Raw genomic sequence first — 56065 nt, 5'->3', positions numbered from 1 at the left:
AGCTGGAAGGCCGTCTGGCTGAGATGGTGGCGCAGGCTAACGGAGAGATTAAGCGCAGCGCGCCGGAGGCGGGCCTTGAGCTGAGCTACCAGAATTATCATCGCGGCGTGTTTACCAGCCGTATGCAGCTGGTGGTGAAGCCGGTTGCCGGTGCTGAAAACGGCTGGCTGAAACCGGGCCAGAGCGTGGTGCTGGACGAGGTGGTGAGCCACGGCCCGCTGCCGCTGGCGCAGCTGAAGTCCTTTAACCTGATCCCGTCGATGGCTTCTGTTCATACCGTGCTGGTGAATAACGACGTCACCAAACCGCTGTTTGACCTGGCGAAGAATGAGTCGCCTTTCGACATTAATACCCGAATTAGCTATGCCGGTGACACAAGTTCCGATATTGCCCTGAAAGCGCTGAACTACGAGAAAGAGAATGAGAAAGTCGCCTTCAGCGGCGGTCACTTCAAACTGGACGCTGACCGCGACGGAAACGTGTTCTCCCTGACGGGTGAAGCGGAAAGCGGCCTGGTCAATGCCGTGAACGAATATAACCAAAAAGTTCAGCTAACCTTCAACAACCTGAAAGCCGACGGCAACAGCCGAATGACCGATTTCCAGGAGCGTATCGGCGATCAAAAACTGTCTCTCGACAAGGTTGCCATTGCGGTTGAAGGAAAAGAGATGGCCGTGCTGGAAGGTATGGACATCAACGGCAAATCCGACGTTTCCAAAGACGGTAAAAGCATTAACACGCAGCTGGATTACACGCTGAAGAGCCTGAAGGTGCAGAATCAGGATCTGGGCACCGGCAAACTGTCACTGAAGATCGGCAATATCGACGGCCAGGCGTGGCACGAGTTTAGCCAGAAATACAGCAAAGAGAGCCAGGCGCTGCTGACCGATGCCGCGCTGCAGCAGAACCCTGAGGTATATCAGCAGCAGGCGATGGCGGTACTGTTCAACAACCTGCCTGTCCTGCTGAAAGGCGAGCCGGTGGTCACCGTTGCGCCGCTGAGCTGGAAAAACAGCAAAGGCGAAACCAGCTTCAACCTGTCTCTGTTCCTGAAAGATCCGGCAACCGCAACGGGTGACCCGCAGACGCTGGCGCAGGAAGTGGATCGCAGCGTGAAGTCGCTCGACAGCAAGCTGACCATCCCGATGGATATGGCGACCGAGTTTATGACCCAGATTGCGAAGCTGGAAGGCTACGGCGATGAAGACGCCGGCAAGCTGGCGAACCAGCAGGTGAAAGGCCTGGCGGCCATGGGCCAGATGTTCCGCATCACTAAAGTGGAAAACAACACGATTTCCACCAGCCTGCAGTACGCCAACGGCCAGGTCACGCTCAACGGCGACAAGATGCCGCTGGAAGACTTCGTCGGCATGTTTGGTATGCCGACGCTGGGGATGCCGGAACCGGCAGCACCGGCCGAACCGGCGGCACCGCAGCAGTAAACGTCAAAACCCCTCGTATGAGGGGTTTTTTATTGCCCGCTAGCTTTTCCATCCAGCCAGGAAATCCAGCAGAAGCGCGTTCACTTTCTCTGGCTGCTCCTCCTGCGGCAGATGGCCGCACTCATCAATACCCTCCGCCCGCAGGTTTTCCGCCATTTCGGCCCAGACGCTTTCCATATCGAAAAGTTTGCCGACCGCATGAAAATCATTACCCCACAGCGACATTACCGGGCAGGTGATTTTCACCTCAGCGTCAGCCATATCCTGCGCCACATCCTCTGCGTTGGCGCGATAGTCAGCCATCGCGCCGCGCACGGCGCCCGGCGCCTGATACGCCCGAACATAGGTGTCAAACGACTCGCCGCTAATGGTCGACGGATTGAAGGTCCAGTCCGAGAAAAAGTGGCGTAGCCAGATATGCTCCCGACCCGCAATCAGCGCTTCCGGCAGGTCTGGCACAAGATGAAACAGGAAGAACCAGTACGCACGCGCAATCGACGCATTCAGATCGCGCGCCACAATACGCGTTGGCACGTTATCCATCACCACCAGTCGATCCACCAGCTCAGGGTAATCTTTTGCAAACCGCGTCGCGACGCGCGCCCCGCGATCGTGCCCCACCAGCACCACTTTCTGTAAACCCAGCACACGCATTAGTTCCCGGATGTCCCGCGCCATGTTGCGCTTATCATAGCCAGAAGCAGGTTTATCCGTTTCGCCATACCCGCGTAAATCTGGCGCAATCACACGATAGTGTCGGGACAAAACGGGTATCTGGTAGCGCCAGGCATAGTTTGTTTCTGGAAAACCATGCAGAAGAATAACCGGTGCGCCTTCACCCTCTTCTACGACGAACTGTCGGATACCGTTCTCCGTTACGGTGTAACTTTTCATGCTCGTCACCTCACTTTATTTCAGCAGAGGCACATTGGCCGCACGTTGATAAGGACCGTAATTGACAGGATTCCAGCTATAGCCCTGCTGCCCGGAAGTGATATGCCCGATACCAGGGAAAGGCAGATGCGCTGCGGCCATCCACTCACCGTCTTTTGCCAGCGCGTTAAACTCCTGCGCCCTGGTTGAGATGGCTTTTTTCGGATCGACATCAAAGCGAATAGACACTTCAGGGTGCGGGAACTGGACGGCAGGAGCATGAATCAAATCCCCAATGAAGTTTATAGCCGTCCCCTGCGACGCGAAGCGATAAACGGTACTGCCTGGCGTATGACCAATGGCATATGACGTCTGGACTTCCGGGACAGGCGAAGCTGGCGGGACGAAGGTTTTAAGGTGTCCGGCGGCTTTATACGCGGACAGCGCATGCCTGGCGATAGCGAAATACTCCTTCGCATTAGCCGGTGCGCTCGCTTCTTTTGCGGGGTCAAGCCAGTAGTCGGCCTCCCCCTGCGGTACATAGACGGTGGCATTGGGGAACAACGCCTTGCCCTCCGCATCGCTCAGGCCGCACACGTGGTCAAGATGCAGGTGGGTCAGGAAAATGGTATCAACCTGCTCGGGACGATACCCTGATGCGTTCATATTGCTGACCAGCTGGCCGGCCGTTTCCGCCATGCAGTGGCCACCCCCGCTGTCAATCATGACCAGGTGTTTACCGGTATTCACCAGAAAGGCGTTAAAGGCGGTAGGCATGCGTTCGGCATCAATTTTGTGTTGAGCCAGCAGTTCGCGAACCTTGTCCCCTGAGAGCCCGTGTAGTAAGGCAGGCGAAAGATCGTTATAGCCGTCGAACAGCGCCGTCACCTCATATTCCCCGACTGCCAGACGATAATAGCCCGGCACCTGCTGTTTCACCTGCGCCGGGGCATCTGCCCACGATGTGCTTGCCAGGAGCAGGCCGCTGAGCGCCAGAACCGTTTTCAACTTTTTCATCTTCACTCCAGATTGATATTTTTCAGGTTGTGAAGAGACTATGGCAGCGTAACGATAAATAATGTAGATATGTACTTTGATAAGTCAGCGTAACGAAAATCGATACAATGAAGCTGGAAGACGTTGAAGTGTTTGTCGAAGCCGTCAAGGCGGGTAGCCTGGCGGGCGCCGCGCGTCGGCTCTCTGTGAGCGCCATGGCGGCATCACGGTCTCTTAATAATCTTGAGGCTGAACTGGGGGTCAGGCTGGTGCACCGCACCACGCGTTCCCTCTCACCCACCAGCGACGGGGCCGTTTTTTTGCCCCATGCGCAGGCGTTGCTGGAAGATAAAAATAACGCGCTGGCCGATCTGTTTCCCGAGGGGACGCATCTTTCCGGACGTCTGCGCATTACCGCCTCAGCGGGGTTTGGCCGTAAGATCGTTGCTCCCATGCTGACCCGGTTCATGCAGCAACATCCCGCCCTGCAGGTCGATTTACTCGCCACCGACGAACAGGTTGATATTGTCGGAAAAGGCATAGACGTGGCGTTACGCATTGCGCCGCTGCGCGATAACCGGCTGGTTGCCCATCGCCTGTGTCACAACCCTCGCGATCTCTGCGCCAGCGCGGCGTATCTTGCCGCGAATGGCTATCCAAAATCGTTTAACGATCTGGCGGGACACAGCTGTCTGACCACGTCAGATACCGTCCACTGGTCATTCGAACAGGGCGAACAGCGCTACAAACAAAAGGTGTCGGGCCGATTCACCGCGAACTCTATTGAGGCAATTTTCGAAGCCTGCCTGGGAGGGTTGGGGATCGCCAATTTATCCCGCTGGTACGTAGAGTCGGCGTTCAGAGAGGGTAAACTCGTGCGGATCGTCCTGGAGGACGCTCAGCCGGAATCGCTGGCCGTTTGGGCGGTTTACCCGACCTCCCGGCTGATCCCGGCAAAAGTACGAAAGTTTGTGGAAGCGCTGGAAGCCGAACTGTTGCTCAATCCGCTAACGCAGCCCACCTGATATCATTTCACCGTCACCAGCCGCGCCGCCACAATCTGGTGCCCGGCCTGCACATCCGTATTGTCGATGCGCTGCATGATCCTGTCCGCCAGCGTGTAGCCCATCTCCCGCGCAGGGGTGGTAGCCCAGACGATCGGCAGATCGTCTAGCGCATTTTCACCGACGTCGGCGAACGCCCCGAGCGCCACCTGGTGGCCGAAGAAGGTTTCCACCCCGCCCTCGCCGCTCTGACGCCCGGCGCGGATCAGGCCAAACCAGGCGCCCATGGCAATCACATCGTTGTAGCAAATCACGGCGCTGATCGTCGGACTGCTGCGCAGCAGCGCGCCTATCGCTTCCGCCGCTTTCTTCTGGCTGGATTCACACTCGACGACCCATTCGCTGTGGAACGGCAGGCCGTATTTTATTAGCGTCGCGCAGTAGCCGCCGACCCGCTCGGCGCGCGTCAGGGACGAGCTTTTCCCACCCAGCCAGGCAATGCGCTGATGCCCGCGACGAATCAGATGCTCGGTCAACATTTGTGCGGCCTGCATGTTATCCGGGCGAAGCGTATCGGCCTCGTCCAGGTAGCTGGCGCGCGAAGCAAACACCAGCGGCACGCCTTTTTCGGCGGCGCGCTCGCACAGCTCGCTGCCCACGCCAGACGCTCCGGCGACGATCACCCCGTCAACACCCTGGTTCAGCAGCATATCGAGCCGGGAGAGAAGCTGATCGGCCTCGCGACCGCCGTGCAGAAGAAAGACCATCCGCCCCTGCGCTTCAAGCGCTTCGGTTAACCCGGCGGTCAGCTCCGCATAGAAAGGTGACGTCAGGTCGCGAACAATCAGGCCAATCACTCCGCTTTGCCCGCCGCGCAGCGCCGACGCCTGACGGTTACGCACAAAACCCAGCTGCTCAACCGCCTCGTTCACCCGCTGACCGGTCGCAGGAGAGATGCGCCCTTTTCCGCTCAGCACCAGAGAAACGGTGCTGACGGAAACGCCCGCCGCCAGCGCAACATCGTTGATGGTGATTTTTTTCGCTACAGCCATGTGTTGGCGTGACTCCCTGAAATGAGATCGGTAAAACGTTTTATCAATACGTTATCTTTATACTACCAGTCAAAGCCTGAGAATGTGATTTAGCGCGCACTAAACTTTGATAAAACGTTTTATCTTCTCGCAGCATTGAAGCAGACAAACTGATTTTAACAATAAAGGAGTCGTTTTATGACGGCGAAAGCAGCACAAAAAATATCGCTGTGGGAATTTTTCCAGCAACTGGGTAAAACCTTTATGCTGCCTGTGGCACTCCTCTCGTTCTGCGGGATCATGCTCGGGATCGGCAGCTCGCTGAGCAGTAAAGACGTCATCACGCTGATCCCGTTCCTCGGTACCCCGGTGCTGCAGGCGATCTTTATCTGGATGAGTAAAGTCGGCTCCTTTGCGTTTAGCTTCCTGCCCGTCATGTTCTGCCTCGCCATCCCTCTGGGCCTGGCGCGCGAAAATAAAGGCGTCGCGGCGTTTGCCGGTTTTGTGGGCTACGCCGTGATGAACCTGGCGGTTAATTTCTGGCTGACCGCGAAAGGCATTCTGCCGACCACCGACGCCGCCGTGCTGAAAGCCAACAACATTCAGAGCGTGATCGGTATCCAGTCTATTGATACCGGGATCCTCGGGGCAGTGATCGCGGGTGTGATTATCTGGATGCTGCACGAGCGCTTCCACAATATCCGCCTGCCGGATGCCCTGGCCTTCTTCGGCGGTACCCGCTTTGTGCCGATTGTTACCCTGGTCGTGATGGGTCTGTTCGGTTTAATCATTCCGCTGATCTGGCCGGTCTTCGCGATGGGCATCAACGGTATTGGCCGCATCATCAACGGCGCGGGAGATTTCGGTCCGATGATCTTCGGCACCGGCGAGCGTCTGCTTCTGCCATTTGGCCTGCAGCATATTCTGGTGGCCCTGATTCGCTTCACCGAAGCGGGCGGTACGATGGAGGTGTGCGGTCACGACGTGAGCGGCGCGCTGACCATCTTCCAGGCGCAGCTGAGCTGCCCGACCACCCACGGCTTCTCCGAAAGCGCCACCCGCTTCCTGTCCCAGGGTAAAATGCCTGCGTTCCTCGGCGGCCTGCCGGGTGCCGCGCTGGCGATGTACCACTGCGCGCGCCCGGAAAATCGTCATAAAATTAAAGGCCTGCTCATTTCCGGCGTGATCGCGTGCGTCGTGGGCGGTACCACCGAGCCAATCGAATTCCTGTTCCTGTTCGTCGCACCGGTGCTGTACCTCATCCACGCGGTGCTGACCGGTCTGGGCTTTACCGTGATGGCGGTGCTGGGCGTTACCATCGGCAACACCGACGGCAACGTGATCGACTTCGTGGTGTTCGGCATCCTGCACGGCCTGTCCACCAAGTGGTACCTGGTGCCGGTCGTGGCGGCTATCTGGTTCGCGGTGTACTACGGCATCTTCCGCTTCGCCATCACCCGCTTTAACCTGAAAACGCCTGGCCGCGATACCGATACGGCAAGCAGCGTTGAACAGGCGGTTGCCGGGACCGTGGGCAAATCTGGCTACAACACACCGGCCATTCTGGCGGCGCTGGGCGGTGCGGATAACATCACCTCTCTGGACAACTGTATTACCCGCCTGCGTCTGTCGGTGGCGGATATGTCAAAAGTGGATACCAACGCCCTGAAAGCCAACCGGGCCATCGGCGTGGTACAGTTAAATCAGCACAATTTGCAGGTGGTCATCGGCCCGCAGGTCCAGTCGGTGAAGGATGAGCTGGCTACCCTGATGCGAACAGTAGAAGCCTGATGCCTCAGCCCCCTCTCATGAGGGGGTTTTACTTTAAGGATTAACGTCATGTTTGATTTCTCTACCGTCGTGGATCGACACGGCACCTGGTGTACGCAGTGGGACTACGTCGCCGACCGCTTTGGCGCGGCCGACCTGCTGCCCTTCACCATCTCGGATATGGATTTCGCCACCGCGCCCTGCATTACCGACGCGCTGCATCAGCGCATTAATCATGGCGTGCTGGGCTACAGCCGCTGGAAGAACGATGAGTTTCTCGCTGCCGTCGCGCACTGGTTCCAGCAGCGCTTTAACAGCACGATTGATACGGAAACCGTCGTTTATGGTCCTTCCGTTATCTACATGGTGTCAGAGCTGATTCGTCTCTGGTCACACCCCGGCGACGGCGTGGTGGTTCACACCCCGGCATACGACGCGTTTTACAAAGCTATTGAAGGGAATGCGCGTCATGTGGTGCCCGTGGAGATGGAAAAGCATGCCGCAGGCTGGCAGGGAAATATGGCGGCGCTGGAAGCGGCGCTGGCGAAACCTGAAAACAAGATTTTACTGCTGTGCAGCCCGCAAAACCCAACCGGCAAGGTCTGGACGCGGGATGAGCTGACGCAGATGGCTGAACTGTGCGCACGCTATGACGTGGCGGTTATCAGCGATGAAATCCATATGGATATGGTGTGGGGAGAGCATCGTCACACGCCGTGGAGCGCGGTGGCGCGCGGCAAATGGGCGCTTCTCACCTCCGGCTCGAAAAGCTTTAATATTCCGGCGCTAACGGGCGCTTACGGCCTGATTGGCGATGAAGCGAGCCGTAACGGTTATCTCAGCGCGCTAAAAGGCCGGGACGGGCTCTCTTCCCCTTCCGTGCTGGCGCTAACGGCGCATATCGCCGCCTATCAGCAGGGAGCGCCGTGGCTGGATGCCTTGCGGGGTTATCTGGAAGAGAATCTGTTGTATATCGCAAGGGAAGTAAACCGCACCTTTCCGAAGCTGAACTGGCAGCCGCCCGAAGCGACCTATCTGGCCTGGATTGATCTGCGCCCGCTGAACATTGACGATCGGGCGCTGCAAAAAGTGCTGATCGAGCAGCAAAAAGTCGCCATCATGCCGGGATATACCTACGGCAAAGAGGGAAACGGTTTTGTTCGCCTGAACGCCGGCTGTCCGCGCAGCAAGCTTGAACAAGGGGTGCAACGCCTCATTGCCGGTATTAACACGCTCCTTTAATCGATTTGCGCAACGGAATATTCCCTTGCGCAAATAGCTTTTTACCCCGTTTTGTTTTTATAATATGGCGCACTTTAACCAGAAAAGAGTGCGACCATGATTGATACACGCCTGCCTTTAACTGATATTCATCGTCACCTTGACGGTAACATTCGTGCCCAAACCATCCTCGATCTTGGCCGCCAGTTCAATTTATCGCTTCCTGCGCAGACGCTTGAGTCGCTGATCCCTCACGTACAGGTGACCTCCAGTGAACCGGATCTGGTCAGCTTCCTGAGCAAACTCGACTGGGGCGTGAAGATGCTGGCCTCGCTGGATGCCTGCCGCCGCGTGGCGTTTGAGAACATTGAAGATGCGGCCCGTAACGGCCTGCATTACGTCGAGCTGCGCTTCTCGCCGGGCTATATGGCGATGACCCACAGCCTGCCCGTTGCAGGCGTGGTGGAAGCCGTGATTGAAGGCGTGCGCGAAGGATGTAAAACCTTCGACGTTCAGGCCCGTCTGATTGGCATTATGAGCCGTACGTTCGGTGAAGCCGCCTGCCTGCAGGAGCTGGAAGCGCTGCTGGCCCATCGCGATGCCATCACCGCCGTCGACCTCGCCGGTGACGAGCTGGGCTTCCCGGGCAGTCTGTTCCTCTCCCACTTCAACCGCGCGCGCGATGCCGGCTGGCACATTACCGTGCATGCGGGTGAAGCAGCTGGCCCGGAAAGCATCTGGCAGGCCATCCGCGAGCTTGGCGCCGAGCGTATCGGTCACGGCGTGAAGGCGGTAGAAGATCGCGCACTGATGGATTTCCTGGCGGAGCAGCGTATCGGGATTGAGTCGTGCCTGACGTCTAACATTCAGACCAGCACCGTGGCAACGCTGGCGCAGCATCCGCTGAAAACGTTCCTTGAGCACGGCGTGCTGGCCTCGCTGAACACTGACGATCCGGCTGTACAGGGCGTGGATATCATCCACGAATACAACATCGCCGCACCGCAGGCGGGTCTGAGCCGCGAGCAGATCCGTCAGGCGCAGATCAACGGGCTGGAGATCGCCTTCCTGACGCCCGAAGAGAAGCAGGCGCTTAAAGATAAAGTGGCTCGCGGTTAACACCGTTGCCGGGTGGCGCTGACGCTTACCCGGCCTACAAAATATTAAAAAATTATGCCAGACAGAGCGTGGCGCGATGTTTGGCAGATTCAATACCCAGCTCAATCAGCTCCATGATCTGAATCGCCTGGCTGGCCGGAACCGGATTTTCGCCCGTGCCGTTCAGCGCATCGCGGATGCCCGCATAATAGGCCGGATAGTTGCCCGGGATCGTCAGCAAGGTCTCCTCTACCAGTTCCTCACCTTCCACCCGCGTGACCACGCCGTCGCGCATATCATAGCCCCAGTCTTCCTGCGGCAAACGTTCACCGCTTTTCAGCCGGTCCTCCTGCGGATCGAGGCCAAACTTCACGTAGCTTCCGCGCGTGCCGTGAATAATGTAGCGGGCCGATTCCGCGGCCGCGACCATCGTGCCGTGCAGTACAATCCGCCGCTGCGGGTAGCTGAGCACCGCGTGGAAGTAATCGGTCGTCTGCGCTCCGGGCCGGAGCTGGGCCAGATCGACCGTCATGCTCACCGGCAGACCAAAAAGATTGACCGCCTGATCCAGCAGATGCGGGGCTAAATCGTACCAGATGCCGCTGCCCGGACCGGCCTGCTCGCGCCAGCGGTTTCGTATCTGCGGACGGAAGCGGTCAAAGTGTGATTCAAAAAAGAGGATCTCCCCTAGCGTGCCTTCACTGAGAAGCCTTTTTACCGTCAGAAAGTCGCTGTCCCAGCGGCGGTTATGAAACACCGACAGCAGCCTGCCCAGACTCTTTGCCAGCGCATCCAGCTCGCGAGCCTGAGACAGCGTGACGGTAAAAGGCTTATCGACCACCACGTGCTTACCAGCCTCCAGCGCGGCCTTTGCCAGTGGGAAGTGGGTGTCGTTCGGGGTGGGGATAACGATTAAATCAATATTCGGATCGTTGAAAAGGTGTTTTGGCTCAGAGACAACCGGCACGGAGGGCCAGTCGGCATGGACTTTAGCGGCATCGCTGCTGGATACCGCAGCCAGGGTCATCCCGGGCGTTCCGGCTATCAGAGGCGCATGAAACGTTTTGCTTGCATACCCGTATCCGATAAGCCCAACGCGGATATTATCACTCATAGTGCCGTCCTCTTTTATGACGTTCTTATTTCACACTGGCTAGCCTGGCATTACCACAGATTAATAATGTGCCATATGACTTAAAATAGCAGGTTGTACGGGTTGTTTTTGTTACATAGTATTAACCCACTGATTTTGTTTAAGGGAACCGTTCCCAAAGCGCTTGCCGTCGGGGAAACGTCGCTGTAACATTTGCGACCTGTATTTATGGATAAAGTACAACTACGAATCATGACGTCAATTATTAATCGAATCATTGAATTAGCGGGATGGATTGTCCTTGGGGTTTCGGTCATTTTGCTGGGTGTTGCCAGCCACATCGATAACTACCAGCCGCCGGAGCCTGTCACAGTCGCCCAACCTAAGTAACCGGTTACTGCAATAAAGAGTGACATAATATGTCAGTTACTTATTGCCAGCCCTGGTGAACACGGTTAACCTTCTCTTCCAGGCATCGTCTGATGCCTGAATTTCAGCAAAGAAAACTCCTAATTTCGTCGCGTTACCTGAGTGGGCTGTTTACGTCTTTATTAATCCGTTTATTATTCGAACGAATTACCTTAACTGGTATTACTCACTTTTATATGGAAACTTATTAATATGACAGTTCAGGACTATTTATTAAAATTTCGCAAGATCAATTCGCTTGAGAGCCTGGAAAAACTGTTTGACCATCTGAACTACACCCTGTCGGATAATCAGGACATCATTAATATGTATCGCGCCGCTGACCATCGCCGTGCGGAGCTGGTTTCCGGAGGTCGTTTGTTCAACGTGGGTGAAGTGCCTAAGTCCGTATGGCGTTACGTTTTATAAGAAAGTAGCCATCCGCGCGAAATGTTATATACTCTCCGCCCTGCAAACTGGCTTTACAACATTTCGCGCAGATTATGGGAGAGTTCATGACCGCAACGCCTGGAGATCGCATTGGAGGCTGGTTAATCGCCCCACTGGCATGGCTGCTGGTTGCCTTATTAAGCGCATCACTTGCGCTGCTGCTGTATACCACCGCACTGATTACCCCTCACGCCATCCAGACCCTGATGTCGCAAAGCGTGCTGAATATTGCGATGTGGTTTGTGTCGTTCGTTTTCGCGATTGGAATGTGGTACTACACCCTGTGGTTGACCATTGCCTTCTTTAAGCGCCGCAAAAGTGTACCTAAACACTACATTATCTGGCTGCTGATTTCGGTTCTGCTGGCGGTGAAAGCGTTTGCTTTTTCGCCCGTATCAGACGCTCTGGCCGTTCGTCAGCTGCTTTTCCCGTTACTGGCAGCCGCGCTTCTGGTCCCCTATTTCAAGCGTTCGACGCGGGTGAAAAACACCTTCGTGAACCCGTAATAACCTTACAGATAACCTGTTGTCGCCTGCGTGGGTTTGTCCGATAATAGGCGGCTTTTTTATTTCAGGCTAAATAATGACCGATTACTTACTGCTCTTTGTCGGCACCGTGCTGGTTAACAACTTCGTTCTGGTGAAGTTCCTTGGCCTGTGCCCGTTTATGGGCGTGTCCAAAAAGCTGGAAACGGCGATGGGCATGGGGCTGGCGACGACCTTCGTCATGACGATGGCGTCCATCTGCGCGTGGTTGATTGATACCTGGATCCTCATCCCGCTGGGGTTAATCTACCTTCGTACGCTGGCTTTTATTCTGGTCATTGCGGTTGTTGTGCAATTTACTGAAATGGTGGTGCGTAAAACCAGCCCGGCCCTCTATCGCCTGCTGGGTATCTTCCTGCCGCTGATCACCACCAACTGCGCCGTTCTCGGCGTTGCGCTGCTGAACATCAACCTTGGCCATAACTTCATGCAGTCGGCGCTGTACGGTTTTTCCGCCGCCGTCGGTTTCTCATTTGTTATGGTCCTGTTCGCGTCGATTCGCGAGCGTCTGGCGGCAGCGGATATCCCTGCTCCCTTCCGCGGTAACGCGATTGCGCTGGTGACCGCGGGTTTAATGTCTCTGGCCTTTATGGGCTTTAGTGGTCTGGTGAAGTTGTAATGAATGCTATCTGGATTGCCATCGCCTCTATCAGCGTCCTGGGGTTGGTGTTTGGCCTTATCCTGGGTTACGCCTCCCGCCGTTTCGCGGTAGAGGACGATCCCGTTGTTGAAAAAATTGATGAGCTTTTGCCGCAAAGCCAGTGCGGGCAGTGCGGCTACCCGGGCTGCCGTCCCTACGCTGAAGCGGTAGGCATTCAGGGTGAAAAAATTAACCGCTGCGCCCCCGGCGGCGAAGCGGTGATGCTGAAAATTGCGGCCCTGCTCAACGTCGATCCGCAGCCCGTTGATGGCGATGCGGAGGTGCAGGAGCCGGTCCGTGCCCTGGCCGTGATCGACGAAGCAAACTGCATCGGCTGTACCAAATGTATTCAGGCCTGCCCGGTTGACGCCATTGTTGGCGCCACCCGCGCCATGCACACCGTTGTGGCGGATCTGTGCACCGGCTGTAACCTCTGCGTGGCCCCCTGTCCGACGCAATGTATCGAGCTGCGCCCGGTTGAAACGACTACCGAAAGCTGGAAGTGGGATCTTCAAACCATTCCGGTTCGCATCATTCCTGTGGAACAACATGCTTAAGTTATTTTCTGCTTTCAGAAAAGAGAAGATTTGGGACTTTGACGGTGGTATTCATCCACCGGAAATGAAAACCCAGTCCAACGGCACGCCGCTGCGTCAAATTCCGCTGGCGACGCGTTACGTCATGCCGCTCAAGCAGCATATTGGCGCTGAGGGCGAGCTGTGCGTGAAAGAAGGCGATACGGTTCTTCGCGGTCAGCCGCTAACCTTTGGCCGTGGACGCATGCTGCCGGTGCACGCCCCCACCTCCGGTAAAGTGGTGGCGATTGCTCCTCATACGGTGGCTCATCCATCCGCGCTGTCGGAGCTGAGCGTGATCATTGAAGCCGACGGCGAAGACCGCTGGATTGACCGTGACGGCTGGAGCGATTACCGCGCCCACAGCCGCGAAGCGCTTATCGAGCGAATTCATCAGTTCGGCGTCGCCGGGCTGGGCGGTGCGGGCTTCCCGACCGGCGTCAAGCTGCGCGGCGGTGGCGATAACATCCAGACGTTGATTATCAATGCCGCCGAGTGCGAGCCGTATATCACCGCAGACGATCGTCTGATGCAGGACTGTGCCGCCCAGGTGGTGGAAGGCATCCGCATCCTGGCGCACATTCTGCAGCCGCGGGAAGTGCTGATCGGTATCGAAGACAATAAACCGCAGGCCATCTCGATGCTGCGCGCGGTGCTGGCGGGCAGTCACGATATTAGCCTGCGCGTTATCCCGACCAAGTACCCTTCTGGCGGCGCAAAGCAGCTGACGCAAATTCTCACCGGCAAGCAGGTCCCGCACGGCGGACGCTCTTCGGATATCGGCGTGCTGATGCAAAACGTCGGCACCGCCTATGCGGTGAAACGCGCGGTGATTGACGGCGAGCCGTTGACCGAGCGCGTGGTGACGCTGACCGGCGAGTCGGTTTCCCGTCCGGGCAACGTCTGGGCGCGTCTGGGTACGCCGGTGCGCCATCTGCTGGAACAGGCTGAATTTTGCCCGGCCAGCGACCAGATGGTGATCATGGGCGGCCCGCTGATGGGCTTTACGCTGCCGTGGCTGGACGTTCCGGTAGTGAAAATCACGAACTGTCTGCTCGCCCCTTCCCCAACCGAAATGGGTGAAGAACAGGAAGAGAAAGGCTGCATCCGCTGCAGCGCCTGTGCCGATGCCTGCCCAGCGGATCTCCTCCCGCAGCAGCTGTACTGGTACAGCAAAGGCCAGCTGCACGACAAGGCAAAATCCCATAACCTGGCCGACTGCATTGAATGCGGTGCCTGCGCCTGGGTCTGCCCAAGCAACATTCCGCTGGTGCAATACTTCCGCCAGGAGAAGGCCGAGATTTATGCCATTTCCATGGAAGAAAAACGCGCCGCGGAAGCCAAGACACGTTTCGAAGCGCGTCAGGCGCGACTGGAGCGCGAAAAAATCGCCCGTCAGGAACGCCATAAGCAGGCCGCCGTTCAGCCTGCCGGGAAAGATCAGGACGCGATCAACGCCGCACTGGCTCGCGTTCGCGAGAAAAAAGCCGATGCCGCCCAGACGGTGGTGATCCAGGCCGGGGAAAAACCGGATAACAGCGAAGCGATTGCCGCCCGCGAAGCGCGAAAGGCTGCGGCTCGCGCGCGTCAGGCGGAAAAAGCGCAAATGGTTCAGGCAGATACTGAGGTCGACCCGCGTAAAGCGGCCGTTGAAGCGGCGATTGCGCGCGCCAAAGCCCGCAAGTCGGGTGAGCAAAGCGTGGTCATCGAGCAGGATGCGGTCGATCCGCGCAAAGCGGCCGTCGAAGCGGCAATTGCCCGGGCCAAAGCCCGTAAGGCTGCGCAGCAGGCGCCAGAGACAGTATCAGAAGCAGAAGCACCACCGGTCGATCCGCGTAAAGCCGCCGTCGAAGCGGCGATTGCCCGGGCCAAAGCCCGTAAGGCTGCGCAGCAGGCGCCAGAGGCAGCATCAGAAGCAGAAGCACCACCGGTCGACCCGCGCAAAGCCGCCGTTGAAGCGGCGATTGCCCGCGCCAAAGCCCGTAAGGCGGCGCAACAGGAAGAGCAGCCGCAGGCCGCCAACGATGACCCGCGCAAGGCCGCCGTCGCCGCCGCCATTGCGCGCGTTCAGGCGAAGAAAGCCGCACAGCAAGCAGTTAACGAGGATTAAATGGTTTTCAGAATCGCAAGCTCCCCTTACACCCACAATCAGCGCCAGACATCGCGCATCATGATGCTGGTCTGCCTGGCGGCGCTGCCGGGCATTGCCGTTCAGTGCTGGTTTTTCGGCTGGGGAACCCTGTTCCAGATAATCCTGGGCTGTGCCAGCGCACTGGCGGCGGAAGCCCTTGTGCTTAAGCTGCGCAAGGCGGCTGTCTCCCGCATTCTTGCCGACAACTCCGCGCTGCTGACCGGCCTGCTGCTGGCCATCAGTATCCCGCCGTTCGCCCCATGGTGGATGGTGGTCCTTGGTACCGTGTTTGCCGTGATCATTGCCAAACAGCTGTACGGCGGGCTCGGCCATAACCCGTTTAACCCGGCGATGATTGGCTACGTGGTGCTGCTGATCTCCTTCCCGGTGCAGATGACCAGCTGGCTGCCGCCGCACGAGATTGCCGCCACGGTTCCGGGCTTTATGGATGCCCTGCACGTGATCTTTACCGGCCATACGGCGCTCGGGGCTGATATGAACGCGCTGCGCATGGGCGTGGACGGCATCAGTCAGGCGACGCCTCTCGATACCTTTAAAACGTCCTTGCATGCCGGGCACAGCGTTGAGCAGATCATGAAATCCGCGATTTACAGCGGCATGCTGGCGGGTGCAGGCTGGCAGTGGGTCAACCTGGCGTATCTGCTGGGCGGCCTGTTCCTGCTGCAGCAGAAAGCCATTCGCTGGCATATTCCGGCCAGCTTCCTCGTGACGCTGACGGTTTGCGCGACGCTGGGATGGGTCTTCTCTCCTGAATCACTCGCCAGCCCGCAGATGCATTTGCTCTCCGGTGCGACCATGCTAGGTGCCTTCTTTATCCTGACGGACCCGGTCACGGCGTCAACGACTAACCGCGGCCGCCTGATCTTCGGCGCGCTGGCGGGCCTGCTGGTATGGCTGATCCGCAGTTTTGGCGGTTACCCGGACGGCGTTGCGTTTGCCGTCCTGCTCGCCAACATTACCGTTCCGCTCATCGACTATTACACGCGTCCGCGCGTGTACGGCCATCGCTAAGGGTTTCGCCATGTTAAAAACGATGCAAAAACACGGCGTCACGCTGGCTGTCTTCGCCGCGGTCCTGACGGGGCTGACGGCACTGGTGAATGCGTTAACCAAAACGACCATCGAAGAGCAGGCTTCAAAGCAGCAAAAGGCGCTGTTCGATCAGGTGATCCCGTCAGATTTCTACGATAATGACCTGCAAAAGAGCTGCTTTGTGGTAGACGCGCCGCAGCTTGGGAAAGGCCCGCACCGCCTCTTTATTGCCCGCAAAGGGGATAAACCGGTAGGCGCGGTGATGGAAGCGACGGCGCCCGACGGCTATTCCGGCGCCATTCAGCTGCTTGTCGGCAGCGATTTCTCCGGCACAATACTGGGTACCCGCGTGACGCAGCATCATGAAACGCCGGGCCTGGGCGATAAAATTGAAACCCGTCTGAGCGACTGGATTTTGCACTTCGCCGGTAAAGTTATCCATGGCGAAGGGGATACCGCATTTGCGGTGAAGAAAGACGGCGGCGAGTTCGACCAGTTCACCGGTGCGACCATCACGCCGCGCGCCGTGGTGAACGCCGTAAAACGAGCCGGGCTGTATGCCGAAACGCTGCCCGCGCAAATCAACAATCTTCCGGCCTGTGAGGAGTAATCATGAGCCAGGTTAAAGAGGTTATTGTCCAGGGATTGTGGAAGAACAACTCCGCTCTGGTGCAGCTTCTGGGGATGTGTCCACTGCTGGCGGTAACGTCCACCGCCACCAACGCGCTCGGTCTGGGCCTGGCAACCACGCTGGTGCTGACCCTGACCAACTTCTCCATCTCCGCCCTGCGCCGCTGGACGCCGTCGGAAATTCGTATTCCGATTTACGTCATGATCATTGCGTCGGTGGTCAGTATCGTCCAGATGCTGATTAACGCCTACGCGTTTGGACTGTACCAGTCGCTCGGGATCTTTATTCCCCTGATCGTCACCAACTGTATCGTCGTTGGCCGTGCGGAAGCGTTCGCGGTGAAAAACAGCCCCGCCATGTCGGCGCTGGATGGTTTTTCCATTGGAATGGGCGCCACCTGCGCCATGTTCGTGCTGGGCTCGCTGCGCGAGATCCTCGGTAACGGTACGCTGTTTGACGGCGCAGATGCGCTGCTGGGCGGCTGGGCCAAAGCGCTGCGCGTTGAAGTGTTCCACACCGATACGCCATTCCTGCTGGCAATGCTGCCCCCTGGCGCGTTTATTGGCCTTGGCATGATGCTGGCGATAAAATACCTGATTGATGAGAAACGTAAGCGCCGCGCGGCTGAGCGTAGCGTTCTTGAAGGGACACCCGAGAAGGCTTCATGAATAAAGAAAAGCGCATTGCGATCCTGACCCGTCTGCGGGACGAGAATCCGCATCCGACGACGGAGCTGAATTTTACCTCCCCGTTTGAGCTGCTGATCGCCGTGTTGCTCTCTGCGCAGGCGACCGATGTGAGCGTCAATAAAGCCACTGCCCTGCTCTATCCGGTCGCCAATACGCCGAAAGCCATGCTGGAACTGGGCGTGGAAGGCGTGAAGTCCTATATCAAAACCATCGGCCTGTTTAACAGCAAAGCCGAAAATGTCATTAAGACCTGCCGGATCCTGCTGGAACAGCACGGGGGTGAAGTACCGGAGGATCGCGCCGCGCTGGAAGCCTTACCGGGCGTGGGGCGTAAGACTGCGAACGTGGTGCTCAACACCGCGTTTGGCTGGCCGACCATCGCCGTGGATACGCATATTTTCCGCGTGTCCAACCGGACTAACTTCGCGCCGGGGAAAAATGTTGAGCAGGTCGAAGAGAAGCTGTTAAAGGTGGTTCCGGCCGAATTTAAGGTTGATTGCCATCACTGGCTGATTCTGCACGGTCGCTATACCTGCATTGCCCGTAAGCCTCGCTGCGGATCCTGCATTATTGAAGATCTCTGCGAATACAAAGAAAAAGTGTATTCCTGATCGTCACAATCCCTTACCAAAAGAAGGGCTACCAGGCGCCCTTCTTTTGGCCGTTATTTGTCCGTCTTTCGCCTCCTCCAACCTGTCACTTGTTCGGTTGTTTAACGCTCAAACAGGTTAATACTTTTTTCATAGCCAAAAATTTCTATACATCTGTGATCGCGATCACCCTGATAACTTCATGTTGAATTTTTGTTGTCAAAATCCGCCTAAACCCTTTGTCTGGCAAGATACTCCCCCTCCATCACCGAAGATAAGACCAGCTATTTTTCAGAATATGGGCTATATCACTGCGCTAAGCGGCAAATAGCAGAACATATCGCCAAGTGCCGGTCAAAGTGGGTTGCTGCCAGTCGAAAAAACTACCTTTAATCATCGTATGAAATTTAACGCTGAATAACATTTATATGAACCGACGATTATACCACTTCAGATATATGTAACAGATTATTACAAACGTATTGCCAGATGGGGCAGGATAGTGAACATTACCCGCCGTTTCTCCTCCCAATATAACTATAAGGCGTATGGACTACGGCCATCACGCTATGAACACCCCCGTTAATATGGGATGTAAAAAAAGAGGTATATGTGTCTACTGCAAACAATAAACCAACAGATGAAAGCGTAAGTCTTAACGCTTTTAAACAGCCTAAAGCGTTCTATCTCATTTTCTCTATCGAGTTATGGGAGCGTTTTGGCTATTACGGCCTGCAAGGGATCATGGCGGTTTACCTGGTAAAACAGCTGGGTATGTCCGAAGCCGATTCCATTACGCTGTTCTCTTCCTTCAGTGCTCTGGTGTACGGTCTGGTCGCTATTGGCGGCTGGCTGGGTGATAAAGTCCTCGGGACTAAACGCGTCATCATGCTGGGCGCTATTGTCCTGGCAATTGGCTATGGTCTGGTTGCATGGTCAGGGCATGATGCCGCTGTCGTGTATATGGGTATGGCGACGATTGCCGTCGGTAACGGTCTGTTCAAAGCGAACCCGTCCTCCCTGCTTTCTACCTGCTACAACAAAGACGATCCGCGCCTGGACGGTGCATTTACCATGTACTACATGTCCATCAACATCGGTTCGTTCTTCTCGATGCTGGCAACCCCATGGCTCGCGGCGAAGTTCGGCTGGAGCGTGGCGTTTGCGCTGAGCTTCGTGGGCATGCTGATCACCGTGGTGAACTTCCTGTTCTGCCGCAGCTGGGTTAAAGACTACGGTTCAAAACCTGACTTCGAGCCTGTGCATATGGGCAAACTGCTGGCTACCATCGTGGGCGTTGTTGTCCTCGCGGCAATCGCCACCTGGCTGCTGCACAACCAGGGTATCGCCCGTGCCGTTCTGGGCGTGGTTGCGCTGGGTATCGTGGTCATCTTTGCGAAAGAAGCCTTCGCCATGCAGGGCGCTGCCCGTCGTAAGATGATTGTGGCGTTCATTCTGATGCTGGAAGCGATTATCTTCTTCGTGCTGTACAGCCAGATGCCAACTTCCCTGAACTTCTTCGCTATCCGTAACGTTGAGCATTCAATCCTCGGTATCGCGTTCGAACCTGAGCAGTTCCAGGCACTTAACCCGTTCTGGATCATGATTGGTTCCCCGATTCTGGCCGCTATCTATAACAAGATGGGCGACCGTCTGCCAATGCCGCACAAGTTCGCCGTGGGCATGGTGCTGTGTTCTTGCGCCTTCCTGGTGCTGCCGCTGGGTACCAAATTTGCCACCGACGCCGGTATCGTGTCCGTTAACTGGCTGATCCTGAGCTACGCGCTGCAGTCTATCGGCGAACTGATGATCTCCGGTCTGGGCCTGGCGATGGTTGCACAGCTGGTGCCACAGCGTCTGATGGGCTTCATCATGGGTAGCTGGTTCCTGACCACTGCGGGTGCGGCAATCATCGCAGGTAAGATTGCTAACCTGATGGCGGTTCCGGAAAACGTGACTGACCCACTGCTTTCCCTGAACGTGTACGGCACTGTGTTCATGCAGATTGGTATCGCGACTGCGGTTATTGCCGTTCTGATGCTGCTGACCGCGCCGAAACTGAACCGTATGACTCAGGACGACGACAAGACGGCTGAAGCAACCAAAACCGCTACCGCGTAAGATTATTGAGAAACGACGAGCCGCTAATGCAGATTAGCGGCTTTTTTTTTGTCCGTTGGCGCACTAACATAGCTGAAACCTCAGCAAAAAGGAGTTACCGATGAAACTGTTCTACAAACCGGGCGCGTGCTCTCTTGCTTCCCATATCACCCTGCGCGAGAGCGGCAAAGATTTCACGCTGGATGGCGTTGATCTGATGAAAAAGCGTCTGGAAAATGGCGACGATTTTCTTGCCATTAACCCCAAGGGACAAGTTCCGGCTCTCTTGCTGGATGACGGTACTCTGCTGACCGAAGGCGTCGCGATTATGCAGTTCCTGGCAGATAGCGTACCCGATCGTCAGCTGCTGGCACCGGTCAGTACCATTTCTCGCTATAAGACGCTGGAATGGCTGAACTACATTGCGACCGAACTGCACAAAGGATTTACGCCGTTGTTTCGCCCGGATACGCCAGAGGAGTTCAAACCGACCCTGCGTGCGCTTCTTGAGAAAAAGCTGCAGTACGTTAACGAATCGCTGAAAGACGAACAGTGGATTTGTGGTTCGCGCTTCACGATTGCCGATGCGTATCTGTTTACCGTGCTGCGCTGGGCGCGCGCGGTTAAGCTGAACCTGGAAGGGTTAGACCATATTGCATCGTATATGAAACGCGTGGCAGAGCGTCCTGCGGTGGCTGCGGCGCTGAAAGCGGAAGGGTTGAACTAACCGAGCGGCCTGTGTTGCCGGGTGGCGCTAACGCGCACCCGGCCTACACGATTTGGCCGGTTATAACCGGGTTGCGCTGAAATAGTGCTCCGGCTTCGCGATACGATCCTGTGCCGCAACCACCTGCAGTTCATATTCCTGCATCTGTTTCGTCGCAATCATGATTTCGTACACCGCCGCGGTAACGTGCTCCAGCGCGTCGCGCATCGTCGCCCCCTGCAGTAATTTCACCAGCAGCAGACCGCTGGTGACATCCCCGACCCCAACAGGCTGGCGCAGGCCGAAATCCACCAGCGGACGGCTAATATGCCAGGCGTCATCTTTCGTCACCAGAAGCATCTCAAAACGGTCCTGGCTCAGCCCTGCGCGGGCGAGATGTTTTACCAGCACCACCTCAGGCCCCTGAGCGATCAGTTCGCGAGACGCGCTTACCGCCTCTTCAACGCTGTTAACCGGATGCTCGCAGAGAATTTCGAGTTCGACCAGGTTTGGCGCGATGATATCGCTGGCGGGCAGCGCGTGGCGGACGTGAAACTCTGCAACGCCAGGCGCCACGATGCAGCCTTTCTCCGGGTGGCCCATAACGGGGTCGCAGAAGTATTTTGCCGACGGGTTTGCGGCTTTCACCTGGCGTACGATGCCGAGGATATGCTCCCCCTGCTCCGCTGAGCCGAGGTAGCCGCTCAGCACGGCGTCACAGCGTTTAAGCTGGTCGATATCGGCAATCCCCTGCACAACCTCGGTGAGGTGCGAAGGCGGCATTACGCAGCCGGTCCATTTGCCGTATTGCGTGTGGTTAGAGAACTGCACGGTATTAAGGGGCCAGACGTTGACGCCGAGGCGACGCATCGGGAATTCCGCGGCGCTATTGCCGGCGTGTCCAAAAACAACGTGGGACTGAATGGCGAGGATGTTCTTCATTTTTTTCTTACCAAACCCTGAAAAAACAAAAGGGGCGTGGTTTCCCACGCCCCTGGAGACTGTTATTTATTTCCAGCAGACAAGGCAGTAGTTTTTCTTACCGCGACGCAGCAGCGTGTAGCGACCATACAGACGGTCACCGTCAACGAAGGTGTATTCCGGGTCGGCCTGTTTCTCACCGTTGATGGTGATAGCGTTAGAGGCGATAGTTTTACGCGCCTGACCGCGCGAAGGCTGGAGCTCAGAGTCCACCAGCGCCTGCATCAGGTCAGCCCCTTTTTCCATCTCAACCATCGGCACGCCGTCCTGCGCCAGCTGTTCGAAGTCCGCTTCGCTCAGATCGCTCAGGGTACCGTTGAACAGGCTTGCGGTAATGCGTTTTGCCGCAGCCAGACCTTCTTCACCGTGAACCAGTTTGGTCACTTCGTCCGCCAGCACGTACTGGGCGCGCGGCGCTTTACCGCTGTTCTTGTCTTCTTCTTCCAGCGCGTTGATCTCTTCGATGTCCATAAAGGTGAAGAACTTCAGGAAGCGGTAAACATCGGCATCCGCCGTGTTGATCCAGAACTGGTAGAACTTGTACGGGCTGGTTTTCTTCGGTTCGAGCCATACCGCGCCGCCTTCGGTTTTACCAAATTTGGTGCCGTCTGCTTTGGTGATCAGCGGAACGGTCAGGCCGAAGACCTGGTTCTGGTGCAGACGACGGGTCAGGTCGATACCGGAGGTGATGTTACCCCACTGATCGGAACCGCCAATCTGCAGGGAAACGCCGTGCAGCTTGTTCAGGCAGGCAAAGTCATAACCCTGCAGCAGGTTGTAGGAGAACTCGGTAAAGGAGATACCCTGGTCGTCACGGTTCAGACGCTGCTTCACGGCCTCTTTGTTAATCATCTGGTTAACAGAGAAGTGCTTGCCGATGTCGCGCAGGAAGGTCAGCACGTTCATGCTGCCAAACCAGTCGTAGTTGTTCGCGGCAATGGCAGAGTTATCACCACAGTTGAAGTCGAGGAACGGTGCAACCTGTTTGCGGATCTTATCCACCCACTCCTGCACGGTATCTTCGGTATTCAGTTTACGCTCAGCGGCTTTAAAGCTTGGGTCACCAATCAGACCGGTCGCGCCGCCCACCAGCGCAACAGGCTTATGGCCCGCCATCTGGAAGCGTTTCAGGCATAACAATGGAACAAGATGCCCCAAATGCAAGCTGTCAGCGGTGGGGTCGAAGCCGCAATAGAGCGCGATCGGGCCTTGCGCCAGTCGCTCTGCTAACGCTTCCTCGTCCGTCACCTGGGCCACGAGGCCCCGCTCTTGCAATTGTTTAATCAAGTTACTGCTTGCCATCAAATTCTCCATGTATAAACGACTGCACCTTTGCCGGTACACGACTTTTCGCCTGATGCGAAAGGACCATAGAATAAAGCGCAAGCGCGGTGTGCGCTAGCGCTTAAATCAACAAATTTCGGGGATTACGGTGCCAGTCTGTCGATTTTCCAGCCGCCATTCTCGCGCTGGTATAAAAAGCGGTCGTGCAGGCGATGTTCGCCCCCCTGCCAGAACTCCATCTGCTCAATGGGGATGCGGAACCCGCCCCAGAAACTTGGCAGAGGAACTTCACCCTGCTGGAACTTCTGTTTCAGCTCCAGGAATTTACTTTCCAGCACGCCGCGGGCAGAAATTCGGCTGGACTGTTTTGATACCCAGGCGCCAATCTGGCTGTCGCGCGGACGGCTGTGGAAATACTTCACCACTTCCAGCGTCGAGAGACGTTCCGCCTTGCCGGTGACCATTACCTGACGTTCCAGCATGTGCCAGGGGAACAGCAGGCTGATACGCGGATTGTTTTCTAAATGGTGCGCCTTGCGGCTGCCGAGATTGGTATAGAACACCAGCCCTTTCTCGTCATAATGCTTGAGCAATACGATGCGCTGATACGGTTGACCGTTTTCATCCACCGTCGCGACAACCATGGCCGTTGGATCGGCGAGTTTCGCTTCGCAGGCCTGTTTCAGCCAGCGTTCGAAAAGCACGAGGGGTTCAGCGGGAAGATCCTGGCGACGCAGGCCGCCTTTAGTGTATTCACGGCGCAGATGCGCAATTTGCTGCAGTTCGTCGTTATCTGACATGGCGTTAGCTGACATTGAGAGTGGGTGGCGCTATTGTGCGCCGCCCCTGTAAAAATCTCAACGCTTCGGATTTTCGAGCTGGCAATTGTTCAGCACAATGCGGTCGCGTTTGTAGACCGTGGCGCTTTCGCCTTTTGACCAGAAGACGTAGATACCGTCGGTATAACGCGCGCCGGAAGCCGACATGCCCTGCTTCAGCGTCAGCAATTTATTGTCGTAAACAAAGCTGGCTTCCTGGCGTGGGTTATTCAGCTTCACGGTCAGCGGTTTTTCGTCGCAGCGATACTCCAGCGTATCGGTCTGCATGCGTTCAAGGAGCTGGTTATAGACGCTGCATCCTGACAGCAATAAAGGCGCGGCAATAAGAAGAAGTTTTTTCATGGGCGTATTCCGAAGACTTTCCTGGTCCTGGAGGGCATGGCTGCCCTCCTGTTTCGTTCCATTCTAACGATGATGCGCCGCGCTGAATTTCAGTTAACTCTGATTATGACGAGGATTGGCCGGGAAAATCGCCCCGAGGACGCTCGCTTCACGCGCGCCGGTTACCGACGGCAAGTTGCCCGGCAGTCCGGCAATGGTGCGCCAGGCAAGCCAGGCGAAGGCCAGCGCCTCCATATCATCCCCGCTGATACCGGCCTCATCGGTCGTGGTCACTTCGGTACCCGGCAGTAGCCCCGCAAGACGCGCCATCACCAGCGGGTTGCGGCTTCCTCCGCCGCACACCAGCAGGCGTTCACATCCGCCGCTCAGCAGAACCTGTTCGGAGATCGACACGGCCGTCAGCTCGGCAAGCGTCGCCTGGACATCCTGCGGCGCGAGCGCCGGGAATGGTGCCAGCTGACGCTCAAGCCAGCCCAGGTTGAAGTATTCACGCCCCGTGCTCTTAGGGGCCGGCAGGGTAAAATAAGGGTCGCTTAGCATCGACTGCAGCAGCGGAATAATCACTTTCCCCCCGCTCGCCCACTCGGCGTTTTTATCATACGGTTGTCCGCACTGCCGCCAGATCCAGGCATCCATTAGCATATTGCCCGGGCCGGTATCGTAGCCGCGGACGGGCTGCCCCGGAATGAGCATCGACAGGTTGGCAATCCCGCCAATGTTGAGCACCATCCGCCGCTCTGTTGGGTGCGCCAGTAACGCCTGATGGAACGCGGGTACCAGCGGCGCGCCCTGCCCGCCAAGGGCGATATCGCGACGACGGAAATCGCCTACTACCGTCACGCCCGTCTTCGCCACAATCTGGTTGTTATCGCCGATTTGCAGGGTATGCGGGGCATCTCCGCCGGGCTCATGCCAGACCGTTTGTCCGTGACACCCGATGGCCACCACATCCTGCGGGCGAAGATGTTCTTTTTGCATCAAAGCCTGCACCGCATCCGCAAACAGCGCCCCCAGGCGAACATCAAGCTGTCCAAGCTGGGAGAGGGTTAGCTGCTGCCCCTGACAGATACTCAGAATATCCTCTTTCAGTGAAATGGGGATTGGCCAGGTCAGGCTCGCCTGCTGCGCCACCATGTTTTCGTCAATGGCGGCCAGAACGACATCTACCCCATCCAGACTGGTGCCTGACATCACACCAATGTAGCGACCCGATTTCATGCGCTTTCCTTACGTTGCGTGGGCTAAGGATATCCACTCAACCATAAACGGCGCAGCTTTGCCATCCGGCGATAATATTTTTTAACAATGTCAGACGGGTAACACGGGCGGATCCTGTTTATGTCTCGTTAAGTCAAATTCAAGTACAATTTTCTTATTGTTAGTGCAAAGATATGAACTATGGCCCCTTATGCCATATAATTTAGCCATAACGGATGCCCCCAATCGGGCGTTTTTGGTGAACAGGAGATTCAAATGATTTTACGTGTACTGGGCGTTTCGCTGATTGGTTTAACTCTGGCTGGCTGTGTGAATGACAGTTCACTTTCTGGCGACGTTTACAGCGCTTCTGAAGCGAAACAGGTTCAGAACGTGACTTACGGTACCGTTGTTAACGCACGTCCTGTACAGATCCAGGGTGGTGATGAAAGCAACGTAATGGGTGCAATCGGCGGTGCCGTTCTGGGTGGTTTCCTCGGTAATACCGTCGGTGGCGGTACAGGCCGCTCGCTGGCAACAGCCGCAGGCGCCGTTGCGGGTGGCGTAGCCGGCCAGGGCGTTCAGGGTGCGATGAACAAAACCCAGGGCGTAGAGCTGGAAATTCGTAAAGACGACGGCAGCACGATCATGGTTGTACAGAAACAAGGCAGCACTCGCTTCTCTGCAGGCCAGCGCGTTGTTCTGGCAAGCAACGGAAGTCAGGTGACCGTTTCTCCACGTTAATTAAAAATGGATGTGGTCATCAGGCCACATCCATTTACATTATTTATCACTCCCACAAATACATTTACAAAATACATTCACCTCACCCATTATTAACCACGCCATATATTGTTTCTGCGCAAAGTATTTAGCGTGCTAATTGATTACACTCTCCGCAATACCCTCACCTTAATTCATTATAAAGTCATTAAAACCGTATATGTATGCGAATCATCGTTCTGTAAAGGGTCGTTATATCTCGTTCTGTTTAGGTTGTATTGCTGTTATCGGCATATTACACGCCCTGTTTTCAAAAATTGCCGAATGGGTTCCAACCTTTTCGTCTCACTTGTTCCCTACGCTCACCATTTTTTTACTGGTGTTTGATCTGTTTATTGCCTGCTTTATGGCAATGAAATACTGGTGTGACCGAAAACGGTTGTATCTGGTATCGCTCGCTTTTGCCTTTGCAGGGTCGGCATCGCTGATGGTCGGAACACTGTGCAGCTTTCCCGCCTGGCTGGACCTCTATCAGTTCAACGCGGTGAACTACAACGATGCGATGATCTTCTATATGTTCCGCCATCTCTTAATGGCGGTGCTAATAATCGTTTCGGCAATACTCTATACCACGCGCAATTGTCCCCTTTCGCGGCTGGCGCATATCGCTATTGTGAGCGGCGAGTTTCTCTTTACCGTCTTTGCAGTAGGTTTGGCCTGGATGTATTCCAGTCATTCTTCCTTTTTATCCATTGATCTTGTAGATAATGAAACCCGTGAATTTATGGTTCTCTGGAGCCACTTCATTAATATTGCATTAATTGCACTCTGGGTGGTGACATTAGCCACGCTGATGTTTATTACGCGCATACGCAACTTATTCTGGGTGGGCGGTAATTTTCTGTGCGTCTGCTATATCGTCACGCTCTCAATGCTGTTAGTGGGTGGACATGTTGAAGATGTCTCCTGGTATCGCGCTCGCTTATTTGAAACCGTCGCCACGCTGATGATCATTTTTGTTCTGCTCTACGATGTTTTCAGGCTGTATCGCGACTCTCACGTTAAGTATCAGCAGTCTTACCAGAACTCCATTCGCGACCCGCTGACGCGCCTGTATAACCGCAGTTATTTTTATGAAACGTTAAAGCAGGCGCTGGATATCGCCAAACCCAGCCGTCCGGTTTCCGTCATCGTCAGCGATCTCGATCGCTTCAAGCGTATCAACGACACCTACGGGCATCTTCAGGGCGACAAAGTCCTGCAGTTTGTCGCTAATCTGCTGATGGATTCCGTGCGCCCGCAGGACATCGCGGCCCGTATCGGTGGTGAGGAGTTTGTTCTGCTGCTGGGCAACACCTCATCAGACGCGGCGTACCAGGTGGCGGAACGCATAAGGTTAAATCTCAGCAGCTTCGATAACAGCAGCAGCGGCGGTCAATTACCGGAGCCAATCACCATCAGCATGGGGGTGTTTACGGCAACGTCGCCCGCAATAGCCGCAGAAACCTGTGTGGAAAATGCCGACAAAGCGATGTATGAAGCGAAGGAGACAGGACGTAACCGCGTGGTGGTCTTTAAGTAAAAAAAGGCCTTGCTGCTGCAAGGCCTTGTTGTTTGTCAGTCGCGCGACTGTAGCTCATGGATGTTTTGCTCAAGGCGCCTAATGAGGCTGATGAGCATTTCCAGCTCCGCCGGTGAAACCCCAGACAGAATTTCACCGCGCGTCTTGGTGATCACGGCTTCCATTTCCGTAATGATAGGCGCTGCTTTCTCGGTGAGTTTAATCCGCTTGGCGCGACGATCGCTGGCGCAGGTTTGCCGCGATATCAACCCCTTCTCTTCCAGCTGGTCAAGCGTGCGTACCAGCGACGGTTGCTCAATTCCTATCGCTTTTGCCAGTTGAATTTGCGACTGATCGGGCGGCAGCTGATGAATGTTGTGCAGCGTGACCCAATGCGTCTGTGTGAGTTCCAGAGGTTTCAGGCGATGGTCAATCAGAGCACGCCAGACGCGTACCAACCTTGCCAGATCAGAACCTAATGGCGATTCCAATTTCATCTCCTTATAATTAGCTTGCTAAGTTATTATACTGATTTTAGAATAGTGTGCAGCATTTGTATTGCCAAAACAAATGCAATACTGCATTCATCGAACTTAAAAGTATGACTTACACTGAATTGTGATGCTTCATCATACTAAGACAAGCCAACGCGGCATTCTGTTCACTGCAAAGGATTTCTGCCCGTGACGTTTTTTCATCGCTCAGAGGGTTTACCCCTTCAGGACCTGATCTTCGGTGCGTCAGTCTACTTTCCTCCTCTGTTTAAGGCCGTTCTGGTGGGCTTTATCCTCTGGCTCATCGCGCATCGTCTGCTTCGCGACTGGATGTACTCCGGCGAAATCTGGCATCCCATGCTGATGGATCTTTCCCTTTTTGCCCTTTCCGTATGCCTGGGCCTTGTCGTTTTGACTGCGTGGTGAATATGTCCCTGAAAACGCTAAAATACTTTTCCACCCTGTTTGTCCTTGCCCTCGCGCTGGTGGCGGGCTGGTGGATGTGGAATTTTTATATGCAGTCGCCCTGGACGCGTGACGGCAAAGTTCGTGCTGAACAGGTCAGCATCACCCCTCAGGTGTCGGGAAGCATCACGACGCTGTTGGTTAAGGATAACCAGTTCGTCAAAAAGGGAGATGTTTTATTCCGAATTGACGACACCCCGTACCACATTGCGATTCTGAACGCCCAGGCGCAGCTGGCGAAAGCCCAGTCGGATCTGGCAAAGGCAAACAACGAGGCCAATCGCCGCCGTCACCTGTCGCAAAACTACATCTCAGCGGAAGATTTAGACACCGCAAACATCAATGTGAAGGCCATGCAGGCGAACGTCAACGTGGCGGAGGCGACGCTGAAGCAGGCGCAGTGGCAACTGACCCAAACCGTGATTACGGCACCTGTTGATGGATGGGTGACCAACCTCTCGGCCCGCGTGGGGAATTATGCCACCACGGGACAACCGATATTCGCCCTCGTCGACAGCCACTCCTTCTACGTAGTGGGCTATTTCGAAGAGACCAAGCTTCGACATATTCGCGAGGGTTCGCCAGCCGCAATAACGCTTTACAGCGGCTCGCAGAAGTTACAGGGTCACGTATCTAGCATTGGCCGCGCCATTTACGATCAAAGCGTTGAGACGGATTCAGGGCTGGTGCCGGACATAAAGCCGAACGTCCCCTGGGTGCGTCTGGCCCAGCGCGTTCCGGTTCGCGTGGAGTTTGACCATTTACCGCAGGACATTACCCTTGTGTCCGGCACCACCTGCACTGTCTCCATCGGCAACCGGTGATGAAGCTGCAGAGTCTCTCCTGGCAAAACACGCCGTGGATGAAAGCGACGCGTCCCCAGTGGCGCTACGCGCTGCGTAACGGCATTGCCATGTGTCTTGCGCTGACTGTGGCTTATTACCTGAACCTGGATGAGCCCTACTGGGCGATGACGTCTGCGGCGGTGGTCAGTTTTCCGACGGTCGGCGGGGTGATCAGTAAAAGCCTTGGCCGCATCGCAGGCAGCCTGCTGGGCGCCACCGCAGCGCTAATTATCGCCGGCCATACGCTGAACGATCCGTGGCTGTTCCTGCTGAGCATGGCCGCATGGCTGGGGTTCTGTACCTGGGCCTGCGCCCATTTTACCAATAACGTCGCCTACGCATTCCAGCTGGCGGGCTATACCGCCGCCATTATCGCCTTTCCGGTGGTTAACGTGCTCGACACCACCGAGCTGTGGGATATCGCGCAGGCGCGCGTCTGCGAAGTGATTGTCGGGATCCTCAGCGGCGGCTTCATGATGATGATCCTCCCCAGCACATCCGACGGCACCGCGCTCATCACCGCGCTGAAAACCATGCATACCCGGTTACTGGAACACGCGAGTCTGCTGTGGCAACCGGATACCAGCGACGATATCCGCCTCGCGCATGAAAAGGTTATCGGACAGATCCTGACGATGAATCTGTTGCGCATTCAGGCGTTCTGGAGCCACTACCGCTTTCGCCGCCAGAACACCCTGCTTAACTATCTGCTGCACCAGCAGCTGCGCATGACCAGCGCCATCTCCAGCCTGCGCCGGATGCTGCTCAACTGGCCGACGCCGCCTGAAAATACCCGAGCCGTGATTGAAACGCTGCTCGCGGCTCTTGCGCGCCCGGATGCGGACATTTACACCGTAGCGCGGATTATCGCTCCGCTCGCCCCGGTTGATGAGTACGACTACCGCCATCGCGCCTTCTGGCAGCGCCTGAATTACTTTTGCCGTCTGTACCTGCGCAGCAGCCGCTGGATTACGGCCGTCGAAAACGCGACCCCATTAACGGAGTTCAACGTCCCCGGCAGCCCGGCACTTGCGCGCCATACCGACTATCTTGAAGCGCTGTGGGGCGGTTTTCGCACCTTCTGCGCGCTGATGCTGGTGGGGGCGTGGAGCATTACCACGCAGTGGGAGTCCGGTACGGCGGCCCTGACGCTTGCCGCCATCAGCTGCGTGCTTTATTCCGTCGCGGCCTCGCCGTTCAACTCGCTTACGCTCCTGCTGCGCACGCTGGTGCTGTTGTCGCTTTTCAGCTTCGTGGTGAAGTTTGGCCTGATGGTGCAGATAAGCGATCTGTGGCAGTTCCTGCTTTTCCTGTTTCCCCTGTTAACCACCATGCAGCTTCTGAAGCTGCAAATGCCTAAGCTGGCGGGCCTCTGGGGACAGCTGATTGTCTTTATGGGCTCGTTTATCTCCGTGACGAATCCACCGGTTTATGATTACGCCGATTTTCTCAATGATAACCTGGCAAAGATCCTTGGCGTGGGGCTGGCGTGGCTGGCTTTTGCGGTGTTACGTCCCGGCTCCGATGCACGCAAGAGCCGCAGGCATATTCGGGAGTTACGCAGAGGGTTTGTCGACCAGCTCAGCCGTAAACCGCACCTGGGTGAAAACGAGTATGAATCGCTGGTCTATCATCACGTCAGTCAGCTGAATAACAGCCAGGACGCGCTGTCCCGGCGCTGGCTGCTGCGCTGGGGCGTGGTGCTGTTGAACTGCTCGCACGTGGTCTGGCAGCTTCGCGCGTGGGAAACGCGTTCCGATCCGCTGTCGCAGGTTCGTGATGTTTGCATCTCCCTGCTGCGCGATGTAATGAGCGAGCGCGGTGTCCAGCAGCGGCCGCTCGAAGCCACGCTGAATGAACTGCAGCGGATCTGCGATACGCTGGCACAGCATCATCTGCCCGCAGCCCGTGATTTGGCCTCGATAATCTGGCGCCTGCACTGCTCGCTCTCGCAGCTGGAACAGGCACCGCCACCGGGAACGATTGGGGATCAGATCACGCCGCACGCATAGCGTGCCCCGCCGCCGCCAAGCGGTTTAGGCCGATCGGACATATTGTCGCCGCCGACATGGATCATCAGCGCTTTGCCTTTCACCTCATCCAGCTTTTTCAGTCGCGGCGCGACAACGGGATCGGTGGCTTTACCGTCGTTATTCACCACCAGCACTGGCAGATCGCCTAAATGCCCCATTCCATCCGGGCCTTCATGCTTGCCGGAATGCTGCGGATCGAGGTGACCCCCTGCCGCTTCCGCCGCCGACGGTTTGCCCTCTTTTAAAGCGGGCTGACAGCTGCCTTTGGCGTGAACATGGAAACCATGTTCACCGGGAGGGAGGGCTTTGAGGTTGGGTGCAAACTCCAGTCCTTTATCGGTTTCAGTAATTTTCACCGTTCCGATGGACTGACCCACACCCTGAGGGGTGACGAGATTCATTTCCACTTCGTCACTGGCTGCCTGCGCCCCTGCGCAAACAACCAGCGTGACCAGTGCCAGAGCAAAACGCTTCATAATGACCTCCGCGGGTTATTTTTTGCCCCTTAAGTGTATACCAGGGGCAAAGATTTGACCGGAAAGTCACCTTCAGGCGGTTTATGGTACGTCGTAACCCAGCGCGGCCTTACGGATGCGGAACCACTGCTGACGGGTCATCTGCAGCTCTTCAGCGGCCAGCGCAGACCGCACGCGTTCAATTTTGCCGGAACCGATAATCGGCAGCGGTTTTGACGGCAGGCGCAGGATCCATGCGTAAACCACCTGTTCGATGCTCTCCGCGTTCAGTTCGCGGGCGATGGTTTCAAGCTCGTTGCGCAGCGCCTGGAATTCATCATCATTAAACAAACGTCCGCCCCCCAGGCAGGACCACGCCATCGGGCGAATGCGCAGCTGCTGCAGCTGATCGAGGGTACCGTCCAGCAGCAGCGGCTGGTGGACCGGGGAGATCTCAACCTGGTTAGTGGCCAGCGTAAACGGCAGGCGCGACTGAAGCAGCGCAAACTGTGCCGGGGTAAAGTTAGACACGCCGAAGTGACGCACTTTCCCACTCTGGTGCAGGTTCAGGAAGGCTTCCGCCACCTCATCGGCATCCATCAGCGGGTCGGGGCGGTGGATTAACAGCAGGTCGATACGATCGGTCGCCAGATTGACCAGCGACTGCTCGGCGCTCTTGATGATATGCGCACTGTCGGTGATGTAATGACCGAGGGCGTGTTCAGGTTTTGCCGTGGTGGCAATCCCACACTTCGTGACGATTTCCATGCGATCGCGCAGGGCCGGAACCAGCTTGAGCGCCTCGCCGAACGCGGCCTCGCACTGGTAGCCACCGTAAATATCCGCATGATCGACCGTGGTGATGCCTAAATCAAGGTGCTCTTCAATAAAGCTCGCCAGCTGGAGGGGGGACATATTCCAGTCCATCAGGCGCCAGTAGCCCATTACAAAACGGGAGAATTCTGGCCCCTGGGGGGCAAGGGTAATTCGCTGAACCATAACATTTTCCTCAAGGACGTAATGTCATGAGTATACGCAATTACCGTGTTAAAAAAGTGAAGGTTGCTGGGGTTCTTCGGTTTCACCCGCTTTGTTTGCGCGTATTTTGCGCAGAAGACGCTGTCGGCAGAGGCGTAACACCTCCTGCTTTTGCGTGTCGCTAAAGTTTTGCCAGTTAAAACGCTCATCGCGGGTACGCATGCACCCGCGGCAATATCCGCGTTCATCGACCTGACAAATACCCCGGCACGGGCTCTGGATGGGGAAAAACTCCAGCTGCTCTGCCACACTCACCTCCCGAAAGCACCTCTCACCTACAGTGAAGACGTTAATCGCGCCACGTGCAAGGCCTATATCACAGATTTGTGGCATTAAGGTTTCACTAATCTTCCCTCTCTATACTCGGCCCATCATGACAATAACGGGTTTACCGATCGATGTGGTTAATCAAAAAGTTACAATGTAACGACATTAAATTTACTCTGGGCTGTGCACTTTTCTTTACTCTGCTGAACGGGCTGTTTATCCAGCGCAGCTGGGCCATTATCGGCCCAGTCCATCTGCACGACTTCCTCTTTGCCGCCTCCGTACCGCTGGTGCTGTTTTGCGGCTGGGTGATTGTCTTTAGCCTGCTTAACATCCCGTATCTCCGCAAGCCGCTGCTGATTGTATTGACGATCGGATGCGCCGCGGCAACCTACTTTATGTACACCTATGGCGCGGTGATCGATCAGAACATGATTGTAAACGTGTTCGAAACCAACTCTCAGGAAGCGACCGCCCTGGTGACCCCGCAGATGATTCTGTGGATTGTTATAGCCGGCCTCGTTCCCTCCGTGGTGCTGGCGTTGACCCGGATTCGTACCGGAAAATGGTGGTACGCGCTGCTGACGCGCGTTGCCGCGATGCTCGGTGCTCTGCTGGTGATTATTCTCATTGCCGCGCTGTTTTATAAAGATTACGCGTCGCTGTTCCGCAATAACAAAAGCATCGTCAAAATGGTCACCCCGGCGAACTATGTCAGCGCCGTGGTGAAGTACAGCAAGATGCGCTGGTTTGCCGGCGATCAAACGCTGGTGCGCATTGGTGAAGCTGCCCATAAAGGGTCACTGATTATCGGTCAACAAAAGAAAACCGTTCTGGTGCTTGTCGTCGGCGAAGCCTCGCGCGCGGCAAACTACTCCCTGAACGGTTACGAACGCGAAACCAACCCGGAGCTGAAAAAGCAGGACGTGATTAACTTCCCGCAGGCCTCCTCGTGTGGTACCGAAACCGCGGTTTCCGTTCCCTGCATGTTCTCCGGCATGACGCGCAGCAAATACGATGCCGACCTGGCTCACCATCGCGAGGGACTACTCGACGTGCTCAAGCATGCGGGTATCAACCTGCTGTGGCGCGACAACGACGGCGGCTGTAAAGGCGCCTGCGATCGCGTGCCCCATACCGACATGACGCAGTGGCAGCTGGATCAGTTCTGCAAAGACAAATCCTGCATTGACGACGTGAACTTCTATCGTCTGGACAACGTGCTGGATGGCGTGAAGCAAGATACGGTGCTGGTTATCCACCTGATGGGGAGCCACGGTCCGGCATACTATCGCCGTTACCCGGACAACTTCCGTAAATTCACCCCAACCTGCGACACCAATGAGATTCAGGATTGCGATCATCAGGCGCTGATAAATACCTATGACAACACCATCCTCTATACCGACAGCATGGTCAGCAAAACCATCGATGCGCTGAAAGCGCGCCAGTCGAGCATGAACACCGCCCTGATTTATCTTTCAGATCACGGTGAATCGCTGGGTGAAAGCGGTATTTATCTGCACGGTACGCCGTACATGCTGGCGCCGGAGCAGCAAACGCATATTCCGTTTATGTTCTGGCTGTCACCGGATTACGCGAAAAACTTTGGCATCAACGAACAGTGTTTGCGCGACCATGCAGCAAAAAATGCGGTTTCCCAGGACAATTTATTCTCAACCGTATTGGGTATGATGGACGTGAAATCAACGGTTTATCAACCGCAGCTGGATATACTGAGCGCATGTCGCCCGTAAACTCGCTTGCATTAGACCGAACGGTCTATTAGAGTGCGGCCATGAGCAGAAATACTGAACACGATACCCGCGAACATTTACTGGCAACCGGCGAGCGACTTTGCATGCATCGCGGGTTTACCGGTATGGGGTTGAGCGAGCTGTTAAAAACCGCTGAGGTACCGAAGGGGTCGTTTTATCACTACTTCCGGTCCAAAGAGGCTTTTGGCGTAGCGATGCTGGAGCGTCATTATGCTGGCTACCATCAGCGTCTGGCGACCCACTTTGCTTCAGGTGAAGGTAACTACCGGGATCGTGTTCTGAACTACTATCAGGAAACGCTGAACCAGTTCTGTCAGCAGGGCATTATCAGCGGATGCCTGACCGTTAAGCTGTCTGCAGAAGTGTGCGATCTTTCTGAAGATATGCGCACGGCGATGGATAAAGGTGCCCGCGGCGTTATCGCCCTCCTGGCCCAGGCGCTGGAGAAAGGCCGCGATGAAAAAACGCTGGCCTTTTCCGGCGAGCCGCTAACCCAGGCGCAGGTGTTATATGCGCTCTGGCTAGGCGCTAACCTGCAGGCAAAAATTTCGCGCAGTGCCGTGCCGCTGGAAAGCGCGCTGGCACATGTGAAAAACAGCATTACTGCGCCTGGCATTTAACAGGCGTTTTTATTTACCCAACTACTAGTCGACTGGTCTACTCAGGAGTCTTTATGTCAGCTGAAAAATTATTTACCCCACTGAAAGTGGGTGCCGTCACTGCGCCAAACCGCGTGTTTATGGCTCCGCTTACCCGTCTGCGCAGCATTGAGCCGGGCGACATCCCAACCCCACTGATGGGTGAATACTATCGTCAGCGCGCAAGCTCTGGCCTGATCATCACCGAAGCCACGCAGATTTCCGCTCAGGCTAAGGGTTATGCGGGTGCGCCGGGTCTTCACAGCCCGGAACAGATCGCCGCATGGCAGAAAATCACCGCGGGCGTTCACGCTGAAGAGGGTCGCATTGCGGTCCAGCTGTGGCACACCGGTCGTATCTCTCACAGCAGCATTCAGCCTGGCGGCCAGGCACCGGTCTCCGCTTCAGCTCTGAGCGCAAACACCCGTACTTCCCTGCGTGATGAAAACGGTAATGCGATCCGCGTGGATACCTCTATGCCGCGCGCGCTTGAGCTGGACGAGATCCCGGGTATCGTGAACGACTTCCGCCAGGCCGTGGCCAACGCCCGTGAAGCCGGTTTTGACCTGATTGAGCTGCACTCTGCGCATGGCTACCTGCTGCACCAGTTCCTGTCACCGTCGTCTAACCACCGCACCGACCAGTACGGCGGCAGCGTCGAAAACCGCGCTCGCCTGGTGCTGGAAGTGGTTGATGCCGTATGCCAGGAGTGGAGCCCGGATCGTATCGGGATCCGCGTCTCCCCAATCGGTTCTTTCCAGAACGTCGACAATGGTCCAAACGAAGAAGCCGATGCTCTTTATCTGATCGAAGAACTGGCAAAACGTGGCATCGCCTATCTGCACATGTCCGAGCCGGACTGGGCTGGCGGTAAGCCTTACACGGACGCTTTCCGTCAGAAAGTGCGCGAGCGTTTCCACGGGGTGATCATCGGTGCGGGGGCTTATACCCCGGAGAAAGCCGAAGACCTGATCGGCAAAGGGCTAATCGATGCCGTCGCGTTTGGCCGCGACTACATCGCCAACCCGGATCTGGTTGCCCGTCTGCAGAAAAAAGCGGCCCTGAACCCGCAGCGCCCGGAAAGCTTCTACGGCGGCGGCGCGGAAGGCTACACCGACTACCCTTCTCTGTAATCTCGCCGTTGTTCATTGATAGCGGCGATACTTCGCCGCTATACTAAAACATCGTTTCTGTTCAAAAAGACAGTCTATTCCATTGGTTAATGAGGAAATTATGCGCCTACTTCACACCATGCTGCGCGTTGGCGACCTGCAACGTTCCATTGATTTCTACACTAACGTCCTGGGCATGAAGCTGCTGCGCACCAGCGAAAACCCGGAATATAAATACTCGCTGGCGTTTGTGGGTTACGGCCCGGAAACGGATGAAGCGGTGATCGAGCTGACCTACAACTGGGGCGTAGACAGCTATGAGCTGGGCACCGCCTACGGCCACATCGCGCTGGAAGTGGACAACGCGGCCGAAGCGTGTGAGCGCATTCGCAGCAACGGCGGTAACGTGACGCGCGAAGCGGGCCCGGTAAAAGGCGGCACCACCGTGATTGCGTTCGTGGAAGATCCGGACGGTTACAAAATCGAGCTGATTGAAGCCAAAGACGCGGGTCGCGGTCTGGGCAACTGATCCCTCAGGGCGCAACATGCGCCCGTAGTTTTACTGCATCACCCTGCAAAATTTGCCATAATGCGCTCTGTTTTTTCCCCTTGTAAGAGACCCTGATGTCCGATAACGCTCAATTTAGCGGTCTGTGCGACCGTTTTCGTGGTTTTTATCCCGTTGTCATTGATGTAGAAACAGCCGGATTTAACGCTAAAACCGATGCGCTGCTCGAAATTGCCGCCATCACGCTGAAGATGGATGAACAGGGCTGGCTTACACCGGACACCACGCTGCATTTCCACGTTGAACCTTTCGAAGGAGCAAACTTACAGCCGGAAGCGCTGGCGTTTAACGGTATCGATCCGCATAACCCGCTGCGTGGCGCAGTCAGTGAATATGATGCGCTGCACGCCATTTTCAAAATGGTGCGTAAAGGCATGAAAGAGAGTAACTGCAGCCGCGCCATCATGGTGGCCCATAACGCCACCTTCGATCACAGCTTTACCATGGCCGCCGCGGAGCGCGCCGCGCTCAAACGCAACCCCTTCCATCCTTTTGTGACCTTCGACACCGCCGCGCTGAGCGGCCTGGCTCTGGGACAAACGGTGTTATCTAAAGCCTGCATCACGGCGGGTATACTTTTTGACGGTACGCAGGCGCATTCCGCTTTATACGACACGGAGCGCACCGCAGAGCTGTTCTGTGAGATCGTCAACCGCTGGAAGCGTCTGGGCGGCTGGCCGCTGTCGATGGGCGACAGCGAAGAATAAAAAAAAGCGACCTTATCAGGTCGCTTTTTTATTTGCGCAGAAAATTACTCTGCGTCCGGCTCTTCGGTTTTGTACTTCGCCGCCGTCTCTTTGATCAGCTGCTGCAGTTCGCCGCGCTGATACATTTCAATCAGGATATCGCAGCCGCCAACCAGCTCACCGTCAACCCACAGCTGTGGGAAAGTCGGCCAGTTAGCGTACTTAGGCAGCTCAGCGCGGATGTCCGGGTTCTGCAGGATATCAACGTAAGCAAAACGCTCACCACAGGCTGACAGCGCCTGAACCGCTTGTGCGGAGAAGCCGCAGCTTGGCAGCTTCGGAGAACCTTTCATATACAGCAGAATCGGGTTTTCAGCGATCTGGCGCTGGATTTTTTCAATAGTGGTGCTCATGTCTTGCTTCCTTTAACTTCTGTTACGGCATTCGTCTGACATTGTAGCGGTTCAGACTGGCATCGGAAAATAACATTTTTGTCACGTTTATACATTCTACCCCGAGTCACGAAAAGTTGCATTGCAAATGGTGTTTACCCCTGCGGCAGTCAGGGTTTTGCTAAAGGAGTGGGCAAATGTGCGACAGAACGATGAATTTTTTTGCACTTGCTAACGAAACAGGATTGTAGATTGAAAAATGCTATTAACTTTCTGGGTTTTTATAGATTAGAATCGACGGGCTTTGTAAATCACACGCGGGTATTATTGATGACCTGCATTTATCAGGGGACTGCCCAGTGGCGCGGATAAATAAAATCTCGATCACGCTCTGTGCTTTACTGTTTACTTCACTCACTTTCACGCCAGTGGCAAACGCCTCTCAGCAGGCGCGGCATTCTGCTGTACAAAAAAACCATCTGGTGAAAGCCACAGAACGTAAGAAAAAAACCACCGCTAAGAACGACAAGAAAAAAACACCGGCTCAGACGAAACAGACCGCTTCCAGCAAGACGAAAACAAAACCTTCCCGCACTGCACACTCCTCCAAAAGTAAAGCTTCGCAAACCGCCGCTAACCTCGTTACTGAAAAATGCATAACGCGTAAAGGCCACAAGGCGAAATGCACGAAGGTCACGAAAATAGCGGAAGTGCATAAAGTGCGTGTACAGAAAGCGCAAAAAACCGCGATGAACAAACTGATGGGGCAGATTGGCAAACCTTATCACTGGGGTGGCAGCTCGCCGCGTACCGGTTTTGACTGCAGCGGCCTCGTCTATTACGCCTATAAAGATCTGGTCAAATTCCGCATTCCTCGTACCGCCAATGAGATGTACCACCTGCGCGATGCCTCACCGGTTGACCGCGGTGAGCTGGAAAACGGCGATCTGGTGTTCTTCCGCACTCAGGGTCGCGGCACGGCTGACCACGTCGGCGTGTATGTCGGCAATGGGAAATTCATCCAGTCACCGCGTAGCGGCCAGGATATTCAGATCACCTCTCTCAGTGAAGACTACTGGGTACGCCACTACGTCGGCGCGCGTCGCGTGATGACACCGAAAACCATTCGCTAACCCCTGCCCTGCCACATCCGTGGCAGGGTAAGTTCCTCTTTTGCATACCCTTTCAATTTGCTATCCTGTCCATGTTGTCTGTGTGGTTATTGGCAACGCAAAATACAATAAGGAGAGAAGCAATGTCGTTCGAATTACCTGCACTACCGTATGCAAAAGACGCCCTGGCGCCGCACATTTCTGCGGAAACCCTGGAATATCATTACGGCAAGCATCACCAGACGTACGTCACCAACCTGAACAATCTGATCAAGGGCACCGATTTTGAAGGCAAAACGCTGGAAGAGATCGTCCGCAGCTCAGAGGGTGGCGTATTTAACAACGCGGCTCAGGTGTGGAACCACACCTTCTACTGGCACTGCCTGGCGCCGAATGCCGGCGGTGAACCTGTCGGTGAACTGGCTACCGCTATCAACACCTCATTTGGCAGCTTCGCGGATTTTAAAGCGAAATTTACCGATGCAGCCATCAAGAACTTCGGTTCTGGCTGGACGTGGCTGGTTAAAGAGGCGGATGGCAAACTGGCTATCGTGTCCACTTCAAACGCGGGTACCCCGCTGACCACCAGCGCGAAGCCGCTGATGACCGTGGACGTGTGGGAACACGCTTACTATATTGACTACCGCAACGCGCGTCCAAACTACCTGGAGCACTTCTGGGCACTGGTTAACTGGGACTTTGTCGCGAAGAACTTCGCCGCGTAAGAGACACGCAGAAGGGTTCGCCCTTCTGCGTTTTTGGTTTATTCCGCAGCGCAGGCTGCTTCAGGCTGTTTACGACCTGACATCACCACCAGCAGCAGGCCGAGCGCGGCAATAATCGCCCCCATCACCGGCACAAAGCTGTACCCCAGTCCCCCTGAAATCACGGCCCCACCGGCCGCCGCACCGAGCGCGTTGCCTAGGTTGAAGGCACCGATGTTGACCGAAGATGAGAGGCCCGGCGCTTCATGCGCGACACGCATTACGCGCATCTGCAGCGGCGGCACCACGGCGAAAGTGGCGGCTCCCCAGACGACCATCGCAATCGCGGCCCCGAACTCATTACGCGCCAGCCATGGAATGGCAACCATGATGACAATCAGCAGGGTTAAGAAGCCCTTCAGCGTCCCGCTCACGGAACGGTCGGCAAATTTCCCGCCGAGATAGTTGCCGATCGAGAAGCCCACGCCAATCAGCACCAGCATCGCGGTCACAAAGAGAGACGTTGCGTGCGTGATGTCATGCAATACCGGTGAAATATAGGTGTAGAGGGTAAACATCGCCCCTGCCCCCAGCACGGTGGTGAGCAGCGCGGAGAGCACCTGCGGGCGCATTAGCACCGCCAGTTCTCTGCGCACGTCAGGGCGTTCCCCCGCGCTGCCTTTCGGCAAGGAGAAGAACAGCGCCACCATTGCAACCACCCCAAGCCCGGCAGTCGCCAGGAAGGACATACGCCAGCCGATCGCTTCCCCCAGCCAGGTTGCCGCAGGCACCCCGCCGATATTGGCAATTGTTAGCCCCATGAACATGGTTGCCACGGCGCTCGCCTGCTTATGTTTTGGCACCACGCTGGCAGCCACGACCGACCCCAGCCCAAAGAACGCGCCGTGGTTAAGGCTGGTCAGAATGCGTGACAGCATCAATGTGGTGTAGTCCGGCGAAATGGCCGAAAGCACGTTGCCCAGGGTGAAAATCGCCATCAGGAAAATCAGCGCATTGCGGCGCGCGCGGTGCGAAAGCAGAAGCGTCATCAACGGCGCCCCGACCATCACGCCGATAGCGTAGGCGCTGATTAACATGCCTGCGGCAGGGATCGAGACGTCTACGCCCCGGGCAATAACAGGCAGTAACCCCATCGGGGAGAATTCAGTGGTGCCAATCCCAAAAGCGCCAATCGCCAGGGCCAGCAGGGGAAAATTGATTTTCATGCGTCAACTCCGGATGCCGTGTCATGTGGTGACACAGAACAAAGAAGCGGAAAGCATGACATCAATCACAAAAAATGAGAAGTTAACAAAATGGCAAAAGATTTTTGCCAGAGAAGTAACAATCCGGGGAGTCGGGAGGGAGAAGGCTCTCCCTCCGCGTAAATCAGTGCAGCGCAGCCGTCAGACCGGCCGCGACAATCAGAGCCAGCACAACAACGGTGGTGAACAGCGAAAACTTAAGATCGGAACTCATCAATTTTTCTCCTTTTAATCCCCACACGAAAAGTGAGCTTGCTCATTTTTGCACAGATTACGTCAAAAATCTTCCTGGATTTATACTGATAACCACTTTACCTCTTCCCCTTTTCATCAAGATAGGACAAAATTCCACGCTAAATTTATTAGCGTACCGGCCATTGACCCCCTCCTGACGTCCCGTGTCGTTTTCCCGGCGTGCCGCAATTCAACATTGCGAGATAAGGGTGAGAGAAGGCAAACGTTTACCTTCAGGTTTTTCAGGAGCTTAGGATATGGTCTGGAGTGACATTTAATGGCAACAATTAAAGACGTAGCAAAACGCGCAAACGTTTCCACTACAACCGTATCACATGTAATTAACAAAACCCGCTTTGTGGCGGAAGAGACGCGCAACGCCGTCTGGGCAGCGATCAAAGAGCTGCACTATTCGCCAAGTGCGGTTGCGCGTAGCCTCAAGGTTAATCACACCAAGTCCATTGGATTGCTGGCGACCAGCAGTGAAGCGGCCTATTTTGCCGAGATCATTGAAGCGGTCGAAAAGAACTGCTTCCAGAAAGGCTATACCCTGATTCTGGGCAACGCGTGGAATAGCATTGAAAAACAGCGTGCCTACCTGTCGATGATGGCGCAAAAGCGCGTTGATGGCCTGCTGGTGATGTGTTCCGAGTATCCGGAGTCCGTGCTGTCGATGCTGGAAGAGTATCGCCATATTCCGATGGTGGTAATGGACTGGGGCGAAGCGCGCGCGGATTTCACCGATTCCGTTATCGATAACGCCTTTGAAGGCGGCTATATGGCCGGTCGCTATCTGATCGAACGCGGTCACCGCGAGATTGGCGTGATCCCCGGTCCGCTGGAGCGCAACACCGGCGCGGGCCGTCTGGCCGGTTTTATGAAAGCGATGGAAGAAGCGCTGATCAACGTGCCGGAAAACTGGATTGTGCAGGGCGACTTTGAGCCGGAATCGGGCTACCGCGCGATGCAGCAGATCGTCTCCCAGCCGCACCGTCCGACCGCCGTGTTCTGCGGAGGCGACATCATGGCCATGGGCGCGCTCTGCGCTGCCGACGAGCTGGGCCTGCGCGTACCGCAGGATATTTCCGTGATCGGCTATGACAACGTGCGTAACGCGCGCTTCTTCACCCCGGCGCTGACCACCATTCACCAGCCGAAAGACTCGCTGGGCGAAACGGCTTTCAACATGCTGATGGACAGAATCGTCAACAAGCGTGAAGAGTCGCAGTCCATTGAAGTTCACCCGCGTCTTATCGAACGCCGTTCCGTAGCGGATGGTCCGTTTCGCGACTACCGTCGTTAATCGCTTTACGGGGCCAGCTATGCTGGCTCCCGTAACCATTCCCGGTTCAGCGTTTCGCTGTCTCCCAGATAATCCAGCAGCCAGGCCATCGCAGGCGAGACGTCATTTTGCTGCCAGGTGAGGCAGCAGGCCGCATCCGGGAACGGATTCTCCAGCGTCAGCTCAACCCACTCTCCGGTATCGATGCGCGGACGCGCGAAATGAACGGGCACCATCGCGACGCACAGCCCGGCGCTGAGGCACGTCGCCGACGATTCCCAGTCAGGGGCTACCACCCGCCGCTGGTTGTCCAGAAGCCAGGTGATACGCTTGGGCAACGAACGGGACGTATCCTCCAGCACCAGCGACGGCCAGTTGCGCAGCGTGTCATCGCTGAGCGGCCCTTCCATCGACGCCAGCGGATGATCGCTTGCCACCACGCACTTCCAGCTCAGCATCCCCATATCGCGAAAGGCGTAACGTCCCCCAACCGGGATCGCCTGCGTGGCCCCAATCGCCATCTCTGCCCTGCCGTCCGCCAGCGCATCCCAGACGCCGTTGAACACCTCCTGCGAGACCCGCAGCTCGACGTCAGAAAAATGACGGTAGAAATCGACGATCATCTGCCGGGTGCGTTCCGGCTTAACGATATTATCCACGGCGATGGAAAGATGTCCCCGCCAGCCGTTAGCGATCTGCTGACACTGTTCGCGGGTGATCTGCATTTTTTTGATAACAGAACGCCCTTCCTTCAAAAACCACGCGCCTGCGGGCGTTAATTCCACATCACGATGCCGCCGTTCAAACAGCGGAACCGCCAGCCACTCCTCAAGCTGACGCACCGTGTAGCTGATTGCCGAAGGGACGCGGTGCAGCTCCTGCGCCGCACCGCTGAAGCTACCGTTACGCGCAACAGCATCGACTACTTCAAGAGAATAATCTGACCACATTTTCTGCCTGCAAAATTTTTGAATGCACCAGCCAAATATTAGCGTTTCACAAGCGGCTTTGCACTCCCTACACTCAGCGCCAATGTATACCTGCCTCCTCAGGAGAATAAAATAATGCAACCCAGGAACGGTTTTTTAGTCTGGCTCGGCGGCTTGAGCGTGCTGGGCTTTTTGGCCACCGATATGTACCTGCCGGCGTTTGCCGCCATGCAGGAAGATTTACAAACGCCTGCCGCCGCCATCAGCGCCAGCCTGAGTTTATTCCTCGCCGGCTTTGCCTTCGCTCAGCTGCTCTGGGGACCGCTCTCGGATCGCTTTGGTCGTAAACCGGTACTGTTGCTGGGCCTGGCCATTTTTGCGGTGGGCTGCCTGGGAATGTTATGGGTACGCGATGCCACCTGGCTGCTGGTGCTGCGTTTTATTCAGGCCGTGGGCGTCTGTGCCGCGGCAGTGACATGGCAGGCGCTGGTCACCGACTATTACCCGGCTAACCGCACAAACCGTATTTTCGCCACCATTATGCCGCTGGTGGGTCTCTCACCGGCCCTCGCTCCCCTGCTGGGCAGCTGGATCCTCGCGCATTTCGACTGGCAGGCCATTTTCGCCACGCTGTTTGCAATTACCCTGGTACTGATGCTGCCGGCGTTCGCCCTCAAGCCCGCGCATAAAAAAGAAGCGCATGCAGACGCGAAGCCGATTACCTTCACGTCTCTGCTCAGCACCAAAGCGTATCGCGGGAATGTCCTGATCTATGCCGCCTGCTCGGCAAGCTTCTTCGCGTGGCTCACCGGCTCGCCGTTCATTCTGCACGATATGGGTTACAGCCCGGCAGCCATCGGCCTGAGCTATGTTCCGCAGACCATCGCGTTCCTGGTAGGCGGGTACGGCTGTCGCGCGGCGCTGCAAAAGTGGGAAGGTCAGCAGATGCTGCCGTGGCTGCTGGTGCTGTATGCGCTGAGCGTCATCGGGACCTGGGCCGTTGGCTTTATTCCGGGTGCCGGTCTGGCCGAAATTTTGATCCCATTCTGCGTGATGGCCGTCGCGAACGGGGCGATTTACCCGATTGTCGTAGCCCAGGCGCTGCGTCCCTTCCCGCAGGCGACGGGCCGCGCCGCCGCGCTGCAGAACACCCTGCAGCTGGGGCTGTGCTTCCTGGCAAGCCTGGTGGTATCGGCGCTGATTGCCACGCCGCTCCTGACCACCACCAGCGTAATGCTGGTCACCGTTGCGCTGGCGGTGATGGGCTATCGCATGCAGGCAGCCGCGCAGCGTGAGCAGGACAACCGCACTCAGGTTGAAACGTCGCATGCATAATCGCGCCGGAAATCATGTTAATTTTCAGTGATTAGGTTGCTAAGAATTTTCTATTGAATCACCAAATTTTGAGGCCTATACTAAATTTGGTTCGATTAAATACGATAAATATTAAGTGTTAACGGGAGCCGGAGCGCTCCCGTTTTACCATGGAAGGCATTTCGGCAAGGGTTATCTCCCTTCCTCTGTTCTACGTCGGATACTAGCCTCGCGGTATTTACCGTGAGATTTCTCACAAACCAAAAAAAGCGTCTACGCTGTTTTAAGGTTCTGATCACAGTAGGGTGATGGAGAAGCTATGAGTTCATCGTGTATAGAAGAAGTCAGCGTTCCGGACGACAACTGGTCCCGGATCGTCAGTGAACTGTTAGGTCGAGCAGGCATCACTATCAATGGATCATCGCCATCCGATCCTCAGGTTAAACATCCCGACTTTTTTAAACGCGTGCTGCGAGAGGGATCGTTAGGCCTGGGAGAAAGCTATATGGACGGCTGGTGGGAGTGCGAACGTCTGGACACCTTTTTCGCCAGCGTGCTGCGTGCCGGTCTTGAAAATCAACTCCCTCGCAATCTGAAAGACACCCTGCGCGTCGCCTCTGCCCGACTATTCAATCTGCAAAGTAAAAAGCGCGCGTGGATCGTAGGCAAAGAACACTACGATCTTGGCAACGACCTGTTCAGCCGTATGCTGGACCCTTTCATGCAATACTCCTGCGCCTACTGGAAAGACGCGTCGACGCTTGAAGAGGCCCAGCAGGCCAAGCTGCGTCTGATTAGCGAGAAGCTACAGCTCCAGCCCGGTATGCGCGTGCTGGATATCGGCTGCGGCTGGGGCGGGCTGGCGTATTTTATGGCGAAGCACTATGGCGTCAGCGTCGTCGGCGTCACGATTTCAGCGGAACAGCAAAAAATGGCGCGGGAACGCTGCCAGGGCCTCGATGTGGATATCCGGCTGCAGGATTACCGTGACCTGAACGAACAATTTGACCGGATCGTTTCCGTCGGCATGTTCGAGCACGTCGGGCCGAAAAACTACGCTACCTATTTTGAGGTGGTGGATCGGAATCTGAAACCGGACGGCATCTTCCTGCTGCACACCATCGGCTCTAAGCGGACCGACAATAACGTCGACCCGTGGATCAACAAATACATCTTTCCGAATGGCTGTTTGCCTTCCGTCCGCCAGATTGCCAACGCCAGTGAACCCCATTTCGTGATGGAAGACTGGCATAACTTTGGCGCGGATTACGACACCACGTTGATGGCATGGCATGCGCGTTTTCAGGAGACCTGGCCCGAGATTGCGGACAACTATTCTGAACGATTCAGGCGGATGTTTAGCTATTATCTGAATGCCTGCGCGGGGGCGTTTCGCGCACGGGATATTCAGCTCTGGCAGGTAGTATTCAGCCGTGGGATTGAACACGGATTACGTGTCGCACGCTAAAAAATAACCCCGGATAGCCGGGGTTATTTTTTATTCTTCTTCTGTGGCGGTCTTTATTATTGCCGCTTCTTTTGCTGCCAGCACGCGCTCAACCGTATCCACCACCGCCTGGGTTTGCGGATCGATTTCGATATTCACGCGGTGCCCCAGTTTTTTGGCGCCCAGCGTGGTGCGCTGCAGCGTTTCAGGAATTAAATGCACGCAAAAACGCGTTGGCGTTACTTCACCCACCGTCAGGCTAATCCCATCAATGCCAATAAATCCTTTATAGAGGATGTATTTCATTAATGAAGGATCCTGCATTTTAAACCAGATTTGACGGTTATTTTCCGAGGTCACGATTTTTGCCACTTCAGCGGTGGTCATGATGTGGCCGGACATCAGGTGCCCGCCAATCTCATCGCTGAACTTTGCCGCCCGCTCAACGTTGACGGTATCTCCCACCGCCAGCTCGCCCAGGTTGGTGATGCGCAGCGTCTCTTTCATTAAATCAAAGCTAATCTGGTTGCCGTTAATTTCGGTAACGGTCAGGCAGCAGCCGTTGTGAGCAATCGACGCGCCGGTTTCAATACCCTCAAGCATATATTCCGGCAGCTCAACAACATGAGTACGGAAATTAGGTTTTTCATCAATGGACACCACTTTGGCGGTGCCCTGCACAATACCAGTAAACATGCTTACAACTCCTGTTTTTTCCGGACGGTGGTGACACCGTTTAATCCCACCACAATAACAGTTGGAAAAAGAGGTTGCCAGCGGAGCGCATTTTCTGGCGATTTTTTCACTAGATAAATAGCTAAAGCCCGCTACAATAGCTGGCACCCCCCTGCATTTTCTTCTTGCTGCCCGTTTCGGCGGCTTTTTTAGTCTCTCAAATAACAACAAAATAAAGGTGTTCACGTGCAGAAGTACATGAATGAAGCGCGCCAGCTATTGGCACTGGCTATACCAGTGATCGTCGCGCAAGTGGCCCAGACCGCAATGGGATTTGTGGATACGGTAATGGCAGGTGGCTACAGTGCCACCGATATGGCGGCCGTTGCTATCGGCACGTCAATCTGGCTTCCGGCCATCCTGTTCGGCCACGGTCTGCTGCTCGCGCTCACGCCGGTTATCGCTCAGCTCAATGGCTCGGGTCGTCGCGAGCGCATTGCCCATCAGGTCCGTCAGGGTTTCTGGCTGGCAGGGTTTGTCTCCGTGCTGATCATGGTCGTGCTCTGGAACGCGGGCCACATCATTCGCGCTATGCATAACATTGACCCCGCACTGGCTGATAAAGCCGTGGGCTATCTGCGCGCTCTGCTCTGGGGTGCGCCCGGCTACCTCTTTTTCCAGGTAGCGCGTAACCAGTGCGAGGGCCTGGCGAAAACCAAGCCCGGGATGGTGATGGGCTTTATCGGCCTGCTGGTCAACATTCCGGTGAACTATGTCTTTATTTACGGTCATTTCGGGATGCCGGAGCTCGGCGGCGTCGGCTGCGGCGTGGCGACGGCAGCCGTTTACTGGGTGATGTTCTTCTCCATGATCGCCTTTGTAAAACGCGCCCGTTCCATGCGCGATATTCGCAACGAGAAAAGATTTAGCACGCCGGACTGGAACATCATGACGCGTCTGGTGCAGCTAGGGTTGCCGATCGCCCTCGCGCTGTTCTTTGAGGTGACCCTTTTTGCCGTAGTCGCCCTGCTGGTCTCCCCGCTGGGCATTGTGAACGTGGCCGGGCACCAGATTGCGCTGAACTTCAGCTCCCTGATGTTCGTCCTGCCGATGTCGCTGGCGGCGGCGGTGACGATCCGCGTCGGCTTCCGCCTGGGCCAGGGCTCAACGCTGGATGCGCAAACGGCCGCCCGGACCGGGCTGGGCGTCGGCGTGTGCATGGCTGTCTGTACGGCGCTCTTTACCGTTGCATTACGCGAGCAAATTGCCCTGCTCTATAACGACAACCCGGAAGTGGTGGCGCTGGCCTCGCACCTGATGCTGCTGGCCGCGATTTACCAGATCTCTGACTCCATTCAGGTGATTGGCAGCGGCGTGCTGCGCGGATATAAAGACACGCGCTCCATCTTCTTTATCACCTTTATCGCCTACTGGGTGCTGGGACTGCCGGCTGGCTATATTCTGGCCCTGACTGACTTAGTGGTTGAGCGCATGGGTCCGGCAGGGTTCTGGATGGGCTTTATCATCGGCCTGACGTCGGCGGCGATTATGATGATGATGCGAATGCGCTTCCTGCAACGCCAGCCATCAACGGTCATTTTGCAGCGCGCGGCACGTTAACGACGCAGTAGCCGCCGCCCGGCGGCTACTTTCTCTTCACTTTGCGCGGTAATGAAGCAATCGCGTGAAATCAGAGAGAAAAATGCATTTTCCCTCTTGCCACCTCGGTGCTGTGCCGCTAATATTCGTCCCCGTTGTCGCCGACAACACGTTGCGTTCATAGCTCAGTTGGTTAGAGCACCACCTTGACATGGTGGGGGTCGTTGGTTCGAGTCCAATTGAACGCACCATTCTGCGTCCGTAGCTCAGTTGGTTAGAGCACCACCTTGACATGGTGGGGGTCGGTGGTTCGAGTCCACTCGGACGCACCATTTCAGTCCTGAAATGGTGCAAATCCTCTTCTGATATCCTGAATTTTCCTAATCCCTTATTTTCATCATTATTCTCCTGCTACGCTTTTCTTATGGAAAAAAAACAGGAAGACCGTCGATGAAGAAAATCGCGATTATCGGCTCCGGCCCCACAGGGATTTATACTTTTTATCATCTCCTTAAAAACAGCAAGCCGCTCTCAGTTTCCATCTTTGAACAATCCGAAGACGCTGGCGTGGGTATGCCCTATAACGACGACGATAATTCCCGGCTGATGCTAGCGAACATTGCGAGCATTGAAATCCCGCCCATTTTTATCACCTACCTCGACTGGCTCAAGGAACAGAGTGACGCCCATCTTGCGCGCTTTAAGGTTGATAAAGCCCGCCTGCATGACCGACAGTTCCTGCCCCGACTCCTGCTGGGCGAGTATTTCCGCGACAGCTTTCTTTCCATCGTAAAAGAGGCAAAAAGGCTGGGATTCCACGTTGATGTCCATGAATCTGCGAAGGTCACTGACATCATTCCCGCAACAACCGGCGTTACGCTTTCCGTCAACGGCAGCGTCTTGCCCTATCAATTCGACCTTGCGGTTATCGCCACCGGCCACGTCTGGCCGGAAGAGGATGAAGCTACGCGCACGTTCTTCCCAAGCCCGTGGTCCGGTCTGATGGACGCCAGTATCCCTCCCTGCCGCGTCGGTATTATGGGGACATCGTTAAGCGGTCTCGACGCGGCCATGGCGGTAGTGATGCAGCACGGTGAATTTCGTGATGATAAATTCGTGCTGGATAAAGGCAGCGACGCGTTGAAGATTGTCCTGATGTCCCGGACGGGCATTCTGCCGGAAGCCGATTTTTACTGCCCTATCCCTTACGAACCGCTGTCGGTATTGACCGAAGGCGCGGCTGAAAGCGAGATTGCCAAAGGATCGGATGGCCTGCTGGATCGCATCTTTACCCTGATGGTCAAAGAGCTTCAGCTCGCTGACCCGACGTGGTGCGAGAAAATATCGCTGCATAAGCAGAACGCGGACAGCATTCGTGAGGCCTGGTTTGAGGATCGTAAACGGCACGGCCCCTTTACCTGGGCGGAAGAAAATCTCAACGAGGTGGAGCGAAACAAACGCGAGCGGCGCACCGTAGCCTGGCGCTATACCGTGCTTCGGCTGCATGAGGTGGTTCAGGAGATTGTTCCCCACCTCAACGAACGGGACAGAGAGCGCTTTAAGCAAGGCCTCGCCCGCGTATTTATCGACAACTATGCGGCCATTCCTCCGCAGTCTATCCGCAGGCTGCTCGCGCTTCGCGAAGCCGGCATCATCAGCGTGGCGACGCTCGGTGACGATTACGCGCTGGACGTTGGCAGCGATCGCACGGTAATCACCACAGAAGAGACCGTTTACCGCTTCGACGTGTTTATTGATGCACGCGGGCAGAAGCCGCTCAAAACGAAGGATCTGCCCTTTCCGACGCTGCGCAAACAGCTGGAAGCCACGGGCGAAGAGATACCGGACGTCGGTGAGGATTACACCTTAAATGCGCCTGACGCCGTTCGCGGTCGCATCGCCTTCGGCGCGATACCGTGGCTGATGCACGATCGACCCTTCGTTCAGGGGCTGGCGGAGTGTGCAGAGATTGCGCAAGCAATGGCGAAAGCGGCGGAAAAACCCGCGTCCGGATCGCGGCGCAGATTACCGTATATTGAGAACTGACAGGGCTTCCATGCCCTGCTGTCGCGGATTACTCGAAGAAGACTTCCGGGTTTTCAGACAGCGAAACGAAGGTTTTCGTCTCTTTATCCAGGGCAAGAATTTTGCCGCTTTCAATGTCGTACACCCAGCCGTGCAGTCGGATGGAGTTATTACGCAGGCCCACCGCGACGGAAGGGTGGGTCTTAATGTTGCTCAGCTGCGCAAACACGTTCTCCTGCACCATCGCATTGACCTTATCGATCGGCTTATCCCAGGTTTTCTTCTCTACCACGGCTTTCGCCGCGTCAGAATAGCGCAGCCAGTGTGACACAGCAGGCATCGGTTCCAGGTTCGCGTTATCGGCAATCGCCTTCATCGCGCCACAGTTGGAGTGACCGCAAATCACGATATCCGTGACGCCCAGCGCCACCACGGCGTATTCGATAGTGGCGGACACGCCGCCAGGCTCCGGCCCGAAAGGCGGCACGATGTTGCCAGCATTACGAATGACAAAGAGTTGTCCTGGCTCTTGCTGGGTGACCAGTTCCGGGACCAGACGGCTGTCGGAGCATGAGATGAACAGCGCTTTGGGATTCTGGCTGGACGCTAAACTGCGGAAGAGTTCTTTACGTTGCGGGAAAATCTCTTTTTGAAAGCTGAGAAAACCTTCAATGATATGTTGCATAGCAATGTCTCTTTTATCTGTTTTAGTTTAGGCATGATCGAGATCACACTCGTAAAGTTTACCCATCGTGGTTTACTTCAGACAAGCAATATATTTCTGGCCCGACCGCTGCACAATCTCGTCCGCACTGGCCTGGATGTTCTGCCCTTCAAACGCGCCGTAAAGGCGTTCAAAGGTTTTGCCTTCGAGATGACTCACCACCGACGCCACGGTGCGGGCCGGCAGCGGAAGATAATTCGGATAGCTCCACATAAACGAGACGGCGTCTTTACCCGGTGTGACCTGCAGAATATCGCCCACCAGCAGTACCCCATCCCCCTCCTGCCAGTGCAGCACGGTTCCACCAGCAAAATGCCCGCCCAGACGCAGCAAGGTGACCGACGGGAAAACGTCCAGCGCGTCCCCCTCCCAGAAATGAATGGCCGGGCTGTCGCGCATGACCCACTCCCTGTCGCTGGCGTGCAGGTACACCGGCGCATCAAACGCCGCAGCCCACACCTGCATCGTGGTGTAATAGTGCGGATGTGAAATCGCAATTGCGCTGATGCCGCCGAGGGCGGTAACGAGCGCTTTGGTTGCGGGGTCGAGGTTGGCGATGCAGTCCCAGAGGATATTGCCGTGAGGCGTTTGCAGGAATAGCGCCCGCTGGTTTATCGCAAACGCGGGCACCGTTTTGATCCCGAACAGCCGGGGCTCCAGCTGCTGCCATTTGTTGGTATGCGTGGCGGTGACGGTGTCGAGATCGGTCCACGCCTGGCCCGTGGCGGGCACGTACTGGCGCTCATCCTCACAAATCGGACATCGGTCCGGCTGCGTATCGTAGGCTGTTCCACAGGTTTTACAGAGTGTAATCATGTGCTCTCCTCAGCGATAAAGCACTGAGTATGGCAGGGATTATCCTTATGTGCTGCGAGGTACATTGCTGGCTTTTTTTGCCCTATACTGTGCCAGTATCAAAAACTGAACAGAGCAGGTGCCACATGGAAATTGATCTCGATAACTTAGTCTTTAACGGTCTGGATGAAGCCGAAGAGCGTAATGCGGAACGTCTGGACGATGCGGACAAAAAAGCGCAGGCGATTGTCGCCGACGACGACTGCGGCGACGCCTGCAAGATCTAATAAAAAAGCACCGGGAAACCGGTGCTTTTTTATTTCACTCGTTAAACGTCACGCACACCTCGTTCCAGTACGTTTCGCGCGTGCGGCGCAGTTCAGCGTGACGTTTTATCATGGAACCACTCCGGGTCAATGTTGGCAACGTCGACGCCATACAGGCTGGCGACAGGCAGGATTGACTCAAGAACACGTTGCGCGCTGTTCTCCGCATTCACTGGTCGGGTCGCAAAAAACCGCCGTAACGTGCTGATCCATTTTTTCATCGTCTTACCCTCTTTCGCCGTATCTGATCTCAGTTAAGCACTCAAATGACGCGCGGGGGAAATACCAAAATCCACTGTCGATGTGCAGGATCTGCAAATAGCATCCCGTTCTTTTCACTCTTCATTAACACCTTGTTCACTAATGCTTTTTTGCTCATAGCAAAGAACGATTTCTTATTTGGCGATAGCTTTCGCTTATGGGAGCGTAGCGGGGTAAAACAAAAACAACGGGATGGCGAATGACTATGGCAGCAAACATGAAAGGGTTTACCAAACGGACACTGGTTCTGGGATTACTGGCGGCGGGCAGCCTGCTTTCAGCGCAGGCACAGGCCGATCAGCTGGCGGATATTAAGGCCGCAGGGGTGGTGAAAGTGGCCACGTTTGACGCCAACCCGCCGTTTGGCTCTATTGATGCCAAAACGCACGAGATCGTGGGTTATGACGTGGACTTCGCCAAAGCGCTGGCAAAATCGCTCGGCGTGAAGCTTCAACTGGTCGCCACCAATCCGGCTAACCGTATTCCGCTGCTGCAGTCCGGAAAAGCCGATCTGATCGTGGCGGATATAACCATCACCCCGGAACGCGCGCAGGTGATTGATTTCTCGACCCCTTACTTTGTCACCGGCCAGCAGTTCCTGGTTCCGGCTAAATCACCGGACAAGCTTGATGACTACAGCCGGGCGCGCATTGGCGCGGTCAAAGGAACGACGGGCGAGCAGGCGCTGCACCAGCGTTTCCCGCAGTCACGCGTGCTCTCGTATGACGATATTCCGCTGGCGCTGACGGCACTGCGCAACGGTAACGTGCAGGCCATCACCCAGGACAGCACCATTCTGGCCGGTCTGCTGGCGCAGGCGCCGGATAAAGCGAACTTTAAAATCCTGCCCGACCTGCTCAGTAAAGAAGAGATTGGCGTTGGGGTGAAGAAAGGTGAAACGGCGCTGCTGAAGGCCGTTAACGACGAGCTGGTTAATCTCGAGAAGAACGGTCAGGCCGCAAAAATCTACGATGTCTGGTTTGGCCCAAACACGCCTGCCCCACAGCCTCGCGCCTTTAAAATAGAAGCCAGATAATTATGCTCTCAGGTTTATTTTCACACTCCGCGGCCGGTGCCGCGGATTTTTCACATCTGGAACAGGCCAGCGTCGAGTTTCGTCATGTGGACAAACGCTACGGTGACCATCAGGTTTTAAACGACATTAACCTCACCATCACGCCCGGTGAAGTGGTCGCCATCCTCGGCCCATCGGGTTCCGGTAAATCCACCCTGATCCGTCTTATCAACCAGCTTGAAACCCTGAGCGGCGGGGAGATTCTGGTCGATAACAAGCCTACCGGAAAGCTCTCCGGTAGCGGGCTGCGCCAGCTGCGCAGCCGCGTGGGGTTTGTGTTCCAGCAGTTCAATCTTTACGCCCACCTCACCGCCAGCCAGAACATCACCCTGGCGCTGGAGCACGTTCACGGCTGGAAGCCGCAGCCTGCCCGGGAGCGCGCGCTGACCCTGCTGGAGAAGGTCGGGATGCTGGAAAAAGCCCACCATTTCCCGGCGGAGCTTTCCGGTGGACAGCAGCAGCGCGTCGCTATTGCCCGCGCCCTGGCCTCTTCACCGCAAATTATCCTGTTCGATGAACCCACCTCCGCGCTGGATCCGGAGATGATTGGTGAAGTGCTGTTCGTGATGAAAGCCCTCGCCCACAGCGGGATCACGATGGTCGTGGTGACCCACGAGATGCAGTTTGCCCGGGAAATTGCCGACCGGATTGTCTTTATCGACGGCGGGCAAATTCTGGAAACCGCGCCGCCGGCGCAGTTTTTCAGCCAGCCGTCGCATCCGCGCGCGCAGCGGTTCCTGCAAAAGGTGCTCAACCCGCTGCATCAGGAGCATCTGTAATGCCCGCGCTCGACTGGCAGGGAGTACTGACCGGACAGCCTCTGCAGTGGATACTCTCCGGATTCCTCACCACCCTGTGGGTAACGCTTGCCGGGATGCTGCTGGCCAGCCTGCTCGCACTGCTTTTTATGCTTCTGCGCCTTTCCGGCGGACGCCCCGGGAACGCGGTCGTCAGCAGCTGGGTGTCGCTGTTTCGCAATACGCCGCTGCTGGTGCAGCTGCTGTTCTGGTATTTTGCCGCCTGGAACGGACTACCGCAGGCGTTCCGCGACGCGGTGAACGCGGACCACAGCTGGTCAATTCTGCCCGGCGACGTCTGGTGGTTTACGCCCGAGTTTTTATGTTCTGCCTGGGGGTTGGGCGTCTTTACCTCGGCGTTTCTAATCGAAGAGGTGGAGTCGGGCTTACGCTCCGTGCCTGCCGGACAGCGGGAGGCGGCGCTCGCTCAGGGATTTTCCGCGTGGCGTTTGTTTCGTTACATCCTTCTGCCGCAGGGCCTGGCCAACGCCTGGCAGCCGGTCGTGGGCCAGTACCTTAATCTGATGAAGCTCTCCTCGCTCGCAAGCGGAATTGGCTTTGCCGAGCTGACCTATCAGGTCAGACAGATCGAGAGCTATAACGCGCATGCGCTGGAGGCGTTTACCCTCGGTACCGCGCTCTATCTGCTGACCGGCCTGGTCATGGGGATGGCGCTGGTTCGCATCGGACCTGAAGTGAAACGTAAACGCCCAAACGTCGCCACCTCAGGGAGTGAAAAACATGATTGCCGGACTTA

60 protein-coding genes and 2 tRNA genes (3 of these 62 cut by a window edge) are annotated in these 56065 nt (G+C 56.0%); 41 read left to right on the top strand and 21 right to left on the bottom strand.

Annotated features, from left to right (window positions below; all coding sequences use genetic code 11):
* Positions 1-1442: the 3' portion of a YdgA family protein gene (locus tag BJ885_RS05445; RefSeq protein ID WP_121931350.1), read on the top strand. The gene continues 82 nt to the left of window position 1, outside the view; only the last 1442 of its 1524 coding nucleotides appear in the window; its start codon lies off the left edge, out of view; the stop codon is at positions 1440-1442.
* 39 nt (positions 1443-1481) lie between these two features.
* Here BJ885_RS05445 and BJ885_RS05440 read toward each other — a convergent pair whose 3' ends face one another.
* The gene (locus BJ885_RS05440; protein ID WP_121931349.1) at positions 1482-2336 is read right to left on the bottom strand and encodes an alpha/beta fold hydrolase; all 855 of its coding nucleotides are present in this window, start codon (positions 2334-2336) and stop codon (positions 1482-1484) included.
* Positions 2337-2351: 15 nt separating this feature from the next.
* The gene (locus tag BJ885_RS05435) at positions 2352-3332 is read right to left on the bottom strand and encodes an MBL fold metallo-hydrolase (protein ID WP_121931348.1); all 981 of its coding nucleotides are present in this window, start codon (positions 3330-3332) and stop codon (positions 2352-2354) included.
* Between the two features lie 107 nt (positions 3333-3439).
* Between BJ885_RS05435 and BJ885_RS05430 the strand changes: the two genes are divergently transcribed.
* Positions 3440-4336 (top strand): LysR family transcriptional regulator, encoded by an 897-nt coding sequence (locus BJ885_RS05430; protein WP_121931347.1) that lies wholly within the window; start codon positions 3440-3442, stop codon positions 4334-4336.
* A gap of 2 nt (positions 4337-4338) precedes the next feature.
* On the opposite strand, the gene BJ885_RS05425 is transcribed toward BJ885_RS05430, so the two are convergent.
* Positions 4339-5367: a Mal regulon transcriptional regulator MalI gene (locus BJ885_RS05425; protein WP_023311457.1), complete on the bottom strand. Its 1029-nt coding sequence runs from the start codon at positions 5365-5367 to the stop codon at positions 4339-4341.
* 177 nt (positions 5368-5544) lie between these two features.
* Between BJ885_RS05425 and malX the strand changes: the two genes are divergently transcribed.
* The 3 genes from malX (at position 5545) to add (ending at position 9456) form a co-directional block, all read left to right on the top strand.
* Complete coding sequence (malX, locus tag BJ885_RS05420) at positions 5545-7137, top strand: maltose/glucose-specific PTS transporter subunit IIBC (RefSeq protein ID WP_121931346.1); 1593 nt, start codon at positions 5545-5547, stop codon at positions 7135-7137.
* Positions 7138-7185: 48 nt separating this feature from the next.
* Positions 7186-8358, top strand: coding sequence for a MalY/PatB family protein (locus BJ885_RS05415; RefSeq protein WP_121931345.1), 1173 nt, complete (start codon positions 7186-7188; stop codon positions 8356-8358).
* A 96-nt stretch (positions 8359-8454) separates the two neighbouring features.
* Complete coding sequence (gene add, locus BJ885_RS05410) at positions 8455-9456, top strand: adenosine deaminase (RefSeq protein ID WP_029740308.1); 1002 nt, start codon at positions 8455-8457, stop codon at positions 9454-9456.
* Between the two features lie 52 nt (positions 9457-9508).
* Here the strand turns inward: add and BJ885_RS05405 are convergent, their stop codons facing one another.
* Positions 9509-10549: an oxidoreductase gene (locus BJ885_RS05405; protein ID WP_121931344.1), complete on the bottom strand. Its 1041-nt coding sequence runs from the start codon at positions 10547-10549 to the stop codon at positions 9509-9511.
* Positions 10550-10792: 243 nt separating this feature from the next.
* On the opposite strand from BJ885_RS05405, the gene blr reads away from it, so the two are divergent.
* From blr to gstA, 12 genes are all read left to right on the top strand, one after another.
* The gene (gene blr / locus BJ885_RS05400; protein WP_168112406.1) at positions 10793-10918 is read left to right on the top strand and encodes a division septum protein Blr; all 126 of its coding nucleotides are present in this window, start codon (positions 10793-10795) and stop codon (positions 10916-10918) included.
* A gap of 231 nt (positions 10919-11149) precedes the next feature.
* The gene (ydgT, locus tag BJ885_RS05395) at positions 11150-11365 is read left to right on the top strand and encodes a transcription modulator YdgT (protein WP_013096896.1); all 216 of its coding nucleotides are present in this window, start codon (positions 11150-11152) and stop codon (positions 11363-11365) included.
* 86 nt (positions 11366-11451) lie between these two features.
* Positions 11452-11892 carry a DUF2569 domain-containing protein gene (locus tag BJ885_RS05390; protein WP_029740310.1) on the top strand — a complete coding sequence of 147 codons (441 nt, stop codon included), beginning with the start codon at positions 11452-11454 and terminating at the stop codon, positions 11890-11892.
* Between the two features lie 76 nt (positions 11893-11968).
* The gene (gene rsxA / locus BJ885_RS05385) at positions 11969-12550 is read left to right on the top strand and encodes an electron transport complex subunit RsxA (RefSeq protein WP_014883581.1); all 582 of its coding nucleotides are present in this window, start codon (positions 11969-11971) and stop codon (positions 12548-12550) included.
* Positions 12550-13128: an electron transport complex subunit RsxB gene (gene rsxB / locus BJ885_RS05380; RefSeq protein WP_023311378.1), complete on the top strand. Its 579-nt coding sequence runs from the start codon at positions 12550-12552 to the stop codon at positions 13126-13128. The genes rsxA and rsxB overlap by 1 nt, the downstream gene beginning before the upstream one ends.
* Entirely contained in the window at positions 13121-15256 is a 2136-nt protein-coding gene (gene rsxC / locus BJ885_RS05375; protein WP_121931343.1) for an electron transport complex subunit RsxC, read from the top strand. Before rsxB ends, rsxC begins: the two co-directional genes overlap by 8 nt.
* Positions 15257-16309 (top strand): electron transport complex subunit RsxD, encoded by a 1053-nt coding sequence (gene rsxD / locus BJ885_RS05370; protein ID WP_121931342.1) that lies wholly within the window; start codon positions 15257-15259, stop codon positions 16307-16309.
* A 10-nt stretch (positions 16310-16319) separates the two neighbouring features.
* Entirely contained in the window at positions 16320-16940 is a 621-nt protein-coding gene (rsxG, locus tag BJ885_RS05365; RefSeq protein ID WP_029740313.1) for an electron transport complex subunit RsxG, read from the top strand.
* A 2-nt stretch (positions 16941-16942) separates the two neighbouring features.
* Positions 16943-17629, top strand: a complete 687-nt coding sequence (locus BJ885_RS05360; protein ID WP_121931341.1) for an electron transport complex subunit E — start codon at positions 16943-16945, stop codon at positions 17627-17629.
* Complete coding sequence (gene nth, locus BJ885_RS05355) at positions 17626-18261, top strand: endonuclease III (RefSeq protein ID WP_042719087.1); 636 nt, start codon at positions 17626-17628, stop codon at positions 18259-18261. Before BJ885_RS05360 ends, nth begins: the two co-directional genes overlap by 4 nt.
* 591 nt (positions 18262-18852) lie before the next feature.
* The gene (gene dtpA, locus BJ885_RS05350) at positions 18853-20361 is read left to right on the top strand and encodes a dipeptide/tripeptide permease DtpA (RefSeq protein ID WP_032657721.1); all 1509 of its coding nucleotides are present in this window, start codon (positions 18853-18855) and stop codon (positions 20359-20361) included.
* A gap of 100 nt (positions 20362-20461) precedes the next feature.
* Positions 20462-21067: a glutathione transferase GstA gene (gene gstA / locus BJ885_RS05345; RefSeq protein ID WP_048977464.1), complete on the top strand. Its 606-nt coding sequence runs from the start codon at positions 20462-20464 to the stop codon at positions 21065-21067.
* Positions 21068-21127: 60 nt separating this feature from the next.
* Here gstA and pdxY read toward each other — a convergent pair whose 3' ends face one another.
* The 5 genes from pdxY to anmK form a co-directional block, all read right to left on the bottom strand.
* Entirely contained in the window at positions 21128-21988 is an 861-nt protein-coding gene (gene pdxY / locus BJ885_RS05340) for a pyridoxal kinase PdxY (RefSeq protein WP_121931340.1), read from the bottom strand.
* A gap of 66 nt (positions 21989-22054) precedes the next feature.
* Positions 22055-23329 (bottom strand): tyrosine--tRNA ligase, encoded by a 1275-nt coding sequence (tyrS, locus tag BJ885_RS05335; protein ID WP_121931339.1) that lies wholly within the window; start codon positions 23327-23329, stop codon positions 22055-22057.
* Positions 23330-23454: 125 nt separating this feature from the next.
* Positions 23455-24111: a pyridoxamine 5'-phosphate oxidase gene (gene pdxH / locus BJ885_RS05330; protein WP_025204349.1), complete on the bottom strand. Its 657-nt coding sequence runs from the start codon at positions 24109-24111 to the stop codon at positions 23455-23457.
* 57 nt (positions 24112-24168) lie between these two features.
* On the bottom strand, positions 24169-24492 hold the full coding sequence (gene mliC, locus BJ885_RS05325) for a C-type lysozyme inhibitor (RefSeq protein WP_059346604.1): 324 nt from the start codon (positions 24490-24492) through the stop codon (positions 24169-24171).
* A 93-nt stretch (positions 24493-24585) separates the two neighbouring features.
* Positions 24586-25710: an anhydro-N-acetylmuramic acid kinase gene (gene anmK, locus BJ885_RS05320; RefSeq protein WP_029740321.1), complete on the bottom strand. Its 1125-nt coding sequence runs from the start codon at positions 25708-25710 to the stop codon at positions 24586-24588.
* 255 nt (positions 25711-25965) lie between these two features.
* On the opposite strand from anmK, the gene slyB reads away from it, so the two are divergent.
* The gene (slyB, locus tag BJ885_RS05315) at positions 25966-26433 is read left to right on the top strand and encodes an outer membrane lipoprotein SlyB (RefSeq protein ID WP_023311367.1); all 468 of its coding nucleotides are present in this window, start codon (positions 25966-25968) and stop codon (positions 26431-26433) included.
* A gap of 199 nt (positions 26434-26632) precedes the next feature.
* Complete coding sequence (locus BJ885_RS05310) at positions 26633-27994, top strand: GGDEF domain-containing protein (RefSeq protein ID WP_121931338.1); 1362 nt, start codon at positions 26633-26635, stop codon at positions 27992-27994.
* A gap of 35 nt (positions 27995-28029) precedes the next feature.
* On the opposite strand, the gene slyA is transcribed toward BJ885_RS05310, so the two are convergent.
* Complete coding sequence (slyA, locus tag BJ885_RS05305; protein ID WP_121931337.1) at positions 28030-28470, bottom strand: transcriptional regulator SlyA; 441 nt, start codon at positions 28468-28470, stop codon at positions 28030-28032.
* 186 nt (positions 28471-28656) lie between these two features.
* Between slyA and BJ885_RS05300 the strand changes: the two genes are divergently transcribed.
* The 3 genes from BJ885_RS05300 to BJ885_RS05290 are packed head-to-tail and all read left to right on the top strand — an operon-like array spanning position 28657 to position 31789.
* A complete protein-coding gene (locus BJ885_RS05300) occupies positions 28657-28893 on the top strand; it encodes a DUF1656 domain-containing protein (RefSeq protein ID WP_054829565.1) in 237 nt (78 codons plus the stop codon).
* A 2-nt stretch (positions 28894-28895) separates the two neighbouring features.
* A complete protein-coding gene (locus BJ885_RS05295; RefSeq protein ID WP_121931336.1) occupies positions 28896-29756 on the top strand; it encodes an HlyD family secretion protein in 861 nt (286 codons plus the stop codon).
* Complete coding sequence (locus BJ885_RS05290; RefSeq protein ID WP_059346599.1) at positions 29756-31789, top strand: FUSC family protein; 2034 nt, start codon at positions 29756-29758, stop codon at positions 31787-31789. Before BJ885_RS05295 ends, BJ885_RS05290 begins: the two co-directional genes overlap by 1 nt.
* On the opposite strand, the gene sodC is transcribed toward BJ885_RS05290, so the two are convergent.
* The 3 genes from sodC to BJ885_RS05275 form a co-directional block, all read right to left on the bottom strand.
* Positions 31768-32286 carry a superoxide dismutase [Cu-Zn] SodC gene (gene sodC, locus BJ885_RS05285; protein ID WP_045887807.1) on the bottom strand — a complete coding sequence of 173 codons (519 nt, stop codon included), beginning with the start codon at positions 32284-32286 and terminating at the stop codon, positions 31768-31770. The two genes, BJ885_RS05290 and sodC, sit on opposite strands and share 22 nt — an antisense overlap.
* Before the next feature lie 81 nt (positions 32287-32367).
* The gene (locus BJ885_RS05280) at positions 32368-33264 is read right to left on the bottom strand and encodes an aldo/keto reductase family oxidoreductase (protein ID WP_121931335.1); all 897 of its coding nucleotides are present in this window, start codon (positions 33262-33264) and stop codon (positions 32368-32370) included.
* A gap of 48 nt (positions 33265-33312) precedes the next feature.
* The gene (locus BJ885_RS05275; protein ID WP_008500587.1) at positions 33313-33552 is read right to left on the bottom strand and encodes a DUF1289 domain-containing protein; all 240 of its coding nucleotides are present in this window, start codon (positions 33550-33552) and stop codon (positions 33313-33315) included.
* A gap of 149 nt (positions 33553-33701) precedes the next feature.
* Here BJ885_RS05275 and eptA point away from each other — a divergent pair, with 149 nt between their 5' ends.
* From eptA to rnt, 5 genes are all read left to right on the top strand, one after another.
* Complete coding sequence (gene eptA / locus BJ885_RS05270) at positions 33702-35327, top strand: phosphoethanolamine transferase EptA (protein ID WP_121931334.1); 1626 nt, start codon at positions 33702-33704, stop codon at positions 35325-35327.
* 41 nt (positions 35328-35368) lie between these two features.
* On the top strand, positions 35369-35968 hold the full coding sequence (locus BJ885_RS05265; protein WP_029739798.1) for a TetR/AcrR family transcriptional regulator: 600 nt from the start codon (positions 35369-35371) through the stop codon (positions 35966-35968).
* A gap of 53 nt (positions 35969-36021) precedes the next feature.
* On the top strand, positions 36022-37119 hold the full coding sequence (locus tag BJ885_RS05260) for an alkene reductase (RefSeq protein ID WP_023311356.1): 1098 nt from the start codon (positions 36022-36024) through the stop codon (positions 37117-37119).
* Positions 37120-37219: 100 nt separating this feature from the next.
* Positions 37220-37627 carry a lactoylglutathione lyase gene (gene gloA / locus BJ885_RS05255; RefSeq protein ID WP_013096923.1) on the top strand — a complete coding sequence of 136 codons (408 nt, stop codon included), beginning with the start codon at positions 37220-37222 and terminating at the stop codon, positions 37625-37627.
* A gap of 95 nt (positions 37628-37722) precedes the next feature.
* Positions 37723-38373, top strand: coding sequence for a ribonuclease T (gene rnt, locus BJ885_RS05250; protein WP_121931333.1), 651 nt, complete (start codon positions 37723-37725; stop codon positions 38371-38373).
* 44 nt (positions 38374-38417) lie between these two features.
* Here rnt and grxD read toward each other — a convergent pair whose 3' ends face one another.
* The gene (gene grxD / locus BJ885_RS05245) at positions 38418-38765 is read right to left on the bottom strand and encodes a monothiol glutaredoxin 4 (RefSeq protein WP_003832760.1); all 348 of its coding nucleotides are present in this window, start codon (positions 38763-38765) and stop codon (positions 38418-38420) included.
* Positions 38766-39103: 338 nt separating this feature from the next.
* Here grxD and BJ885_RS05240 point away from each other — a divergent pair, with 338 nt between their 5' ends.
* On the top strand, positions 39104-39877 hold the full coding sequence (locus tag BJ885_RS05240) for a C40 family peptidase (protein ID WP_029739796.1): 774 nt from the start codon (positions 39104-39106) through the stop codon (positions 39875-39877).
* Positions 39878-39999: 122 nt separating this feature from the next.
* Positions 40000-40581, top strand: coding sequence for a superoxide dismutase [Fe] (sodB, locus tag BJ885_RS05235; protein ID WP_121931332.1), 582 nt, complete (start codon positions 40000-40002; stop codon positions 40579-40581).
* 38 nt (positions 40582-40619) lie between these two features.
* Here sodB and BJ885_RS05230 read toward each other — a convergent pair whose 3' ends face one another.
* Together BJ885_RS05230 and BJ885_RS05225 are read right to left on the bottom strand one after the other, a co-directional pair.
* Complete coding sequence (locus tag BJ885_RS05230) at positions 40620-41786, bottom strand: MFS transporter (RefSeq protein WP_121931331.1); 1167 nt, start codon at positions 41784-41786, stop codon at positions 40620-40622.
* Between the two features lie 163 nt (positions 41787-41949).
* A complete protein-coding gene (locus BJ885_RS05225) occupies positions 41950-42039 on the bottom strand; it encodes a YnhF family membrane protein (RefSeq protein WP_008500596.1) in 90 nt (29 codons plus the stop codon).
* Positions 42040-42336: 297 nt separating this feature from the next.
* Here BJ885_RS05225 and purR point away from each other — a divergent pair, with 297 nt between their 5' ends.
* Positions 42337-43362, top strand: a complete 1026-nt coding sequence (gene purR / locus BJ885_RS05220; RefSeq protein WP_023335431.1) for an HTH-type transcriptional repressor PurR — start codon at positions 42337-42339, stop codon at positions 43360-43362.
* 17 nt (positions 43363-43379) lie between these two features.
* Here purR and punR read toward each other — a convergent pair whose 3' ends face one another.
* Positions 43380-44291 carry a DNA-binding transcriptional activator PunR gene (gene punR / locus BJ885_RS05215; RefSeq protein ID WP_064672347.1) on the bottom strand — a complete coding sequence of 304 codons (912 nt, stop codon included), beginning with the start codon at positions 44289-44291 and terminating at the stop codon, positions 43380-43382.
* Between the two features lie 114 nt (positions 44292-44405).
* Between punR and punC the strand changes: the two genes are divergently transcribed.
* Positions 44406-45605 (top strand): purine nucleoside transporter PunC, encoded by a 1200-nt coding sequence (gene punC, locus BJ885_RS05210; RefSeq protein WP_063142954.1) that lies wholly within the window; start codon positions 44406-44408, stop codon positions 45603-45605.
* Positions 45606-45903: 298 nt separating this feature from the next.
* On the top strand, positions 45904-47052 hold the full coding sequence (gene cfa, locus BJ885_RS05205; RefSeq protein ID WP_032638263.1) for a cyclopropane fatty acyl phospholipid synthase: 1149 nt from the start codon (positions 45904-45906) through the stop codon (positions 47050-47052).
* A gap of 30 nt (positions 47053-47082) precedes the next feature.
* Here the strand turns inward: cfa and BJ885_RS05200 are convergent, their stop codons facing one another.
* A complete protein-coding gene (locus BJ885_RS05200) occupies positions 47083-47727 on the bottom strand; it encodes a riboflavin synthase (protein WP_033145316.1) in 645 nt (214 codons plus the stop codon).
* A gap of 225 nt (positions 47728-47952) precedes the next feature.
* Between BJ885_RS05200 and mdtK the strand changes: the two genes are divergently transcribed.
* From mdtK to BJ885_RS05180, 4 genes are all read left to right on the top strand, one after another.
* Positions 47953-49326, top strand: a complete 1374-nt coding sequence (gene mdtK, locus BJ885_RS05195) for an MdtK family multidrug efflux MATE transporter (RefSeq protein WP_121931330.1) — start codon at positions 47953-47955, stop codon at positions 49324-49326.
* 153 nt (positions 49327-49479) lie between these two features.
* Positions 49480-49556, top strand: a tRNA-Val gene (locus BJ885_RS05190).
* Positions 49557-49560: 4 nt separating this feature from the next.
* A tRNA-Val gene (locus BJ885_RS05185) sits at positions 49561-49637 on the top strand.
* Positions 49638-49755: 118 nt separating this feature from the next.
* A complete protein-coding gene (locus tag BJ885_RS05180; protein ID WP_121931329.1) occupies positions 49756-51351 on the top strand; it encodes an FAD-NAD(P)-binding protein in 1596 nt (531 codons plus the stop codon).
* A gap of 28 nt (positions 51352-51379) precedes the next feature.
* Here BJ885_RS05180 and BJ885_RS05175 read toward each other — a convergent pair whose 3' ends face one another.
* Both BJ885_RS05175 and BJ885_RS05170 read right to left on the bottom strand, forming a co-directional pair.
* On the bottom strand, positions 51380-52015 hold the full coding sequence (locus tag BJ885_RS05175; RefSeq protein ID WP_023335425.1) for a carbonic anhydrase: 636 nt from the start codon (positions 52013-52015) through the stop codon (positions 51380-51382).
* Positions 52016-52087: 72 nt separating this feature from the next.
* On the bottom strand, positions 52088-52870 hold the full coding sequence (locus BJ885_RS05170) for an MBL fold metallo-hydrolase (RefSeq protein WP_121931328.1): 783 nt from the start codon (positions 52868-52870) through the stop codon (positions 52088-52090).
* 125 nt (positions 52871-52995) lie between these two features.
* Here BJ885_RS05170 and BJ885_RS05165 point away from each other — a divergent pair, with 125 nt between their 5' ends.
* Entirely contained in the window at positions 52996-53136 is a 141-nt protein-coding gene (locus BJ885_RS05165) for a hypothetical protein (RefSeq protein WP_003857665.1), read from the top strand.
* Between the two features lie 92 nt (positions 53137-53228).
* Here the strand turns inward: BJ885_RS05165 and BJ885_RS23245 are convergent, their stop codons facing one another.
* Positions 53229-53396 carry a hypothetical protein gene (locus tag BJ885_RS23245; protein WP_014831607.1) on the bottom strand — a complete coding sequence of 56 codons (168 nt, stop codon included), beginning with the start codon at positions 53394-53396 and terminating at the stop codon, positions 53229-53231.
* Between the two features lie 245 nt (positions 53397-53641).
* Here BJ885_RS23245 and BJ885_RS05160 point away from each other — a divergent pair, with 245 nt between their 5' ends.
* Positions 53642-54472 carry an ABC transporter substrate-binding protein gene (locus BJ885_RS05160; RefSeq protein WP_183128618.1) on the top strand — a complete coding sequence of 277 codons (831 nt, stop codon included), beginning with the start codon at positions 53642-53644 and terminating at the stop codon, positions 54470-54472.
* A 2-nt stretch (positions 54473-54474) separates the two neighbouring features.
* Complete coding sequence (locus BJ885_RS05155; protein WP_121931327.1) at positions 54475-55290, top strand: amino acid ABC transporter ATP-binding protein; 816 nt, start codon at positions 54475-54477, stop codon at positions 55288-55290.
* On the top strand, positions 55290-56065 hold the 5' portion of the coding sequence (locus BJ885_RS05150; RefSeq protein ID WP_121931326.1) for an amino acid ABC transporter permease. It continues 1 nt past the right edge of the window; the window shows 776 of its 777 coding nt (coding positions 1-776); its start codon is at positions 55290-55292; its stop codon straddles the right edge of the window (only 2 of its three bases are visible, at positions 56064-56065). Before BJ885_RS05155 ends, BJ885_RS05150 begins: the two co-directional genes overlap by 1 nt.
* Positions 56050-56065, top strand: partial view of an amino acid ABC transporter permease gene (locus BJ885_RS05145; protein WP_121931325.1) — the 5' end (the start) only. The gene runs 671 nt beyond the window's last position; 16 of the gene's 687 nt are visible here — the first part of the coding sequence; it begins with the start codon at positions 56050-56052; its stop codon lies beyond the right edge, outside the window. The genes BJ885_RS05150 and BJ885_RS05145 overlap by 17 nt, the downstream gene beginning before the upstream one ends.

The sequence above is a fragment of the Enterobacter sp. WP_7_1 genome, assembly GCF_003688535.1.
In the GTDB taxonomy this organism is placed as follows: Bacteria; Pseudomonadota; Gammaproteobacteria; order Enterobacterales; family Enterobacteriaceae; genus Enterobacter; species Enterobacter asburiae.
The sequence above is the reverse complement of the archived record's forward strand: the minus strand, read 5'-3'. Positions and strand labels throughout refer to the sequence as shown.

Coding starts and splice junctions, on each gene's coding strand:
- rsxC (WP_121931343.1), top strand. CDS start 13,121: ATGCTTAAGTTATTTTCTGCTTTCAGAAAAGAGAAGATTTGGGACTTT.
- sodB (WP_121931332.1), top strand. CDS start 40,000: ATGTCGTTCGAATTACCTGCACTACCGTATGCAAAAGACGCCCTGGCG.
- BJ885_RS05160 (WP_183128618.1), top strand. CDS start 53,642: ATGGCAGCAAACATGAAAGGGTTTACCAAACGGACACTGGTTCTGGGA.
- pdxH (WP_025204349.1), bottom strand. CDS start 24,111: ATGTCAGATAACGACGAACTGCAGCAAATTGCGCATCTGCGCCGTGAA.
- cfa (WP_032638263.1), top strand. CDS start 45,904: ATGAGTTCATCGTGTATAGAAGAAGTCAGCGTTCCGGACGACAACTGG.
- punC (WP_063142954.1), top strand. CDS start 44,406: ATGCAACCCAGGAACGGTTTTTTAGTCTGGCTCGGCGGCTTGAGCGTG.
- BJ885_RS05425 (WP_023311457.1), bottom strand. CDS start 5,367: ATGGCTGTAGCGAAAAAAATCACCATCAACGATGTTGCGCTGGCGGCG.
- BJ885_RS05435 (WP_121931348.1), bottom strand. CDS start 3,332: ATGAAAAAGTTGAAAACGGTTCTGGCGCTCAGCGGCCTGCTCCTGGCA.
- rnt (WP_121931333.1), top strand. CDS start 37,723: ATGTCCGATAACGCTCAATTTAGCGGTCTGTGCGACCGTTTTCGTGGT.
- BJ885_RS05360 (WP_121931341.1), top strand. CDS start 16,943: ATGAGCCAGGTTAAAGAGGTTATTGTCCAGGGATTGTGGAAGAACAAC.
- BJ885_RS05290 (WP_059346599.1), top strand. CDS start 29,756: ATGAAGCTGCAGAGTCTCTCCTGGCAAAACACGCCGTGGATGAAAGCG.
- punR (WP_064672347.1), bottom strand. CDS start 44,291: ATGTGGTCAGATTATTCTCTTGAAGTAGTCGATGCTGTTGCGCGTAAC.
- BJ885_RS23245 (WP_014831607.1), bottom strand. CDS start 53,396: ATGAAAAAATGGATCAGCACGTTACGGCGGTTTTTTGCGACCCGACCA.
- purR (WP_023335431.1), top strand. CDS start 42,337: ATGGCAACAATTAAAGACGTAGCAAAACGCGCAAACGTTTCCACTACA.
- BJ885_RS05295 (WP_121931336.1), top strand. CDS start 28,896: ATGTCCCTGAAAACGCTAAAATACTTTTCCACCCTGTTTGTCCTTGCC.
- BJ885_RS05170 (WP_121931328.1), bottom strand. CDS start 52,870: ATGATTACACTCTGTAAAACCTGTGGAACAGCCTACGATACGCAGCCG.
- malX (WP_121931346.1), top strand. CDS start 5,545: ATGACGGCGAAAGCAGCACAAAAAATATCGCTGTGGGAATTTTTCCAG.
- rsxD (WP_121931342.1), top strand. CDS start 15,257: ATGGTTTTCAGAATCGCAAGCTCCCCTTACACCCACAATCAGCGCCAG.
- BJ885_RS05175 (WP_023335425.1), bottom strand. CDS start 52,015: ATGCAACATATCATTGAAGGTTTTCTCAGCTTTCAAAAAGAGATTTTC.
- BJ885_RS05265 (WP_029739798.1), top strand. CDS start 35,369: ATGAGCAGAAATACTGAACACGATACCCGCGAACATTTACTGGCAACC.
- BJ885_RS05415 (WP_121931345.1), top strand. CDS start 7,186: ATGTTTGATTTCTCTACCGTCGTGGATCGACACGGCACCTGGTGTACG.
- grxD (WP_003832760.1), bottom strand. CDS start 38,765: ATGAGCACCACTATTGAAAAAATCCAGCGCCAGATCGCTGAAAACCCG.
- BJ885_RS05230 (WP_121931331.1), bottom strand. CDS start 41,786: ATGAAAATCAATTTTCCCCTGCTGGCCCTGGCGATTGGCGCTTTTGGG.
- slyB (WP_023311367.1), top strand. CDS start 25,966: ATGATTTTACGTGTACTGGGCGTTTCGCTGATTGGTTTAACTCTGGCT.
- anmK (WP_029740321.1), bottom strand. CDS start 25,710: ATGAAATCGGGTCGCTACATTGGTGTGATGTCAGGCACCAGTCTGGAT.
- pdxY (WP_121931340.1), bottom strand. CDS start 21,988: ATGAAGAACATCCTCGCCATTCAGTCCCACGTTGTTTTTGGACACGCC.
- BJ885_RS05165 (WP_003857665.1), top strand. CDS start 52,996: ATGGAAATTGATCTCGATAACTTAGTCTTTAACGGTCTGGATGAAGCC.
- tyrS (WP_121931339.1), bottom strand. CDS start 23,329: ATGGCAAGCAGTAACTTGATTAAACAATTGCAAGAGCGGGGCCTCGTG.
- BJ885_RS05390 (WP_029740310.1), top strand. CDS start 11,452: ATGACCGCAACGCCTGGAGATCGCATTGGAGGCTGGTTAATCGCCCCA.
- BJ885_RS05405 (WP_121931344.1), bottom strand. CDS start 10,549: ATGAGTGATAATATCCGCGTTGGGCTTATCGGATACGGGTATGCAAGC.
- BJ885_RS05155 (WP_121931327.1), top strand. CDS start 54,475: ATGCTCTCAGGTTTATTTTCACACTCCGCGGCCGGTGCCGCGGATTTT.
- BJ885_RS05260 (WP_023311356.1), top strand. CDS start 36,022: ATGTCAGCTGAAAAATTATTTACCCCACTGAAAGTGGGTGCCGTCACT.
- add (WP_029740308.1), top strand. CDS start 8,455: ATGATTGATACACGCCTGCCTTTAACTGATATTCATCGTCACCTTGAC.
- gstA (WP_048977464.1), top strand. CDS start 20,462: ATGAAACTGTTCTACAAACCGGGCGCGTGCTCTCTTGCTTCCCATATC.
- BJ885_RS05200 (WP_033145316.1), bottom strand. CDS start 47,727: ATGTTTACTGGTATTGTGCAGGGCACCGCCAAAGTGGTGTCCATTGAT.
- BJ885_RS05440 (WP_121931349.1), bottom strand. CDS start 2,336: ATGAAAAGTTACACCGTAACGGAGAACGGTATCCGACAGTTCGTCGTA.
- sodC (WP_045887807.1), bottom strand. CDS start 32,286: ATGAAGCGTTTTGCTCTGGCACTGGTCACGCTGGTTGTTTGCGCAGGG.
- BJ885_RS05180 (WP_121931329.1), top strand. CDS start 49,756: ATGAAGAAAATCGCGATTATCGGCTCCGGCCCCACAGGGATTTATACT.
- BJ885_RS05225 (WP_008500596.1), bottom strand. CDS start 42,039: ATGAGTTCCGATCTTAAGTTTTCGCTGTTCACCACCGTTGTTGTGCTG.
- rsxB (WP_023311378.1), top strand. CDS start 12,550: ATGAATGCTATCTGGATTGCCATCGCCTCTATCAGCGTCCTGGGGTTG.
- BJ885_RS05310 (WP_121931338.1), top strand. CDS start 26,633: ATGTATGCGAATCATCGTTCTGTAAAGGGTCGTTATATCTCGTTCTGT.
- nth (WP_042719087.1), top strand. CDS start 17,626: ATGAATAAAGAAAAGCGCATTGCGATCCTGACCCGTCTGCGGGACGAG.
- slyA (WP_121931337.1), bottom strand. CDS start 28,470: ATGAAATTGGAATCGCCATTAGGTTCTGATCTGGCAAGGTTGGTACGC.
- rsxA (WP_014883581.1), top strand. CDS start 11,969: ATGACCGATTACTTACTGCTCTTTGTCGGCACCGTGCTGGTTAACAAC.
- BJ885_RS05430 (WP_121931347.1), top strand. CDS start 3,440: ATGAAGCTGGAAGACGTTGAAGTGTTTGTCGAAGCCGTCAAGGCGGGT.
- BJ885_RS05280 (WP_121931335.1), bottom strand. CDS start 33,264: ATGGTTCAGCGAATTACCCTTGCCCCCCAGGGGCCAGAATTCTCCCGT.
- ydgT (WP_013096896.1), top strand. CDS start 11,150: ATGACAGTTCAGGACTATTTATTAAAATTTCGCAAGATCAATTCGCTT.
- rsxG (WP_029740313.1), top strand. CDS start 16,320: ATGTTAAAAACGATGCAAAAACACGGCGTCACGCTGGCTGTCTTCGCC.
- gloA (WP_013096923.1), top strand. CDS start 37,220: ATGCGCCTACTTCACACCATGCTGCGCGTTGGCGACCTGCAACGTTCC.
- eptA (WP_121931334.1), top strand. CDS start 33,702: ATGTGGTTAATCAAAAAGTTACAATGTAACGACATTAAATTTACTCTG.
- mliC (WP_059346604.1), bottom strand. CDS start 24,492: ATGAAAAAACTTCTTCTTATTGCCGCGCCTTTATTGCTGTCAGGATGC.